The 55,924-nt window shown below is 70.7% G+C and carries 54 protein-coding genes and 4 tRNA genes (1 of these 58 cut by a window edge); 33 read left to right on the top strand and 25 right to left on the bottom strand.

What is annotated here, in order from left to right; all coding sequences use genetic code 11:
- Positions 1–651, bottom strand: partial view of a TetR/AcrR family transcriptional regulator gene (locus tag ABT158_RS35350; RefSeq protein ID WP_352361115.1) — the 5' portion only. Its footprint begins 3 nt before the window's first position; 651 of the gene's 654 nt are visible here — the first part of the coding sequence; it begins with the start codon at positions 649–651; its stop codon lies beyond the left edge, outside the window.
- A gap of 73 nt (positions 652–724) precedes the next feature.
- On the opposite strand from ABT158_RS35350, the gene ABT158_RS35345 reads away from it, so the two are divergent.
- Positions 725–2,146, top strand: a complete 1,422-nt coding sequence (locus tag ABT158_RS35345) for an MFS transporter (RefSeq protein WP_352361037.1) — start codon at positions 725–727, stop codon at positions 2,144–2,146.
- Here the strand turns inward: ABT158_RS35345 and ABT158_RS35340 are convergent.
- Positions 2,107–3,987 carry an ABC transporter ATP-binding protein gene (locus tag ABT158_RS35340; protein WP_352361035.1) on the bottom strand — a complete coding sequence of 627 codons (1,881 nt, stop codon included), beginning with the start codon at positions 3,985–3,987 and terminating at the stop codon, positions 2,107–2,109. The two genes, ABT158_RS35345 and ABT158_RS35340, sit on opposite strands and share 40 nt — an antisense overlap.
- A 65-nt stretch (positions 3,988–4,052) precedes the next feature.
- Positions 4,053–6,125 (bottom strand): PhoX family protein, encoded by a 2,073-nt coding sequence (locus tag ABT158_RS35335; protein WP_352361033.1) that lies wholly within the window; start codon positions 6,123–6,125, stop codon positions 4,053–4,055.
- 129 nt (positions 6,126–6,254) lie between these two features.
- Here ABT158_RS35335 and ABT158_RS35330 point away from each other — a divergent pair, with 129 nt between their 5' ends.
- The gene (locus ABT158_RS35330; RefSeq protein WP_352361113.1) at positions 6,255–6,677 is read left to right on the top strand and encodes a sterol carrier family protein; all 423 of its coding nucleotides are present in this window, start codon (positions 6,255–6,257) and stop codon (positions 6,675–6,677) included.
- A 6-nt stretch (positions 6,678–6,683) separates the two neighbouring features.
- Here the strand turns inward: ABT158_RS35330 and ABT158_RS35325 are convergent, their stop codons facing one another.
- The gene (locus ABT158_RS35325) at positions 6,684–8,618 is read right to left on the bottom strand and encodes a hypothetical protein (RefSeq protein ID WP_352361031.1); all 1,935 of its coding nucleotides are present in this window, start codon (positions 8,616–8,618) and stop codon (positions 6,684–6,686) included.
- 142 nt (positions 8,619–8,760) lie between these two features.
- Here ABT158_RS35325 and ABT158_RS35320 point away from each other — a divergent pair, with 142 nt between their 5' ends.
- The 4 genes from ABT158_RS35320 to purM all read left to right on the top strand — a co-directional run bounded on the left by ABT158_RS35320 (position 8,761) and on the right by purM (position 12,520).
- Positions 8,761–9,168 carry a MarR family winged helix-turn-helix transcriptional regulator gene (locus tag ABT158_RS35320; RefSeq protein WP_352361029.1) on the top strand — a complete coding sequence of 136 codons (408 nt, stop codon included), beginning with the start codon at positions 8,761–8,763 and terminating at the stop codon, positions 9,166–9,168.
- A gap of 95 nt (positions 9,169–9,263) precedes the next feature.
- A complete protein-coding gene (locus tag ABT158_RS35315) occupies positions 9,264–10,010 on the top strand; it encodes an SDR family NAD(P)-dependent oxidoreductase (protein ID WP_352361027.1) in 747 nt (248 codons plus the stop codon).
- A 51-nt stretch (positions 10,011–10,061) separates the two neighbouring features.
- Entirely contained in the window at positions 10,062–11,498 is a 1,437-nt protein-coding gene (gene purF / locus ABT158_RS35310) for an amidophosphoribosyltransferase (protein WP_352361025.1), read from the top strand.
- Positions 11,495–12,520, top strand: coding sequence for a phosphoribosylformylglycinamidine cyclo-ligase (gene purM / locus ABT158_RS35305; protein ID WP_352361023.1), 1,026 nt, complete (start codon positions 11,495–11,497; stop codon positions 12,518–12,520). The genes purF and purM overlap by 4 nt, the downstream gene beginning before the upstream one ends.
- Before the next feature lie 34 nt (positions 12,521–12,554).
- Here purM and ABT158_RS35300 read toward each other — a convergent pair whose 3' ends face one another.
- Positions 12,555–13,100, bottom strand: a complete 546-nt coding sequence (locus ABT158_RS35300; protein WP_352361021.1) for a CGNR zinc finger domain-containing protein — start codon at positions 13,098–13,100, stop codon at positions 12,555–12,557.
- An 86-nt stretch (positions 13,101–13,186) separates the two neighbouring features.
- On the opposite strand from ABT158_RS35300, the gene ABT158_RS35295 reads away from it, so the two are divergent.
- Positions 13,187–14,029 (top strand): alpha/beta fold hydrolase, encoded by an 843-nt coding sequence (locus ABT158_RS35295; RefSeq protein ID WP_352361019.1) that lies wholly within the window; start codon positions 13,187–13,189, stop codon positions 14,027–14,029.
- Between the two features lie 91 nt (positions 14,030–14,120).
- On the opposite strand, the gene ABT158_RS35290 is transcribed toward ABT158_RS35295, so the two are convergent.
- Both ABT158_RS35290 and ABT158_RS35285 read right to left on the bottom strand, forming a co-directional pair.
- A complete protein-coding gene (locus ABT158_RS35290) occupies positions 14,121–14,348 on the bottom strand; it encodes a DUF3073 domain-containing protein (RefSeq protein WP_352320460.1) in 228 nt (75 codons plus the stop codon).
- Positions 14,349–14,499: 151 nt separating this feature from the next.
- Positions 14,500–15,579, bottom strand: coding sequence for a Leu/Phe/Val dehydrogenase (locus tag ABT158_RS35285; protein ID WP_352320458.1), 1,080 nt, complete (start codon positions 15,577–15,579; stop codon positions 14,500–14,502).
- A 105-nt stretch (positions 15,580–15,684) separates the two neighbouring features.
- Between ABT158_RS35285 and ABT158_RS35280 the strand changes: the two genes are divergently transcribed.
- Positions 15,685–16,548, top strand: coding sequence for a DUF8083 family protein (locus ABT158_RS35280; RefSeq protein WP_352320456.1), 864 nt, complete (start codon positions 15,685–15,687; stop codon positions 16,546–16,548).
- A 322-nt stretch (positions 16,549–16,870) separates the two neighbouring features.
- Positions 16,871–17,074, top strand: a complete 204-nt coding sequence (bldC, locus tag ABT158_RS35275; RefSeq protein ID WP_013133571.1) for a developmental transcriptional regulator BldC — start codon at positions 16,871–16,873, stop codon at positions 17,072–17,074.
- A 121-nt stretch (positions 17,075–17,195) separates the two neighbouring features.
- Here the strand turns inward: bldC and ABT158_RS35270 are convergent, their stop codons facing one another.
- Positions 17,196–17,783: a TetR/AcrR family transcriptional regulator gene (locus tag ABT158_RS35270; protein WP_352361016.1), complete on the bottom strand. Its 588-nt coding sequence runs from the start codon at positions 17,781–17,783 to the stop codon at positions 17,196–17,198.
- Positions 17,784–18,064: 281 nt separating this feature from the next.
- Here ABT158_RS35270 and ABT158_RS35265 point away from each other — a divergent pair, with 281 nt between their 5' ends.
- The 4 genes from ABT158_RS35265 to ABT158_RS35250 all read left to right on the top strand — a co-directional run bounded on the left by ABT158_RS35265 (position 18,065) and on the right by ABT158_RS35250 (position 22,073).
- Entirely contained in the window at positions 18,065–19,057 is a 993-nt protein-coding gene (locus tag ABT158_RS35265; RefSeq protein WP_352361014.1) for a LacI family DNA-binding transcriptional regulator, read from the top strand.
- A gap of 208 nt (positions 19,058–19,265) precedes the next feature.
- On the top strand, positions 19,266–19,514 hold the full coding sequence (locus ABT158_RS35260) for a hypothetical protein (RefSeq protein WP_125645653.1): 249 nt from the start codon (positions 19,266–19,268) through the stop codon (positions 19,512–19,514).
- Positions 19,515–19,635: 121 nt separating this feature from the next.
- On the top strand, positions 19,636–20,484 hold the full coding sequence (locus ABT158_RS35255; protein ID WP_352361012.1) for an N-acetylmuramoyl-L-alanine amidase: 849 nt from the start codon (positions 19,636–19,638) through the stop codon (positions 20,482–20,484).
- Positions 20,481–22,073 (top strand): beta-N-acetylhexosaminidase, encoded by a 1,593-nt coding sequence (locus ABT158_RS35250; protein WP_352361010.1) that lies wholly within the window; start codon positions 20,481–20,483, stop codon positions 22,071–22,073. The genes ABT158_RS35255 and ABT158_RS35250 overlap by 4 nt, the downstream gene beginning before the upstream one ends.
- Before the next feature lie 7 nt (positions 22,074–22,080).
- Here the strand turns inward: ABT158_RS35250 and ABT158_RS35245 are convergent, their stop codons facing one another.
- The 3 genes from ABT158_RS35245 to ABT158_RS35235 are packed head-to-tail and all read right to left on the bottom strand — an operon-like array spanning position 22,081 to position 24,369.
- The gene (locus tag ABT158_RS35245) at positions 22,081–22,641 is read right to left on the bottom strand and encodes a GNAT family N-acetyltransferase (RefSeq protein WP_352361008.1); all 561 of its coding nucleotides are present in this window, start codon (positions 22,639–22,641) and stop codon (positions 22,081–22,083) included.
- Positions 22,642–22,659: 18 nt separating this feature from the next.
- A complete protein-coding gene (locus ABT158_RS35240) occupies positions 22,660–23,712 on the bottom strand; it encodes a quinone-dependent dihydroorotate dehydrogenase (protein WP_352361006.1) in 1,053 nt (350 codons plus the stop codon).
- A 6-nt stretch (positions 23,713–23,718) separates the two neighbouring features.
- Complete coding sequence (locus ABT158_RS35235; RefSeq protein WP_352361004.1) at positions 23,719–24,369, bottom strand: response regulator; 651 nt, start codon at positions 24,367–24,369, stop codon at positions 23,719–23,721.
- 18 nt (positions 24,370–24,387) lie between these two features.
- Between ABT158_RS35235 and ABT158_RS35230 the strand changes: the two genes are divergently transcribed.
- Positions 24,388–24,762 (top strand): tautomerase family protein, encoded by a 375-nt coding sequence (locus ABT158_RS35230; RefSeq protein ID WP_352361002.1) that lies wholly within the window; start codon positions 24,388–24,390, stop codon positions 24,760–24,762.
- Positions 24,763–24,801: 39 nt separating this feature from the next.
- Positions 24,802–26,181, top strand: coding sequence for a dihydrolipoyl dehydrogenase (lpdA, locus tag ABT158_RS35225; protein WP_352361000.1), 1,380 nt, complete (start codon positions 24,802–24,804; stop codon positions 26,179–26,181).
- Positions 26,182–26,237: 56 nt separating this feature from the next.
- Here lpdA and ABT158_RS35220 read toward each other — a convergent pair whose 3' ends face one another.
- The gene (locus ABT158_RS35220; RefSeq protein WP_352360998.1) at positions 26,238–26,702 is read right to left on the bottom strand and encodes an anthrone oxygenase family protein; all 465 of its coding nucleotides are present in this window, start codon (positions 26,700–26,702) and stop codon (positions 26,238–26,240) included.
- 116 nt (positions 26,703–26,818) lie between these two features.
- Here ABT158_RS35220 and ABT158_RS35215 point away from each other — a divergent pair, with 116 nt between their 5' ends.
- On the top strand, positions 26,819–27,307 hold the full coding sequence (locus tag ABT158_RS35215) for a hypothetical protein (RefSeq protein ID WP_352360996.1): 489 nt from the start codon (positions 26,819–26,821) through the stop codon (positions 27,305–27,307).
- Here ABT158_RS35215 and ABT158_RS35210 read toward each other — a convergent pair whose 3' ends face one another.
- Entirely contained in the window at positions 27,308–28,126 is an 819-nt protein-coding gene (locus tag ABT158_RS35210) for a nucleotidyltransferase domain-containing protein (protein WP_352360994.1), read from the bottom strand.
- Positions 28,127–28,277: 151 nt separating this feature from the next.
- On the opposite strand from ABT158_RS35210, the gene ABT158_RS35205 reads away from it, so the two are divergent.
- The 7 genes from ABT158_RS35205 to ABT158_RS35175 all read left to right on the top strand — a co-directional run bounded on the left by ABT158_RS35205 (position 28,278) and on the right by ABT158_RS35175 (position 35,167).
- On the top strand, positions 28,278–29,051 hold the full coding sequence (locus ABT158_RS35205; protein WP_352360992.1) for a hypothetical protein: 774 nt from the start codon (positions 28,278–28,280) through the stop codon (positions 29,049–29,051).
- 78 nt (positions 29,052–29,129) lie between these two features.
- A complete protein-coding gene (locus ABT158_RS35200; protein WP_352360990.1) occupies positions 29,130–29,597 on the top strand; it encodes a hypothetical protein in 468 nt (155 codons plus the stop codon).
- A gap of 78 nt (positions 29,598–29,675) precedes the next feature.
- Positions 29,676–30,392, top strand: coding sequence for an ABC transporter ATP-binding protein (locus ABT158_RS35195; protein ID WP_352360988.1), 717 nt, complete (start codon positions 29,676–29,678; stop codon positions 30,390–30,392).
- Positions 30,389–31,114, top strand: coding sequence for an ABC transporter permease (locus ABT158_RS35190; protein WP_352360986.1), 726 nt, complete (start codon positions 30,389–30,391; stop codon positions 31,112–31,114). Before ABT158_RS35195 ends, ABT158_RS35190 begins: the two co-directional genes overlap by 4 nt.
- The gene (locus tag ABT158_RS35185) at positions 31,108–32,295 is read left to right on the top strand and encodes a sensor histidine kinase (protein ID WP_352360984.1); all 1,188 of its coding nucleotides are present in this window, start codon (positions 31,108–31,110) and stop codon (positions 32,293–32,295) included. The genes ABT158_RS35190 and ABT158_RS35185 overlap by 7 nt, the downstream gene beginning before the upstream one ends.
- Before the next feature lie 4 nt (positions 32,296–32,299).
- Positions 32,300–32,926, top strand: a complete 627-nt coding sequence (locus ABT158_RS35180; RefSeq protein WP_352360982.1) for a response regulator — start codon at positions 32,300–32,302, stop codon at positions 32,924–32,926.
- Between the two features lie 198 nt (positions 32,927–33,124).
- Positions 33,125–35,167, top strand: coding sequence for a cellulose binding domain-containing protein (locus ABT158_RS35175; protein WP_352360980.1), 2,043 nt, complete (start codon positions 33,125–33,127; stop codon positions 35,165–35,167).
- 121 nt (positions 35,168–35,288) lie between these two features.
- Here the strand turns inward: ABT158_RS35175 and ABT158_RS35170 are convergent, their stop codons facing one another.
- Together ABT158_RS35170 and ABT158_RS35165 are read right to left on the bottom strand one after the other, a co-directional pair.
- Entirely contained in the window at positions 35,289–37,349 is a 2,061-nt protein-coding gene (locus ABT158_RS35170; protein WP_352360979.1) for a serine/threonine-protein kinase, read from the bottom strand.
- A 128-nt stretch (positions 37,350–37,477) separates the two neighbouring features.
- Positions 37,478–38,461: an ArsR/SmtB family transcription factor gene (locus ABT158_RS35165; protein WP_352360977.1), complete on the bottom strand. Its 984-nt coding sequence runs from the start codon at positions 38,459–38,461 to the stop codon at positions 37,478–37,480.
- Positions 38,462–38,596: 135 nt separating this feature from the next.
- On the opposite strand from ABT158_RS35165, the gene ABT158_RS35160 reads away from it, so the two are divergent.
- The 3 genes from ABT158_RS35160 (at position 38,597) to ABT158_RS35150 (ending at position 41,797) form a co-directional block, all read left to right on the top strand.
- Entirely contained in the window at positions 38,597–39,451 is an 855-nt protein-coding gene (locus tag ABT158_RS35160) for an isocitrate lyase/PEP mutase family protein (RefSeq protein ID WP_352360975.1), read from the top strand.
- Positions 39,452–39,866: 415 nt separating this feature from the next.
- Complete coding sequence (locus tag ABT158_RS35155) at positions 39,867–41,078, top strand: hypothetical protein (RefSeq protein WP_352360973.1); 1,212 nt, start codon at positions 39,867–39,869, stop codon at positions 41,076–41,078.
- 344 nt (positions 41,079–41,422) lie between these two features.
- Positions 41,423–41,797 carry a hypothetical protein gene (locus ABT158_RS35150; RefSeq protein ID WP_352360971.1) on the top strand — a complete coding sequence of 125 codons (375 nt, stop codon included), beginning with the start codon at positions 41,423–41,425 and terminating at the stop codon, positions 41,795–41,797.
- 1,290 nt (positions 41,798–43,087) lie between these two features.
- Here the strand turns inward: ABT158_RS35150 and ABT158_RS35145 are convergent.
- From ABT158_RS35145 to ABT158_RS35130, 4 genes are all read right to left on the bottom strand, one after another.
- Positions 43,088–43,164: transfer RNA gene (locus ABT158_RS35145), tRNA-Phe, on the bottom strand.
- A 5-nt stretch (positions 43,165–43,169) separates the two neighbouring features.
- A tRNA-Asp gene (locus tag ABT158_RS35140) sits at positions 43,170–43,244 on the bottom strand.
- 100 nt (positions 43,245–43,344) lie between these two features.
- A tRNA-Glu gene (locus ABT158_RS35135) sits at positions 43,345–43,417 on the bottom strand.
- Positions 43,418–44,923: a metallophosphoesterase family protein gene (locus tag ABT158_RS35130; protein WP_352360969.1), complete on the bottom strand. Its 1,506-nt coding sequence runs from the start codon at positions 44,921–44,923 to the stop codon at positions 43,418–43,420.
- Positions 44,924–45,010: 87 nt separating this feature from the next.
- On the opposite strand from ABT158_RS35130, the gene ABT158_RS35125 reads away from it, so the two are divergent.
- The gene (locus ABT158_RS35125; RefSeq protein WP_387681579.1) at positions 45,011–45,361 is read left to right on the top strand and encodes a metallopeptidase family protein; all 351 of its coding nucleotides are present in this window, start codon (positions 45,011–45,013) and stop codon (positions 45,359–45,361) included.
- Between the two features lie 109 nt (positions 45,362–45,470).
- Positions 45,471–46,757 (top strand): MFS transporter, encoded by a 1,287-nt coding sequence (locus ABT158_RS35120; protein WP_352360965.1) that lies wholly within the window; start codon positions 45,471–45,473, stop codon positions 46,755–46,757.
- Here the strand turns inward: ABT158_RS35120 and ABT158_RS35115 are convergent, their stop codons facing one another.
- Entirely contained in the window at positions 46,758–47,054 is a 297-nt protein-coding gene (locus ABT158_RS35115) for a PspC domain-containing protein (RefSeq protein WP_352360963.1), read from the bottom strand. It abuts the gene before it with no gap.
- A gap of 91 nt (positions 47,055–47,145) precedes the next feature.
- On the opposite strand from ABT158_RS35115, the gene ABT158_RS35110 reads away from it, so the two are divergent.
- Positions 47,146–48,300, top strand: a complete 1,155-nt coding sequence (locus ABT158_RS35110; protein ID WP_352360961.1) for an acyl-CoA dehydrogenase family protein — start codon at positions 47,146–47,148, stop codon at positions 48,298–48,300.
- A 49-nt stretch (positions 48,301–48,349) separates the two neighbouring features.
- A tRNA-Lys gene (locus ABT158_RS35105) sits at positions 48,350–48,425 on the top strand.
- Between the two features lie 81 nt (positions 48,426–48,506).
- Here the strand turns inward: ABT158_RS35105 and ABT158_RS35100 are convergent.
- Positions 48,507–49,712, bottom strand: a complete 1,206-nt coding sequence (locus ABT158_RS35100) for a site-specific integrase (protein WP_352360959.1) — start codon at positions 49,710–49,712, stop codon at positions 48,507–48,509.
- A 376-nt stretch (positions 49,713–50,088) separates the two neighbouring features.
- On the opposite strand from ABT158_RS35100, the gene ABT158_RS35095 reads away from it, so the two are divergent.
- The 3 genes from ABT158_RS35095 (at position 50,089) to ABT158_RS35085 (ending at position 52,250) form a co-directional block, all read left to right on the top strand.
- Complete coding sequence (locus ABT158_RS35095; protein WP_352360957.1) at positions 50,089–50,622, top strand: LysR substrate-binding domain-containing protein; 534 nt, start codon at positions 50,089–50,091, stop codon at positions 50,620–50,622.
- Between the two features lie 157 nt (positions 50,623–50,779).
- A complete protein-coding gene (locus ABT158_RS35090) occupies positions 50,780–51,424 on the top strand; it encodes a TetR/AcrR family transcriptional regulator (protein ID WP_352360955.1) in 645 nt (214 codons plus the stop codon).
- Between the two features lie 4 nt (positions 51,425–51,428).
- On the top strand, positions 51,429–52,250 hold the full coding sequence (locus tag ABT158_RS35085) for a class I SAM-dependent methyltransferase (RefSeq protein ID WP_352360953.1): 822 nt from the start codon (positions 51,429–51,431) through the stop codon (positions 52,248–52,250).
- A 199-nt stretch (positions 52,251–52,449) separates the two neighbouring features.
- Here the strand turns inward: ABT158_RS35085 and ABT158_RS35080 are convergent, their stop codons facing one another.
- From ABT158_RS35080 to ABT158_RS35065, 4 genes are all read right to left on the bottom strand, one after another.
- Positions 52,450–53,721, bottom strand: coding sequence for a PP2C family protein-serine/threonine phosphatase (locus ABT158_RS35080; RefSeq protein ID WP_352360951.1), 1,272 nt, complete (start codon positions 53,719–53,721; stop codon positions 52,450–52,452).
- Between the two features lie 86 nt (positions 53,722–53,807).
- The gene (locus ABT158_RS35075; RefSeq protein WP_352360949.1) at positions 53,808–54,839 is read right to left on the bottom strand and encodes an acyl-CoA desaturase; all 1,032 of its coding nucleotides are present in this window, start codon (positions 54,837–54,839) and stop codon (positions 53,808–53,810) included.
- On the bottom strand, positions 54,836–55,159 hold the full coding sequence (locus ABT158_RS35070) for an STAS domain-containing protein (RefSeq protein ID WP_352360947.1): 324 nt from the start codon (positions 55,157–55,159) through the stop codon (positions 54,836–54,838). The genes ABT158_RS35075 and ABT158_RS35070 overlap by 4 nt, the downstream gene beginning before the upstream one ends.
- A 119-nt stretch (positions 55,160–55,278) precedes the next feature.
- A complete protein-coding gene (locus ABT158_RS35065; protein ID WP_352361111.1) occupies positions 55,279–55,806 on the bottom strand; it encodes a DUF5994 family protein in 528 nt (175 codons plus the stop codon).
- Positions 55,807–55,924: the final 118 nt, after the last annotated feature.

The following is a 55,924-nucleotide window of genomic DNA, read 5'->3' as shown; positions in this document are numbered from 1 at the left end:
ACGCTCGGCGGCCAGCGCCTCGATGCCGCGCAGCACGAGATCGACGCCGAAGGAGTCGTAGAAGGCCGGGTCGGCGCCCGCGACCAGCGGTGAGGCCATCTCGACCAGGTACGGGTACGTCTCGGGCGGCAGCGACTGGAGGCCGGCCCGCTTGACCCTGACCATCTCGGCGATCTCCTCGCCGGTCCGGCCGGCCTTGAAGTGCACGGGCGCGTCGGCGATCGACAGGGCGCTCTGCAGCAGGTACTTGGTGATCAGGCAGCTCTCCTCCACGTCGAACCCGGCCGTACGGGCCAGGCCCAGCGCCTTGTCCCAGACGACCAGGAAGTTGGGGACGGAGATCGGGTCGATCTGCTCGATGACGTTCTTGGCGCAGGGATGGATGCGCAGGGTCCTGATGAGCCCATGGGTCAGGCCGCGGAGCTGCTCCAGCCAGGGCCGCTCGTCGGCCGGCTCCGGCACGAAGCCGCCGATCAGGTGGTCGGCCATGCCGACCAGGAGCTGGTCCTTGTTCTTGAAGTGCCAGTAGAGGGCCATCGGCGTGACGCCCAGGTCGGTGGCCAGCCGGCGGATCGTCACGGCGTCGAGCCCCTCGGTGTCGCCGATCTCCAGCGCCCGCTCGGCGATGGTCCGCGCGTCCAGTTTTCCCATCACGGTTGACAACTATACGCCGTACAAGTTCAACTGTACGACGTACAAGTACGGCGTATAGGAGGTTGTGGACATGCGATGGTGGGCGCTGGGTGCCGTGACACTGGGCACCTTCATGACCTATCTCGACAACAACGTGGGGAACGTCGCGTTGCCGACGATCCAGCGGGAGCTCGGGCTGACCATCTCCGGGCTGGAGTGGATCGTGAGCTCGTACATCCTGGTCTTCGCCGGGCTCATGCTGGTCGGCGGCCGGCTCGCGGACCTGTTCGGGGCCCGCGTGGTGTTCCTGGCCGGGCTCTCCGTCTTCACCGCGGCCTCGCTGGGCGCCGGGCTGGCCACCTCGGGCGGCGCATTGATCGCGGCGCGGGCCGTCCAGGGCGTGGGGGCGGCGCTGCTCACGCCCACGTCGCTCACCCTGATCAGCCAGATCTTCCCCGAGCCCGCCGAGCGCGGCAGGGCCGTGGGCATCTGGAGCGCGTCGGGGGCGCTGTCCATGGCGCTCGGCCCGGCGGCCGGCGGTTTCATCAGCGAGCACCTGCACTGGGGCTGGATCTACCTGATCAACGTGCCGATCGGGATCGCCACCCTCGGCCTGGCCCTGTGGGCGGTCCGGCCCGACTTCACCCGCCGCCGGCACCGGCTCGACCTGCCCGGCCTGGCCACCTCGGCGCTCGCGCTGGTCTCCCTCACCTACGCGCTCATCGAGGGCGACCGCGCCGGATGGACGTCGGCCGAGATCCTGGCCGCGTTCGGGCTCGCGGCGGCGGCCGCCGTGGCGTTCGCGCTGGTCGAGACGCAGTCCGAGCGCCCGATGATCGACCTGTCGCTCTTCCGCTCGCGGGTGTTCAGCGGCGGCGCGCTGACCATGGGCATCTGGTCGTTCGGCGTGTTCGGCATCTACTTCTTCAGCGCCCTGTGGCTGCAGAACGTGCTCGGCTTCTCCCCCACGCAGGCCGGCCTGGCGTTCGTGCCGATGGCCCTGGTCATGGCGGTCGTCGCCATCACGTCGCAGCGGATCTCCGCGCGGCTCGGCACCGGCCGCACGGTGGCGCTCGGCATGGCGCTCATGGGCGCGGCGATCTACCTGATCTCCGGCGTCGGGGCCGACGGCGACTACGCCGACGTCGCCCCCTGGTTCCTGCTCTACGGCCTCGGCGGCGGCCTGCTGGTGCCGCTGACCTCGGCGATCCTCGGCGGCCTGCCCAAGGACCGGGCGGGCGTGGCCTCAGGCGTGCTGAACGTCTCGCGCGAGGTGTTCGGCCTGCTCGGCATCACCGTGCTGGGCGCGATCCTCAGCTCCCGCCAGAGCGGGAGCGACCGGCCCCCGCTGGCCGCCTTCCTCGACGCCTACCAGTTCACGCTGGTCATCGCGGCGGTGATCGTGCTGGCCGCCGTCCCGCTCGGCCTGTACGCGCTGCGCCCGTCCCGCCGCCCGCCGGGGACGGACGAGCCTCAGGCCACCGCCCCGGCGACCGTCGGCTCGTCGAACTGAGTGCGGTACAGCTCCTCGTAGCGGCCGCCCATGGCCAGCAGTTCGGCGTGCGTGCCCCGCTCGGCCACGCGGCCGTCCTCGATCACCAGGATCTGGTCGGCCGCCCGCACGGTCGACAGCCGGTGCGCGATCACCACGGCGGTCCGGCCCGCCAGCGCCTCCCCCAGGGCCTCCTGCACGGCCGCCTCGGAGGTGGAGTCGAGCGCGGCGGTGGCCTCGTCCAGGATCACCACGCGCGGCCTGGCCAGCAGGAGCCGGGCGATCGTGAGCCGCTGGCGCTCGCCGCCGGACAGCCGGTAGCCGCGCTCGCCGACCACCGTGTCCAGGCCGTCGGGCAGCGACTCGATCAGCGTCCGCAGCCGGGCCCTGGACAGGGCGTCCCAGATCTCCTCCTCGCTCGCCGCCGGCCTGGCCAGCAGCAGGTTCTCCCTGATCGTGTCGTGGAAGAGGTGGCCGTCCTGGGTGACCATGCCGAGGGTGTCGCGGATGGCGTCGAAGGTCAGGTCCCGTACGTCCACGCCGCCGAGGCGGACCGCGCCGGAGTCGACGTCGTACAGCCTGGGCAGCAGCTGGGCGATCGTGGACTTGCCGGCCCCCGACGAGCCCACCAGCGCCACCATCTGGCCCGGCAGGGCCGTGAACGAGATGCCGTGCAGCACCTCCTCGCCGCCCCGCGAGTCCAGCGTGGCGACCTCCTCCAGCGAGGCCAGCGACACCTTGTCGGCGGCGGGGTAGGCGAAGCGCACGTCGTCGAACTCGACCGCGACCGGGCCCTCGGGGACGTCGCGGGCGTCCGCGCGCTCCTGGATCAGCGGCTTGAGGTCGAGCACCTCGAAGACGCGCTCGAAGCTGACCAGGGCGCTCATCACGTCCACCCGGGCGCTGGCCAGGGCGGTGAGTGGCGCGTAGAGGCGGGTCAGCAGCAGGGCCAGCGACACCACGGCGCCGGGTTCGAGCTGGTCGCGCAGGGCGTAGAAGCCGCCGAGGCCGTAGACGAGGGCCAGCGCGAGCGCCGAGACCAGGGTCAGGGCCGTGACGAACACCGACTGGTTCATGGCCGAGCGCACGCCGATGTCGCGAACCCGCCGCGCCCGCGCGGCGAACTCGGCGGACTCGCGCGCCGGACGGCCGAACAGCTTCACCAGCGTCGCGCCCGGCGCGGAGAACCGCTCGGTCATCTGGGTGCCCATGGCGGCGTTGTGGTCGGCGGCCTCGCGCCGCAGCCGCGCGATCCTGACGCCCATCCGGCGCGCGGGCAGCACGAACACCGGCAGGAGCAGCAGCGCGAGCAGCGTGATCTGCCACGAGATGCCGATCATCACGGTGAGCGTCAGCACGAGCTGCACCAGGTTGCCCGCCACGCTGGACAAGGTGTCGGTGAAGGCCCGCTGCGCGCCGATCACGTCGTTGTTCAACCGGCTCACCAGCGCCCCGGTGCGCGTCCGCATGAAGAACGCGACCGGCATCCGCTGCACATGGTCGAAGACCGCCGTGCGCAGGTCGAGGATCAGCCCTTCGCCGATGGTGGCCGACTGCCAGCGGTTCAGCAGGCCGAGCCCCGCCTCGGCGAGCGCCAGGCCCGCTATCAGCAAGGCGACCACGACCACCACGCCGAGCGGCTCACCGTTGAAGATCGCGTCGACCACCCGCCCCGCGAGCAGCGGCGACACCACGGCCAAACCCGCCAGCACCACGCTGAGCACCAGGAACAGCACGATCCTGCGACGATGGGGACGGGCGAACCCGCCGATACGCCGAAGCGTCGCCCTGTTCAGCGGGCGACGCTCCGGCCGGTTGTTCAACGAGTAAAGCTGATGCCAGGCGGTCACTTCCATGCTCATGCACGGGAGACTATTTCCTCAAGTTAACTTGAGGTCAACTGGTTTTCGCCGGGACCAGCCGGGGGTCAGCTGCCGATCTTCCTGCCCCTGCCGTGCCAGACCACCGCCACCGACGGGCGCGGCTGGTCGCCGTCGGGCCAGCGGCTGGCCGGGTTGTCCGGGGTCGCGCCGTCGATCTCGCCCGGGTGCTGCACGGCCACGAACACGCTCTTCTGGTCCTGGGTGACCAGCGGGCCGCAGGTCTCCGCGCCGAGCGGGACCGTGAGGAACTGGCGCAGGTGGCCGCGGTCGGAGCCGCGCACCGGCATGACGAACAGGCCGTCGTTGCTGCCGAGCTGGTTGCCGTCGGTGGCGATCCACAGGTTGCCGTCGGCGTCGAACGTCACGTTGTCCGGGCACGAGATCGGCGAGACCTTGGTCTTGTCGAAGCCGGCGAAGTAGGTCGCGGGGTCGTTCGGGTCGCCGCAGACGAGCGGGAGCGACCAGGCGAAGGTGGTCTCGCCCGCGTCGTTGCGCCGCTCGGCCACCTCCAGGACGTGACCGTGCTTGTTGGACGGGCGCGGGTTGGCCTCGTCCACCTGGGCGGCGGTGCGGTTGGAGTTGTTGGTCAGGGCCACGTAGACGCCGCCGGTGACCGGGTTGCGCTCCATGTCCTCCGGACGGTCCATCTTGGTCGCGCCGACCTTGTCGGCCGCCGTACGGGTGTGGACCAGCACCTCGGCGGCGGTCATGCCGTCCACGTACGACCTGTCGCCCGACACCAGCGGGATCCACTGGCCCGAGCCGTCGAACAGCCCGTCGGAGGGCAGCTTGCCGGAGCCGTCGATCTCGGCGGCCGGGCTGTCGCCGGTGAACTTGGCGACGTACAGGGTGCCCTCGTCCAGCAGGGTGCGGTTGTGACGGTCGAAGCCAGGGATGTACCGGTTCTTGGAGACGAACTTGTAGATGTACTCGAAGCGCGAGTCGTCACCCATGTAGACGACCAGACGGCCGTCCGCGGCCAGGGTGGTGTTGGCGGCCTCGTGCTTGAACCGGCCGAGCGCGGTGCGCTTGATCGGCGTGGAGTCGGGGTCGAACGGGTCGATCTCCACGATCCACCCGAACCTGTTGGCCTCGTTCGGGTGCTTGGCCAGGTCGAAGCGCTCCTCGACCCGGTCGAAACGGCGGCTGCTCGCCGGGGTGCCCGTCGTGATCGTGTAACGCGAGATGTAGGGCCGCTGCGCCTCGGGGACCTTGTCGCCGTTGACGAAGTACTGGTCGAAGTTCTCCTCGGCGGTCAGGACCGTGCCCCACGGGGTGGAGCCGCCCGAGCAGTTGTTCAGCATGCCGACCGGCGCCAGGCCCTTGGGGTCGGCGGCCGTCCTGAGCAGGGCGTGACCGGCGGCGGGGCCGGAGAAGCGCATCGGCGTCTGCGCGGTGACGCGCCGGTTGTAGCGGCGGCGGCCCTTGGTGGTGAGCCTCCACTCGCCGGTGCCGTGCGCCCGCTCGATCTCCACGACCGAGCCGCCGTGCGCGGCCAGCGCGATCTTGATCTGCTCCTCGGTCGCGGCCGCGCCGCCCGTGTACCCGCGGAACATCAGGTTCTCGTCGGTGTACTCGTGGTTCACCCACAGCAGGCCGCGGTTGTGGCCCATCGGGAAGAATGTCACGTAGTCGCAGTTGTAGCCGAACTGCTTGTTCTGGGCGTCGGCCGTCTGGTTGTCGAAGTCGAAGGCCGGCGCGTCGGGCAGCACCGGGTCGCCCCAGCGCACGACCACGGAGGAGTTGTAGCCGTCGGGGATGCGCAGCGCGTCGTCCTTGTTCGGCGGCACCGGGGTGAAGGCGATCTCACCCGGGCCGCGTCCGCCCACCGCGACCGGCGCGTCGGCGGTCTCGGCCGCCGGCTCGTCGGCGAACGCCGGGACCGCGCCCGCCACGCCCACGCCCGCCGCCAGCGCGCCGAGCGCGCCCGCGCGCAGCACGCCGCGGCGCGTCAGCGCCTCCTTCACCACGTCGCCGAAGTAGGCGTTGCCCGTCGTGTTGGCCACGTCGTGCGCGCACGCGTTCCCGCAACGGAACTGACAGGTCAGAGCGGATCGGCCACCTTTGTGCGGGGTGGAAAGCAGCGGCAGCAGCCGCCCCGCCTCAGGGTTCGCCACAGGTCCTCCAGATATGTGCGCGGTTGTACGGCGGGGACGCTACGGTCGTCAACGAAACCCGGGGTGAACGACGACCTCCGTCCCGATGAACGCTTGCCGCGAGACAATGGACCCGTGCCACCACGCAAGATGGACCCGGAGAAGCTGCGCGCGGCCCTCGACGGCCAGCTCGTCGCCCTCGACGAACCGCCCTACGACGGCCCCGCCTCTGCCCTGCCCGACGCCCTGGTCGCCGCGGTGCTCACCGCCTACGACCGCGGGCTCGCCCCCGAGCGCGACGCGGCCAGGCAGGCGGTGCGCCACCTGCTGGAGAAGCTGGCCGCCGCGGCTCCCGGCCGCACGGTCGAGGTGCGCGTGCCGCCCTACGCGGCCGTCCAGGCCGTCCCCGGCCCCCGCCACACCCGCGGCACGCCGCCGAACGTGGTGGAGACCGACGCCCGCACCTGGCTGGAGCTCGCGCTCGGCCGGCTGACCTGGGACGAGGCCATGGCCAGGGGCTCGGTCGCGGCCAGCGGCTCCCGCGCCGACCTGTCAGCCCACCTGCCGCTCTAGCGGGCGCTAGCGGCCCTTGCCCATCCAGGGGAACTTGCTCTCGAAGCACTGGTCGGCGAGCTGGCCAGGAAGCTGGCCGCACTCCTGGACCACCTTCCAGAACCAGATCGCGACGATCGCGAACAACACCAGCGACAGCGCGCTGATCACGATCCCGGCGATGGCCCGGCCCCTGCCTACGTGCTTGGCGAGCGCCACACAGCCGAAGACGATCGACAGGATCGCCGTGAGCACGCCGGTGAAGCAGACGAACACCAGGAACGGGCTCGCCACGCCCAGCACCAGCGAGGCGGTGGCCAGGCCGCTGCCCGGCGGCGCGGGCGGCTGGGCGCCGTAGGGGCCGTACTGGCCGTAGGCGGGCGCTCCCGGCGGCGGGCCGTAACCGGGCGGGCCGCCGTAGGGGCTGGAGGGGGTGGTGCCGGGAACGGACGCGTTCCGCCCCCCGGTCTCGTACGCCCCCGGCGCCCCCTCATAGGGCCCCTCGCCGCCACCGGATCCCGGCCCTCCGTACGGCCCCTCCCCGCCGCCGGACGCCGTCGGCCCGCCATACGCTGTGGGGCCGCCATAGGGTCCCTCGCCAGCTCCGCCGGATGCCGTCGGCCCGCCATAGGCCCCGCCGGGCGCCGCAGGACCGCCACCGCCGCCGGGCGCCGAGGGGCCGCCGTAGGCTCCCTCGCCCCCGTACGGCGCCCCCGGCCCGCCGTAAGCTCCTTCGCCCCCGTAAGGGGCGCCGGGCCCTCCTGGTGGCACGCCCGCGCCTCCAGGAGGCGTCGGCACGCCTCTCGCGCCTCCGGGGCCTTCGACACCTCCTGGGGCTTCCGCACCGCTTGGACCTTCCGCACCTCCTGGCGCAGGGGTGCGGGCCTGGCCTGGCGTCCCCTCGCCCGACGGGCTCCGGAAGTCCGGCACGCCCCCGATGCCCCCGGCTTCCTCAGCGCCCTCAGCGCCCTCCGCGCCGCCCGGCCGCAGGCCCGGCTCCTCGGGGCCTCTGGCCGCGTGGGTGCCGGTCGGCGGGGGCTCGAAGGTGGGCACGTCGCCGTATTCGTACCGGGACGGCGCGGGGCGGCGCGGCTCCTCGTCCGGTTGCGTGCCCCAGCCCGGATAGGCCGGGGTGCCGCCGGGCATCGGATAGCCCTGCGTCTCCTCGGCGTCCCCGCCGGACCACCGCGTCCTGCCGGTGCCGCCCTCGGCCGGTCCCGGCGTCTCGGGCGAGGTGGGCAGGTCGGGATGGTCGGGACGGCCTCCGGGCCTGGGCTCGTGCGACGGCGGCACGTCCGGTGGCGGCGGTGGCACCACGGGCGGCACGGGCGCGATCGGCTCCTCGCCCTCCCGCTCCTCCTCGAACGGCCACTCATCCGCCCACCGCCCACCCCCGGACTGCCCCCCAGCTCCTTCACCCTCAGGCCGCTCACCCTCAGGCCGCTCGCCCTCGTGCCGCCCGCCGCCCGACCGGCCTCCCTCTCCGGGACCGGCGCCTTCGCCGGAGGCCGCGCCCTGCGGAGTGTCCGCGCGACCAGCGCCGTGCTCGTGTCCAGCGCCGTGCTCGTGTCCAGCGCCGTGCTCGTGTCCAGCGCCGTGCTCGTGTCCAGCGGCATGCTCGTGTCCAGCGCCGTGCTCGTGATCGGGAACGGTCCAGCCCTCAGGGGTGCCCGCGCCGCCGGTCGGCCCCGCGCCGGGCGGGCCGCCGACGGCCCACTCGCGCGGGCTCCACTCGTTGCTCGTCGGCCCGCCCTCGTACGGCCCGATCTCCGGCGGCTCCTCCTCGGGCGCGGGCCGATCCTCCTCGGGCGTCGGCCGATCGTCCTCGGCCGTCCCCTCCCGCCACCATTCGGGCGTGTGCTGCGGCGGCGCGGATTCGGGCCGGCCCTCGCGGGGGTGGCCTTCGGGGTGCTGCGGGTCCTGCCCCTCGCGGGGTTCGTTGGGGTCCCCAGGTGTGGTCACGTCTGCGTCTCCCGACGGGTCTGCATGCCGGATACTTCACCTTTTCGCGGAGGGCATCGGCTAAAGCGCACGACACGGTAAGACGGGCGCCATCCTTGGGTCACCATGCGCCAAAGCGGCAGGCGGCGGGCAAGATGAGTGCATGCTGGACGAGACCCTGACGTACGCCCTGATCATGGTCATGAAGACCCATCGCAACCGGATGGCCGCCGCCCTGGCGCCACTGGGCCTGCACACGGGCCAGGAGCTGCTGCTCAACCAGCTGTGGCGGCAGGACGGCCTCACCCAGGGCGAGCTGATCGCCCGGCTGGGCGTGGAGCCGCCGACCGTCACCAAGACCCTCCAGCGCCTGGAGCGCGCGGGCTTCGTCCACCGCTCCCCCGACCCCGACCGCCCGCGGGTGGGCCGCGTCCACCTGACGGAGGCGGGCAAGGCGCTGCGCGAGCCGGTCGAGGAGATCTGGGCCAGGACCGACGAAGAACTCCAGCACGGCCTGGACGACGCAGAACGCGCCCTGCTGTCCCGCCTCCTCCGCGCCTCCCCCCGGTAACCCTCTTCACCGAGAGCGAAACCCCCTTGCCTCCAGCGGCCAAAAGCCACTTAGCTGGCTAATTAGTCGGCTAATGAATCAAGAGAGGCATCCCCATGCACGCGTTCATCACCGGCGGCTCCTCCGGCATCGGCGCCGCCACCGCGCTCGCCTACGCCAGGGCCGGCGCGCGGGTCACCATCACCTACAACACCGGCCCAGGCCGCGCCGCCGAGGTCGTCAAGCGCATCGAGGAGGCGGGCGGCCAGGCGGCGGCCGTCCATCTTGACCTGGAGGACCACGCCACCATCGCGCCCGCCGCCGCCCAGGCGGGCCCGGTGGACGCCCTCGTGCTCAACGCCGTCCGCTGGGGCACGATCATGCCCAACAGCATCAGCTTCGAGGACGTGCCCGCCGCCGAATGGACGGCCGCCCTGCACGCGAACGTCGTCGGCAACGCCCTGCTCGTCCAGGCTTTCCTGCCCGGGATGCGGAGGAACGGCTTCGGCCGGATCGTCTTCGTCTCCTCGGGCGCCGCCGAGGAGGGCCAGCCGGGCCCCGGCCCGTACGGCACCGCCAAGATGGCCCTGCACGGCATGGCCCGCGCCCTGGCCTGGGAGGCCGGCAGGGACGGCGTGCTGGTCAACGTGGCCGTGGCCGGGCTCACGATCACCGAGGCCGAGCGCCCGGTCACCCAGGAGGTCCTCGACCGCGTCGCGGCCCGCACGCCGAGCCGCCGCCTCTCGACCGCCGGCGACATGGCGGCGCTGATCCATTTCCTCGGCTCCGCGGCGAACCGCAACGTCACCGGAGAGTTCGTCCGCGACGGATCCAACGCCGGCAGATCGTCCCACGCCGGCTGATGGAGCACCCGGGTGTGCGAGCACGGAAGCCCGCAACCTAAACTGAGGCATGTGCTGAAGGGCGACGGCCGGCTCGGCCATGACCTGGACCCCCACGACCGCGCACCCAAAGACGCCTGTGGTGTCTTCGGCGTCTGGGCACCAGGCGAGGAAGTTTCCAAACTCACCTACTACGGGCTGTACGCGTTGCAGCACCGCGGCCAGGAGTCCGCGGGCATCGCGGTCAGCGAGGGCAGCCGCATCCTCGTCTACAAGGACATGGGCCTGGTGGCCCAGGTCTTCGACGAGTCGGTGCTGGGCACCCTCCGCGGCCACCTGGCCATCGGCCACTGCCGTTACTCCACCACCGGTTCGAGCGTGTGGGAGAACGCGCAGCCGACCCTCAGCTCCACCGAGGTCGGCGGGCTCGCGCTCGCGCACAACGGCAACCTGATCAACACCCCGGAGCTGGCCGAGCGCCTGGCTCCCGGCTCCACCCGGGCGACCACCGACACCGAGGTCCTGGCCTCGCTGCTCGCCCAGGATCGCACGCGTTCCATCGAAGACTCGGCGGCCGAGCTGCTGCCGCAGGTCAAGGGCGCGTACTCGCTGGTGTTCATGGACGAGAAGACGCTCTACGCGGCCCGCGACCCGCAGGGCATCCGCCCGCTGGTCCTGGGCCGCCTGGAGCGCGGCTGGGTGGTGGCCTCCGAGACGGCGGCCCTCGACATCGTGGGCGCCACGTTCGTCCGCGAGATCGAGCCCGGCGAGCTGCTCACCATCGACGAGGACGGCGTCCGGTCCCGCCGCTTCGCCCTGCCCGACCCCAAGGGCTGCCTGTTCGAGTACGTCTACCTCGCCCGTCCCGACACCACGATCGCGGGCCGCGGCGTGCAGGTCACCCGGGTCGAGGTCGGCCGCGTGCTGGCCCGCGAGCACCCGGTCGAGGCCGACCTGGTCATCCCCACGCCCGAGTCCGGCACCCCGGCCGCCGTCGGCTACGCCGAGGAGAGCGGCATCCCCTACGGCCAGGGCCTGGTGAAGAACTCCTACGTGGGCCGCACGTTCATCCAGCCCTCGCAGACCATCCGCCAGCTCGGCATCCGGCTCAAGCTCAACCCGCTGCGCGAGGTCGTCGCGGGCAAGCGCCTGGTGGTCGTCGACGACTCGATCGTGCGCGGCAACACCCAGCGCGCCATCGTGAAGATGCTGCGCGAGGCGGGGGCGCGCGAGGTGCACGTCCGCATCTCCTCGCCGCCCGTGGCCTGGCCGTGCTTCTACGGCATCGACTTCGCGACCCGCGCCGAGCTGATCGCCGGCTCGCTGTCGGTCGAGGAGATCCGGGCCTCGCTGGGCGCCGACTCGCTGGGGTACATCTCCCTGGAGGGCCTGACCAAGGCCACCACCATCCCCGCCGAGCGGCTCTGCCGGGCCTGCTTCGACGGCTCGTACCCGATCCCCATCGACCAGGACAACGTGGGCAAGTTCGTGTTGGAGAGCAAAGCGTGAGTACCTACGAGGCCGCCGGCGTCGACATCGAGGCGGGCGAGCGCGCCGTCACCCTGATGAAGGACAAGGTGGCGCGGGCCCGCCGGCCGGAGGTGGTCGACGACGCCAGCGGCTTCGCCGGGCTCTTCGACGCCTCGGCGCTGCTGCGTTACCGGCGTCCGCTGCTGGCCTCCTCCACCGACGGCGTGGGCACGAAGGTCATGATCGCCCAGCGCTACGGCAAGCACGACACGATCGGCATCGACCTGGTCGGCATGGTCCTCGACGACCTGGTGGTCTGCGGGGCCGAGCCGCTGTTCATGACCGACTACATCGCCGTCGGCAAGGTCGTGCCCGAGCGCGTCGCCGAGATCGTCGGCGGCGTGGCCGAGGGCTGCCGGCTGGCCGGCGCGGCGCTGGTCGGCGGCGAGACCGCCGAGCACCCGGGCGCCATGGGCCCCGACGAGTACGACCTGGCCGGAGCCGGCACCGGCGTGGTCGAGGCCGACGCCATGCTGGGTCCCGACCGGATCCGCGAGGGCGACGTGGTCCTCGGGCTGGCCTCCTCCGGCATCCACTCCAACGGCTACTCGCTGGTTCGGCACGTGCTGCGCGAGGCGTCGCTCTCGCTCGACGCGGTGCTGCCCGAGCTGGGCCGTCCGCTGGGCGAGGAGCTGCTGGAGCCGACCCGCGTCTACTCCCTCGACTGCCTCCACCTGGCCCGCACGACCGAGGTGCACGCCTTCGCGCACATCACGGGCGGCGGCCTGGAGGCCAACCTGTCGCGGTCGCTGCCCGGCCACCTCGACGCGCTGCTCGACCGGTCGTCCTGGACCCCGCCGGCGATCTTCGGCGTGCTCGCCGGGCACGGGCAGATCGCCCAGAAGGACATGGACCGTACGTTCAACCTCGGCGTGGGCATGGCGGCCGTGGTGGCGCCCGGCTCGGCCGACGAGGCGATCCGGCTGCTCGCCGAGCGCGGTCTCCACGCGTGGGTGCTGGGCGAGATCGTCCAGGGTTCGGGCCAGGCCCGCTACCGCTGACCCGAGAGGGGGCCGGCTCGGTCCGGCCCCCCGTTCAAACGGTCTTGTGCCGCTGGTAGTGGCGGGCGACGCGCACCCGGTTGCCGCACAGCTCCGGTGAGCACCAGCGCCGCCGCGGGTGGGCGGGCAGGAAGATCATGCGGCACCGGGGCCCCTCGCAGGCCCGGATCCGGCTCGCCGCCGGATCGGTGAGCAGGTCGGCCGCGGCCTCGGCGAGCTGGGCGAGCAGGCGGGCGAGCCGGTCGCCGTCCCTGCGCGCGCCCTTGGTGAGCCCGCCGTCCGTCACGTCCAGGCGCCCGTACGCGGGCGCGGCGCGCATCGCGTCGTTGATCGCCCCGACCGCCTCGCCGGGCGGCCTCTCCCCCCGGCGCACGGCGTCGACCGCCGCCGCCACGTGCGCCCGCAGCTCCCGGACCACGCCCAGGTCGTCCGCCGTGAACGGCCCCCGGACGGAGGCCAGCCGCCCCGCCTGACGATCGAGCCAGTTCCCGAACACCTCGGGCGTGTCGAGGACGTCGAAGTCCTGGGCCCGCGTGTTCACCAGGTCCAGCGCGAGCGGCTCACCGATCAGGAACTCCATGAGTCCTAATGTTACATCTCCCCATTGACGCGTTAGAAGTCCGCTCGCTATAACTAACGCATCATTGCGCGAGAAAGGCATTAGGCATGGAGATCCCGCAGATCCGCCACGGTTTCGTGGACGTGGAAGGCGTGCAGGTGTTCTACCGGGAGGCGGGCCCGCGCGACGGCATCCCCGTGCTGCTGCTGCACGGCTTCCCCTCGGCCTCCCACCAGTACAGACGCCTGATGGACGCGCTGGGCACCCGCTACCGCCTGATCGCGCCGGACTACCCCGGCTTCGGCCACACCGAGGCCCCCGGCGACTTCGTCTACTCCTTCGACCGCCTGGCCGACGTGGTCGAGGGTTTCGTGCGCAAGATCGGGCTCGACCGCTTCGTCTGGTACGCCTTCGACTTCGGCGGCCCCGTCGGCTTCCGCCTGGCCACCCGGCACCCCGAATGGATCGCCGGCCTGATCGTGCAGAACGCCAACGCCTACGACGAGGGCCTGTCGGACCTGGCGCGCGCCACCGTCCACGCGCCCGCGGAGAGCCTGGGCGACCTGTTCACCCTGCCCGTCACGCGCGGCCAGTACGAGGGCGGCGCGTCGGACGTCTCAGCGGTCGCGCCCGACGGATGGACCCTCGACCAGCACTTCCTGGACCTGCCCGGACGCCGGGAAGCCCAGCTCGCGCTCGCGCTCGACTACCGCTCGAACCTCGCGCTCTACGCCGACTGGCAGGCATGGCTGCGCCGCCACCGGCCGCCCACGCTGATCGTGTGGGGCCGCAACGACGCCTTCTTCCCGGAACCGGGCGCGCACGCCTACCTGCGGGACCTGCCGGACGCCGAGCTGCACGTGCTCGACACCGGGCACTTCGCGCTGGAGGACAAGCTCCCTGAGATCGCGCCGCTGGTCGCGGGCTTTCTCGACCGCACGCAAGCGTGACGAAAGCCCCACGGTTGCCCGTGGGGCCCGACGCTCATGAACGAGGATCCGGCACATGCCGGACCCTCGGCCACGTCACTCTGAAGAACGGCTATCGGCGACCGGAAGGACGGCCGTCTTCGTCGTCCCCGGAACCGTAGTCATCGGCGTAATCGGCATAGCGATCCGCCAGCTCATCGTTGAGGTCGTCGGCGTCGTCATTGCTGGAGTCTCCGACCCCGAGTTCGTCGCGCAGACGGTCAAGATCCGTGCCACCGCTGTTGTACTTCAGCTGGCGAGCAACCTTGACCTGCTTGGCCTTTGCTCGGCCGCGCCCCATTGGCTCGACCCCCTCGTGTGGGGTCGTCCCCGACCCCTCGTCGCTAACGCACCACACACTGACGCCGCCTGACTTTGGACGTCAGCCTATCGTTCGCCTATTACCGTACCTGTTTTGTGCCCAGCTCGGTACGTCGTATGGGCGTGGGGCGTCAGTGGCCCAGCCAAATGGCCCTAATACGCCCGACTTCCGACATTCTGCGCTCAGCTAGCCTATCCGCTGCCACAGCCGGAGGAACGCCCTCGTCCGCCGCGATCCCGAAGATCTTCAGAGTCGTGTCGTAGATCTGGGCCGCCTTCGCCCTGGCGCGGTCCATGCTGAAGCCCTCGATCTCGTCGGCGACCTGGATGACGCCGCCGGAGTTGACCACGTAGTCGGGCGCGTACAGGATCCCGCGGTCGGCCAGCTGCTTCTCGACGCCGGGATGCGCGAGCTGGTTGTTGGCCGCGCCGCAGACGATCTTCGCCCGCAGACCGGCCACCGTGGCGTCGTCGAGCGCGCCGCCCAGCGCGCAGGGCGCGAAGACGTCGATGTCGGACGTGGTGAGCGCCTGGGCGTCGGCGACCACCTCGACCTCCGGATGCCGCTGGCGCACCCGCTCGACGGCCCGCGGGTCGACGTCGCAGATCACGACCTCGGCGCCGTCCTCGCGCAGGAGGTCGACCAGGCGGTGGCCCACCTTCCCGACCCCCTCGACGCCGACCCGCCTGCCGTGCAGCGACGGCGTGCCGAAGACCCGTTCGGCCGAGGCGCGCATGCCCTGGAAGACGCCGAACGAGGTCAGGACGGAGGAGTCGCCGGCGCCGCCGTGGGCCAGCGTGCGGCCGGTGACGTGGCGGGACTCGCGGGCGACGACGTCCATGTCCTCGCTGAAGGTGCCGACGTCGCAGGCGGTGATGTAGCGCCCGCCGAGCGACTCGACGAACCTGCCGTAGGCGCGCAGCAGCGCCTCGCTCTTGACCTTGGCCGGGTCGCCGATGATGACGGCCTTGCCGCCGCCGAGGTCGAGGCCGGCCAGGGCGTTCTTGTAGGACATGCCCTTGGCCAGGTTGAGCACGTCGGCCAGGGCCGCCTGCTCGTTCTCGTACGGATAGAACCTGGTGCCGCCGAGCGCGGGCCCGAGGGCCGTGCTGTGGACGGCGATGATCGCACGCAGGCCGCTCTGCTCGTCGGCGCAGAAGACGACCTGCTCGTGGACGTCCTTGTGGGACGTGCCGAAGACGTCGGTCACGGTAGTGACTCCCTGTCCGGTCCACCGCTCCTTCGCGGCGGAGGTCACTCTCAGACTAGTAAGCCCGACGGTGCGCGCAGGTGCTCTTCGTGACACGATGCCTCCGTGCTGCCCTATGCCGCCTACCTCCGCGTCTATGAGCCACTGACCGCGTTCGCCGAGTCCGAGCGCAAGCTGTGGGCCGACTACGCCGACTCACGCGACCGTCCGCGCCGGGCGAACGCGCTCAACGCGGAGCACAGCGAGTCGGTCATGCGCCTGCTCGGCATGCCCCCTCAGCCCGTTCCCGCCCAGGAGAGCCCCAATGCCTATCTGCGGCGCGTTGAGGACCGTTTGTACGTATGTCCCTGGCAGACCCGTCTGCGGTCGTGGCTGGCCTTCTCAAGGCTTCGTGGCGCCACTCCCGTGAAGCTGATGGACCGGCTCGTGCCGAAAGCCATCGCCGAGCAGACGGCCGACGACTTCGACCGGTTCAAGCGCCGGGCCGGTTCGTCCGCCTTGCGTACGCACATTCGCACCACGGCGTGGCATGTGCCGCCATCGTGGTTCGTACCGTTTGATGGGAACGAGCGCTGGCTGGTGCTCGGCTCCTCCACCCCGGGACAGGACGTGACGACCACTACGGGCCGTAACCTCATCTACGTCACCTCCATGGCTCAGGCCAGGAGGCGGGCGGCCCGCGCCCTCAACGTGATGCGCCGGCACCTCGGCGACGCGTCCTCCAACTTCGACGTGGAGGACATCGCGCGCTGGCTGGAGGAGTTCCACCCGCACTCGCTGGTCGAGCTCGACTACGGCGGCCTGGTCCACCTGATGAACGACGACGCCCTCCAGGCCGACCAGTCGGTTGCTGAGCTTTCGGCCGCTTTGACCGGTCTGGACACGGGTCAAGAAGAACTTGCCTATGCCATGTACCAGCGCGTCATCCTTCGGTGGAAGTCAATGCAACAGCTGGAATCCGCCAACTGATTCCCAAAACAACCGTCTGACCTGCATGAGTAGGTCACGTCTCGCGGCTGCTCTCTTCTGCGAACTGAGTAGTTTGCCGTTTTCACTGCGATACCACGAACCGTGTCGCTAGAATCACCGAGCGTGACATCGCCATGGGGGCGGGCAGTTGGGTCAAAGAAGGGCTCGCCAATCGCTCTGCGTGGCGGTATGGTCACATCGGGTGATGCCGCATATGGCTCAGAAAAGCCGCACGCTCTGCGCCATAGGGGGACATCCGTGACACGCGCAAAGGCAGTCACAGGATCGCTAAGCCGGTCCACACGGAGGAGAGGCCGCACAAATGTCAGCTCGTACACCCGAGGCCGAGCCGCTGCTCACGCCCGCTGAGGTCGCGACCATGTTCAGGGTCGACCCCAAGACCGTTACGCGGTGGGCCAAGGCGGGCAAGTTGACGTCGATTCGTACCCTCGGCGGTCATCGGCGTTACCGGGAGACCGAGGTTCGCGCACTGCTCGCGGGCATCCCGCAGCAGCGTTCCGAGTAGTCGCAAGGGTCGTCACGAACCTCAGGGGGGTTGAGGGTGGACCAGGTACGCTTGCCCGGTCCACCGACGTGACGTCGCACGGGGAAGTTGGCGTCGCCCGCCCGGCGCCACTCTTCCCCCGCTACCCCAGTTGCTCGCCGGTGAGCACGTCGAGCAGCTCGCCGACCTCGCCGTCGTGGGCGGCGGCCACGCCCAGCAGGGCCACCATGTGGTCGACGAGCATCTTCTCCAGGATCGGCCGCTCGACGTCGCGGTGCTCCAGCCAGTCGAGGCCGGCCGTCTCCACGGAGGCGATCCACGAGCGCAGCGTGGTGCGCAGCACCGGGCTCGGCTCCTCGACGCGCATCTGCTTCTGGATGAGGCGGAACAGCCTCCGGCGCACGCCGTCGACGATCTCCCCCACCTCGCCCGCCCGGTTGGCGGGCCCTCCGCGCAGCAGCGCGGCGAAGCCGGCGGCGTGCTCCTCGACGAAGTCGAAGTAACGCCCGAGGCCCGCGGCCAGCTCGTCGAGCGGCCTGCCGCCCTCGGCCGGGCGCAATCGCGACTCCAGCTGCTCGGCCGCGCTCCTCAGCGCGGCCACGTAGAGCTCCTGCTTGCCGCCGAAGTAGTGGTAGACCAGCGCCCGCGAGGCGCCTGCCGCGGAGGCGACGTCGTCGATCGAGACGTCCTCGGCGTCACGGGTGCTGAACAGCTCCAGCGCAGCCGCCATGAGCTCCTCGCGACGGCGGTCCACGCTCAGCCTTCGGCGTGCGGGGCGTGCCGTCTCGGCTGACTTCCCGGGTGTCACACCTGCACAGTATCCGACGGCATGCCCAATAGCGGACGTGTGGCGAATGGGTCAATATCAGGCTTCCCTAACCCGAAGCCGTACCCTGCGGCTTACTCGATCGTTTGGTGAGACAGGTGCCCATATCCGCATCGCGGGGGAGACACATGTCAGGACCGCCCGTCAACACTTCAACCATCGCCGAGCTCCGCGAGGTAGAGCCATTGCCTCGGCCACGACCCACCATCCGCAACGTCGCCGAGCGAGCCGGCGTCTCGAAGTCGCTGGTCTCACTCGTGCTGCGCGGATCCCCGCACGTGAGCGAGCACCGGCGGCAGGCAGTGCTCCAGGCGGCGCGCGAGCTCGGCTACCGGCCGAACGCCGTCGCGCGCAGCCTGGTGGAAGGACGTACCCATCTGGTCGGGGCGCTCGTCGCCGACCTGCACAACCCGTTCTACGCCGAGTTCCTCGACGGCCTGCAGGAGAGCCTGCACGGCGACGGGCTGCGCATGCTGATCGGGAACAGCCAGTGGGACCCGGCGTTCGAGGACGAGGCCGTCGAGGCCTTCCTGGAGCTGCGGGTCGACGGGCTGGTGCTCTTAGGCATCGCGCCGACCAGCGAGACGCTGATCGAGGCGACCGCCTACACCCCGACCGTCGTCGTAGGGGAACGTGACATCGAGCTCGACGGCGTCGACATCGTGGTCGACGACGACCAGCTCGGCGCCCGGCTGGCCATCGACCACCTGGTGAACCTGGGGCACAAGCGGATCGCGCACATCGAGGGCCCCCGGTCCTCGCGCTGCGAGGGCTACCTCGTGGCGATGCGCAGGCATTCGCTGGCCCCGTACATCATGGTCGAGGCGGCGGACGCGACCGAGGAGGGCGGCCGCGAGGCGGCGATCGCCCTGCTGACCCGCGACCCGCGGCCGACGGCCGTGTTCGCGGCCAACGACGTGGTGGCGCTGGGCGTGCTGGCCGCCGCGGCCGAGCTGGGGCTGCGGGTGCCGGAGGACCTGTCCGTGGTCGGCTACGACAACACCCACCTGTCGGCCTCACGGCACATCTCGCTCACCTCGGTCGACCAGCCACGGCGTGCCATGGGCAGGTCGGCGGCCGCGCTGCTGAGCGACAGGATAGGCGAGCCGGCCAAGGGCGCCCGGCTGCGCGAGATCCAACCCGAGCTGATCGTGCGCCGCAGCACGGGACCCGCCTGAGGGGATATCTGCCGGTTGCGCTGCCGTTGCGGGCCTTTACCGGCGCCGCAATGGCACGGCGGGCCAATGCGCAGGTCTCTCGTCGGCAAGCCCGCCCAAAGCCTGGGTCAAGCCGTACGGCAGCGTCGCCGGACGGCGGTTTACTCGTCAGGGTCATGCTAATTGTGGCCGAATCTGGTTCGGTCACGATCTGATCCGGGGGACAGTCATGCGTGATCCAGAACTGGTGTCCTGCGCCCAGCGCGCGGCGGCCGAGCTCGAACGCGCCTGGGGGCACTGGCGGGCGGGCAGGGGGCGGGGCACCGACGTCGGCGCCGAGTCCGTCGCCAGCTACGTGGCGCATTCCCTCGACCATCCGTGGGGCCGCCCCCGCGTCGTCCTCGGCCTCGACGCCGAGGACGCGCGGGAGCTGGCCGCCCTGCTCGAACGGCAGGAGGTTGGCGAGCACGTGTGGTGAGAAACCGCCAGGCGGACCGTCGCAGCGGTCCCGATCCGGCACTTCGGCGGGGTCGCGTGCCGACTCGCAGGATTGCTGTTGATACGGGCCTGAACGCGTGGCTTCACGTAAGTTGGAGCTCATGCGTGCTCTACCAGCCACCGTCCTCGCCGTCTGCGGCCTGATCGCCTCCGCGTGCGGCGGCACCGAGCCTGGTGGCGCCGCGGCAGGTCAGGCCCCCTCCACCGGCCAGGAGACCGGCAAGGCGTCCGTCCAGGACGGGTCGACGGAGACGGCCACGGCGAAGCAGGCGCCGCCCGGCGCCAAACCGCTCGCCGGCAAGGTCATCGTCATCGACCCCGGGCACAACGGCGGCAACTACCGCCATCCGGCCGAGATCAACCGCAAGGTCAACGTGCTGACGCAGATGAAGGCCTGCGACACGACCGGCACGGCCACGAAGAGCGGTTACAGCGAGGCCGCCTTCACCTGGGACGTCTCCAACCGCATGGCCAAGATCCTTGAGCAGCGCGGCGCGACCGTCAAGCTGACCAGGTCGAGCAACGACGGCGTCGGCCCGTGCATCGACAAGCGGGCCGCGATCGGCAACAAGGCCCATGCCGACGCCGCGATCTCGGTGCACGGCGACGGCTCGGACAACCCCTCGCACCGGGGGTTCCACGTGATCCTGCCGAAGAAGATCAACGGGCCGGTCGACAAGGTCGTGGGCGCCTCGACCAAGCTGGGGATCGACGTACGCGACGCCTACCTCAAGGGCACCGGCATCCCCTACTCCAACTACATCGGCACCAAGGCGCTGAACTTCCGCGACGACATCGGCGGGCTCAACCTCTCGACCGTGCCGAAAGTCCTCGTCGAGTGCGGCAACATGCGCAACGCCGTCGACGCGGCCAAGTTCCAGGACCCGAAGTTCAGGCAGCGGATCGCCTTGGCACTCGCGAACGGGATGCAGCACTATCTCGAACCATGATTCCTCGCCCAGAGCTGCTCAGTGATCTCTCCGGCTCCTTCGAGCTGACCTCGGGCGCGACCGTCGCCGGTCCGTACGCGGACGCGGTACGTCGCGCGCTGCCCCTCCTCGACCTGCGCCCGGGAGACTCGGGCGAGATCGAGGTACGCCAGGATCCCGCGCTCGGCGAGGAGGCCTACCGGCTGACCACCGGGTCGCGGGGGATCGAGATCGTCGCCGGCGGGGCGGCGGGCGCGTTCTACGCCGCGCAGTCGTTGCACCAGTTGCTGCCGGACGCCTCCTACCGGTTCGCCGACGGCGCGTCGTGGCCCGTGCCCGGGGTGCGGATCGAGGACGCGCCGCGGTTCGCCTGGCGGGGGCTGCATCTCGACGTGGCCCGGCATTTCTCCCCCAAGCGGGAGGTGCTCCGGCTGATCGACCTGATGGCCGTGCACAAGCTGAACCGGCTGCACCTCCACCTGGTCGACGACCAGGGCTGGCGGGTGGAGAGCCGGGCGTACCCGCTGCTGCACGAGGTCTCCTCGCACCGGCCGCGCACGGCCACCAACTACTACCGGGAGCCGGAGGCGTACGACGACATCCCGCACGGCGGCTACTACACGCTGGAGGACCTGGCCGAGATCGGCGCGTACGCGCGGTCCAGGTTCGTCACGGTGGTGCCCGAGATCGACGTGCCGGGGCACGCCTCGGCGATCCTGGCCGCCTACCCGGCGCTCGGCGCCACCGGCGAGCCCTACGACGTGCTCGACCGGTGGGGCATCTCGCCGGCGATCCTGTCGCCGCTGCCGCCGACCGTCGAGTTCCTGATCACGATCTTCGACGAGATCATCGGCGCGCTGGGCGAGGTGCCCTTCTTCCACATCGGCGGGGACGAGGTCGTGCTCGACCACTGGGCGCAGTCGGCGCAGATCACGGCCTACCGCGAGTCGCTGGGGCTGTCCACGGTGCCCGACCTGCAGGCGTGGTTCCTGCGCGCGCTGGCCGACGCCCTCGCCGAGCGCGGCGCGCGGGCCGTGGTGTGGGACGAGGCGTTCGTCAGCGGCGGGCTGCGCCAGGACACCGTCGTCATGCCGTGGCGCGGCATGGGCGTCGGGCGGCGGGCCGCCGCGGCGGGCCACGACGTGGTCGCCACCCCGGTGTTCCCGCTCTACTTCGACTACGCCGAGGCGGCCTCCGCCGACGAGCCGATGGCCATCGGCGACACCACCACGGTGGCCGACGTGGCCGCGTTCGACCCGGCCCCCGCCGACTGGACGGACGAGGAGCGGGCACGCGTCATGGGCGTGCAGGCCCAGCTCTGGACCGAGCGGGTGCCCGACCCCCGGACGGTCGACTACCGGCTCTGGCCGCGGTCTTGCGCGCTGGCGGAGGTGGCCTGGGCCGGCTCGGGCGGCGACGGGTTCGCCGAGCGGCTGGAGAGGCATCTGCGGCGGCTCGACGCGATCGGCGTGGAGTACCGGCCGACGGCGGGCCCGCACCCGTGGCAGCGGCGGCGCCCGCACCGGCCGAGCGGCGTGAAGGTGAACGAGGTGATGGAGCGCATCGACGCCATGACGCACGACGCGGAGTCGACCAGGCCGAGCGTCTGACCGGCGGTCACATGGGCGCGGGGCGGTCGTTGAGTATGCGCTGGAACAGCACGTGGTCCTGCCACTCGCCGTCGATGCTGACGGCGCGTGGGGCCATGCCGTACTCCTCGAAGCCCGCCTTGCGCAGGACCGCCTGCGAGGCCTTGTTGTGCGGGAGCGTGCCGGCCTCCACCCGGTGCAGGCTCAGGTCTTCGTCGGCGGCCCGGCACGCCTCCAGCACCGCCTTGGTGGCCAGCCCCCGCCCGTTGTACGCGGCGTCCACCCAGTAGCCCAGCGACGCGCTCTGGGCGGCGCCGCGGATGATGCTGTTCAGGTTCATCCTGCCCACGACGCGGTCGCCGTCCGTGAGCACCCACGGCATCACGAAGCCGGCCGCACGGTCCTCGGCCAGTCGTTCGAGGCGTGCGGCCTGGCCCGCGGTGGTGAAGAAGTCGGCCGGCCTGCGGGGCTCCCAGGGACGCAGGAAGTCGCGGTTGCGGCGGTAGGCGTCGGCCAGCGCCCGCGCGTCGGACCTGGCGACGGGGCGCATGACGACGTCGTCGGTGAGCTTCACCTCGGCATTGATCACGATTCCACGATAGGGGCCCTAGGCGGTGCGGCCGATCGCCTCGGTGACGGAGGACAGGCCGTGGCGGCGGACCCGGCGGGCGAGCTGCCGGTGGATGCGGGCGGCCCACAGCGGGCCGCCGTAGATCCAGCCGGTGTACCCCTGGACCAGGGTGGCCCCGGCCAGCAGGCGCTCCCAGACGTCGTCGACGTCCTCGACGCCGCCCACGGAGACCAGCGTGATGCGGTCGCCGACCTTGGCGCGCAGCCGGCGCAGCACCTCCAGCGAGCGCCCCTTGAGCGGACGCCCGGACAGGCCGCCGGTCTCGCCGCCGTGCCTGATGGTGGTGTTGGTCGCGATGATGCCGTCGAGGCCCAGCTCCACGGCCAGGTCGGCGACCGCGTCGACGTCTTCGTCGGCCAGGTCGGGGGCGATCTTCACCAGCAGCGGCGTACGGCGCGGCGTCGCGTCGGCGACCTCCTTGACCGCGGCCAGCAGCGGGCGCAGCAGCTCGACCGCCTGGAGGTTGCGCAGGCCGGGCGTGTTGGGCGAGCTGACGTTGACCACCAGGTAGTCGGCCAGCGGGGCCAGCTCCCTGGCGGCGGTCACGTAGTCGGCCACCGCCTCGGACTCCGGCACCACCTTGGTCTTGCCGATGTTCACCCCGACCACGACCGGCACCCCGCGGGTACGGCGCAGCCGCCGGGCGGCGGCGCGGGCGCCGGAGTTGTTGAAGCCCATCCGGTTGATCACCGCCCGCTCCCCCACCAGCCGGAACAGGCGTGGTTGCGGGTTGCCGGGCTGGGCGTGCGCGGTGATGGTGCCGACCTCGACGTGGCTGAAGCCGAGCGCGGCGATCGCCTCGGCGCAGGCCGCGTCCTTGTCGAACCCGGCGGCCAGGCCGAACGGGCCGGGGAAGTGCACGCCGAACGCGGTCACCCGCAGGACCGGGTCGTGCGGGGCGAAGGCTCGGTGGAGCAGCCGCTTGAGCAGGGGCAGCCGGGCGAGCACGGCCAGGCCCTTGACGGTGAGACGGTGCACGGCCTCGGCGTCGAGACGCCGCAAGACCTGCGTGAACACGAGGCGATACATCACGGGTCAGGCTACCAATCCCGCCTCGTGGGCGATGATCGCGGCCTGGACGCGGTTGCGCACGTCGAGCCGGGTCAGGATCGTGCTCACGTACGCCTTCACGGTGCCCTCCACGATGTGCAGCCGCCGGGCGATCTCCGCGTTCGACAGGCCCGCGCCGAGCAGGGCGAGGACCTCCCGCTCGCGGTCGGTGAGCACGCCGACGCGGTCGCGGGCCTCGGCCTCGCGGGCCATCCGGCCGCCGCCGAGCTGGGCGATCACGCGCTGGGCCACCTTGGGCGACAGGTACGCCGCGCCGTCGGCGACCGCGTGGATGCCGGCGATCAGCTCGCGCGGGTCGCCGGACTTGAGCAGGAACCCGGCGGCCCCCACCTCCAGCGCCCTGGCGATGTAGTCGTCCTCGCCGAACGTGGTCAACATCACCACGGCGGTGGCGGGCGCGACGCGGCGCAGCTCGGCCGCGGCGGCCAGGCCGTCGAGGCGCGGCATGCGGATGTCGAGCAGCGCGACGTCGGGACGGTGGCCGATGGCCAGGTCGACGGCCTGTCTGCCGTCGCCTGCCTCGGCGACCACCTCCAGGGACGGGTCGGAGTCGAGTATCGCCCTGACCCCGGCCCGGATCATGGCCTCGTCGTCGGCGAGGAGTACGCGGATCACGCCCTCTATATTGCCGACATGGCACAAGTGAAGGTTTACGGGCGTCGTGACGTGTGGGGCGGACGGCAGCGGGAGATCTCCGATCTGCTGCAGTCGTGCCTGGTGAGCGCGTGGGGCGTGCCCGAGGAGAAGCGGTTCCACCGGTTCCTGCTGCTGGACGCCGACGACTTCGTCTGCCCGGGGCGCAGCGCGAACTACCTGATCATCGAGGTGGTGTGCTTCACGGGACGCAGCGACGACGCCAAGCGCGCGCTGATCCGGTCGATCTACGAAAAGTCGGGATACGACCCCGAGGATGTGGAGATCACGATCATTGAGATGCCCAAGGTGAACTGGGGAATCCGGGGCGTTCCGGCCGACGAGCTGACGCTGTCGTACAAGGTGGAGGTCTAGCGTCAAGGGTGACCTGGGGCGGGCGGTATGGTCCGAGTCATGAGCACTCACTATGACGTCGTCGTTCTCGGCGCGGGTCCGGGAGGATACACGGCCGCCGTCCGCGCCGCCCAGCTCGGGCTGCGTACCGCGGTCATCGAGGAGAAGTACTGGGGTGGCGTCTGCCTGAACGTGGGCTGCATCCCGTCCAAGGCGCTGCTGCGCAACGCCGAGCTGGCCCACATCTTCCACAACGAGGCCAAGACGTTCGGCATCAGCGGCGAGGTGAGCTTCGACTACGGCGCGGCCTTCCAGCGCAGCCGCAAGGTGGCCGACGGCCGGGTCAAGGGCGTTCACTACCTGATGAAGAAGAACGCCATCACCGAGTACGACGGGCGCGGCACCTTCCTCGACGCCAACACCCTGCAGGTCAACGACGAGACGATCACGTTCGACCACTGCATCATCGCGGCCGGGGCCACCACCAGGCTGATCCCGGGCACGCAGTTGTCGGAGCGGGTGGTGACGTACGAGGAGCAGATCCTCACCGAGAACCTGCCGCGCAGCATCATCATCGCGGGCGCGGGCGCGATCGGCGTGGAGTTCGCGTACGTGCTGCACAACTACGGCGTCAAGGTCACGATCGTGGAGTTCCTCGACCGGGTCGTGCCGCTGGAGGACGAAGAGGTCTCGGCCGAGCTGGCCAAGCGCTACAAGCGGCTCGGCATCGAGGTGCTGACCTCGACCCGCGTCGACGGCATCGAGGACACCGGCGGCTCGGTCAAGGTCACCGTCACCCGCGACGGCCAGACCCAGGTGCTCGAAGCCGACAAGGTCATGCAGGCCATCGGCTTCCAGCCGCGCGTCGACGGCTACGGCCTGGAGAAGACCGGCGTGCAGCTCACCGAGCGCGGCGCGATCGCCGTCGACGGCCGCTGCCGCACGAACGTGCCCCACATCTTCGCCATCGGCGACGTCACCGCCAAGCTCATGCTGGCCCACGCCGCCGAGTCGATGGGCATCATCGCCGCCGAGACCATCGGCGACGCCGAGACCATGGAGCTCGACTACGTGATGATCCCGCGGGCCACGTACTGCCAGCCGCAGGTGGCCAGCTTCGGCTACACCGAGGCGCAGGCCCGCGACCTGGGCTACGACGTCAAGGTGGCCAAGTTCCCCTTCACGGCCAACGGCAAGGCCCACGGCCTGGGCGACACCGCCGGGTTCGTCAAGATCATCAGTGACAACACCCACGGCGAGCTGCTCGGCGCCCACCTGATCGGCCCCGAGGTCACCGAGCTGCTGCCGGAGCTCACGCTGGCCCAGCAGTGGGACCTGACCGTGCACGAGGTCGCGCGCAACGTGCACGCGCACCCGACGCTCGGCGAAGCGGTCAAGGAGGCGATCCACGGCCTCGCGGGCCACATGATCAACATGTGATCCCGTCGCGCGGATGCGCATCCCGGTGCTCGTCCATCGGGATGCATCCGGCCGGGTCAGGCCCAGACGTACAGGGCGACGCCGAGCAGCGCCACGGCCAGCGCCGAGGCCCAGCCGCGCAGCGTGTTCCACCGGGTCCAGCGCGGCGCGTACGCCTGCCAGGCCAGGTCGCCCGCCTCCAGGGCGTTGTTCATCGGCACGTTGATCGCGGCCGTGACGGCGATCGAGCCCAGGAAGTAGACGACGGCCGCCGCGAACGCCAGGACGGCCGGCCCGCCGTCCCCGCCGATCAGCAGGAACACGCCGGCCAGCAGCGAGGCCACGGGCGCGAGCGTGAACGTCGACAGGAAGCCCGGGTTCAGGATCTTCCTGTTCATGCTGCGCATGGCGGCCGCCGCGTCCTCCTCCCCCACGGCGTCCAGGCCGGGCATGACGGAGGTGGAGAAGGCGAAGAACACGCCCGCCATCAGCCCGTTCAGGACGAGGGCGAGCACCGAGGAGATGACCGCGAGTACGCTCACGTCCCTATGATCCCTTAAGTCACGCTTGTCCGGAAACGGCGGACGATTCGTGATTCTCATTGAACGTTCATGTATTCCTGAGATGTCTCTGAGACCGGGAGCACACCGTGGTGCCCGTGCCTCCAACGAACGCGCAAACACAGATCGGACGGCTCGGCGCCGTCACGGTACGTCTGGGGCTCTTCGGGCTGGTCGCGCTGGGCATCCTGGGCGCCGGCCTGGAGCTGGCCTTCGAACGCCACTGGCAGTCCTGGCAGCAGTTCGTCCCCTGGGTGGCGCTGCTGGCGCTCGGGGCCGCGCTCGTGCTGCTGGCCCTGGACGCCTCGCCCCTCACGCTCAAGGTCGTCCGCGGGATCGCGCTGGTGGTGCTGCTCGCCTCCGCCTACGGCGTGTACGCGCACATCTCGGCCAACCATGAGACGGGCGCCTTCGACCCGCGCTACGCCGACACCTGGCAGACCCTCTCGCCCCTCACCCAATGGTGGTACGCGCTGACCAAGTCCGTCGGCCCGGCCCCGCCGCTCGCGCCCGGCATGCTCGCCCAGAGCGCGCTCCTGCTGCTGCTGACCACGCTGGCCCCCGCCAGGGCCAGGGAGCACGCCTGATCACACCCCGCAGGCGGCCCGCACGTCGGCGACGAGCCGTTCGGCGGCGGCCACCGTACGGGTGATCTCCTCCGGCGTGCCGCCGACGGAGGCGAGCAGCGCCTGGGCCCGCTCGCCGAAGCCGGCGGGCGCCGAGGGCAGCCGGTCGGCGGCGGCGACCATGCCCTTCTCGTTGATCAGCCAGGCGCCGTCGGCCGCGTGCAGGGCGTGGCAGGCGACGCCGATCGCGCGGAACAGCGCCCCGGCGGCGTACACCGGGTCGCGCCCGGCGGCGCCGTATCCGGCGATCGTCAGCGAGAAGCCGGCCTCCCACAACCCCTGGACCAGCGCCTCGCGCAACGCGGGCGGGTACGCGGCCGTCTCGGCGCGCAGGGCCGCCAGCTCGCCGGACGGATCGGCCAGCACCTTGCACAGCGCCACCTCGCCCGCGTAGGCGTGGGAGTAGAAGCCCAGCGGGTGGCCCGGCTGGACGCCGATCTCGTACCGTCCGGCGCGGCAGTCCCGCCAGACGCGGCGCACCCGGTCGAGGTCGCGGTAGATCCAGTCAACCCGCCACCCCTCGACGGTGAGCCAGCCGCCGCCGTCGACCCACGGGCCCCAGCCGCCGGGCTCGGTCACCTCGGTCGGCTCGCCGGTCATCTCCCGGGCGAGGGCGCGCAGGTCGCCGACGGCGAGCGGCCCCCGGTAGTACAGGCCCAGATCGATGTCGGAGTCCGGCCGGTGCGTGCCGCGCGCCCGGCTGCCGCCGAGCGCGACCGCCACCACGCCGGGCACCTCCGCCAGTCTCGCCGCGATCTCCCGCAGCCGTTCGTCACGCATGCCGGTCCGCCATCCGTCCAACCTACCGAAGGCCCAAATCGCATATTTCCGAACCACTCCGGCATTTTCCGCGTCACACTCAAGCACAGCCCGGTGTGTGATCCACGAGACTGGAGAGACCGAAGTGGCGTCAGGTCGCAAACTCGTAGCCATGGCCGTGATGACGGCCGCCGCGCTCACCACGGGAGGGGCCGTGGCCCGGGGCGAGGCCCGCCCGGCCGCCGCCGCCGCGGTCCAGGAGCCGGCCCCCGTGACCACCACCGCCCTGACCACCACCGCTCCGACCGCCACCCCCGCCGCCGTCGCCGAGCCCGCCTGCATGCGGGTCAAGGGCGCCGAGGTGTGCGTGGGCCCGGACGGCAGCGACCGGCCCGGCATCTGGGTCGAGGACACCCGCAACGACAAGCTGCACGCCGCCGTCGAGTACCACCTGAACGAGTACCTGGGCACCAAGTACGTCATCCACAACCTGGGCGGCAAGGGCGAGATCCGGGGCACCCGCGAGATCGGCAGGACGGTGACGTTCCGGGCCGCCGTGTACGAGGGCAACCACCGCGTCCGGGTGGGCCGCTGGAAGACCGTCCGCAACCTCACGAAATATCCGGTCAAGCGCGACACCGGCGTCACCCCGGCCGCCGCGCGGGGCCGTTCGGAGCTGTGCTCGTACACCAAGGGCGGGGCCAGCGTGTGCTTCCACGAGCGCGACACGTACGTCTTCGCCTGCGACACCAGGGCCGACGAGTACCAGGCGCGGGCCGAGTACTTCGTGGCCGGCGACCCGACCGCCCGCTACGAGATCCACCAGCTCGCCGGACTCAACACCTGCGGCAAGGCCGAGCACGGCGACCAGTCGATCAGCATGTACCGCGCGTCGGTCTACAACGGCTCCCACCGGGTCGCGACGCGGCAGTACAAATACAACTAGTTTGCAAGCGGCCCCGCAAGCCGGTTGAAATCGGGCCAATGCACTGTGTGGTCATCCCAGAGAGGAAGGAACCCCTCGATGACCGCCTCCCGTACCGCCGCCGTCCTGACCGGTGTCGCCGCCGCAGCCCTGGTCGCGCTCGCCTCCTCCCCCGCCCAGGCCGCCTCGGCCGCTCCGTGGGGTCCCTACTACGCCCCTGGGCACGCCGCCAAGGCGACCGGCTCGCTGAGCGCGACCGGCGAGGACCACGCCGACCTGCCGACCGCCGACGCGGTGCGAATCTCCGGCAAGCTGACCGACTCGACCCGCAAGGACTCCGCCTGCGGCTGGGCGGTGTTCCGCATCACCTACCGCGACGGGAGCAACCTGCCCAACAAGGAGCGCAGCATCCGCAACTGCTCCTACAGCTCCGCCAAGCGGTTCTCCTTCGAGTACCACGACGTCTACCAGGTGGAGCTGAAGGTCTGCGCCGAGGGCAAGGGCTCCAAGCCGTCCCTGAACTGCCTGTACGCCGGCACCTGGAAGACCCTCTACCTGTCGAAGTGACGACCCCCGGCGGCGGCGTCCCGCCCATCCACCGATCGGTGGATGGGCGGGACGCCGCTCCCGCGTGATGCTCGGATCATGACAGTCATCGAGATCGACGACCTGCGCAAGAGCTACCGGCACACCCGGGCCCTCGACGGCCTCTCCCTGACCGTGGAACGCGGCGAGATCTTCGGGCTCGCCGGGCCCAACGGCGCCGGGAAGACGACGGTCGTGGAGTGCGTGTCCGGGCTGCGGCGTCCCGACGGCGGCAGCGTGCGCGTGCTGGGCCTCGACCCGCAGGCCGACCGGCGCGCGCTGCTCCAGCGCGTCGGCGCCCAGTTGCAGGAGGCCGCCCTGCCCGACGGCATCAAGGTCGGCGAGGCCCTGCGGCTCTACGCCTCCCTGTACGACCACCCGGCCGACTGGCGGGCCATCATGGACGAATGGGGCCTCACCGACAGGAAGGACGCCCGCTTCGGCGGCCTGTCCGGCGGCTGGAAGCAGCGCCTGTTCATCGCGCTGGCCCTGGTCGGCGACCCCGAGGTGGTCCTGCTCGACGAGCTGACCACGGGCCTCGACCCCGACGCCCGCCGCACCACCTGGGGGCTGATCCGGGCCATGCGCGACCGGGGGATCACCGTCGTCCTGGTCACCCACTTCATGGACGAGGCCGAGGCGCTGTGCGACCGGATCGCCGTCGTCGACCGCGGCCGGGTCGTGGCCGAGGGCAGCCCGCGCGAGCTGATCGGCCGGGCGCGGGCCGCCTCCCTGGAGGACGCCTACTTCACGCTGACCGGGAGGGCCGAGGCATGAAGGGCTTCACGAGAGTCGTCGCCGTCGAGCTCAGGCTGGGGTTGCGCGACCCGATGTCGGCGTACTTCGCGCTGGGCTTCCCGCTGGTCATGCTCTGGGTCAAGCTGCGCGGCGGCGACCGGCCGCTGCCCGGCGGCGAGCGGCTGGTCGACGCCACCGTGCCGATGCTGACCGTCTTCGTCGTGGGGCTGGCCGCGCTGGTCGTCCTGCCGGCCACGCTGGCCCAGTACCGGGAGCGCCGGGTGCTCAAGCGGCTGCGGGCCACGCCCGCCACGCCGTTCATGCTGTGCGGCGCCCAGTGGGCCGCGCACATGCTGCTGGCGGTGCTCGGCAGCGTGCTGCTGGTCGTCCTGGGCGTGGCCGGCTACGGGCTGAGCGCGCCCGCCAGCCTGCCCGGCGTGCTGCTGGCCTGGCTGCTCGGCGCGCTCAGCCTCGGCGCGGTCGGGCTGCTCCTCGGCGCGCTGGCCCCCAGCGGGCGGGCGGCGACGGTGATCGGGCTCGCCCTGTTCTTCCCCATGGTGTTCCTGTCCGGCGCGGTGATCCCGCGCGAGACCATGTCGGGGTCGATGCGGGCGATCGGGGACCTGACGCCCATGGCGCCCGCCGTCCAGGCGATCCGCGACGGCTGGTCGGCCGGCGCGCTCCCGCCGCTCACCCTCGGGATCATGGTGGCGGTCAGCGTCGTCGCGGGCGGCCTCGCGGTGAGGGCCCTGCGGTGGTGAGCCGGTGGGAGCGGGTCACCGCGGCCCTGCCGTACCTGCTGGTGCTGCTTCCCGCGCTGTTCTCGCTGCTGCGGACGTGGAGGGTCGAGGTGCTGGCCCTGGCGCTGTTCGCGGCGGCCTGGCACTGGTTCGTGGTGGCATTCCGTCCCGGCTGGAGCGCGCGGGCGTGGGTGGTGGCCGGGTACTTCGTGGTGCTGCTGGCGGTGGTGGCGGCGCTGGTGCGGATCGACCCGGTCTTCACCGTGACCGGGGTGGGGATGTTCGTCCAGTGCTTCGCGCTGTTGCCCGGGTTGTGGGCGTACGCCGGGGTCGCGGTGACGGTCGGGACGCTGGTCGCCGCCCGTCCGCCGGCCGGTCGCACCCCGGTCGAGCTGCTGGCCTCCTTCGTGGTCGGGGTGCTGGTCGCGTCCATGACCGGGCTGGTCTTCCAGACCGTCTCCGAGCAGAACGCGCAGCTCAAGGAGAAGAGCGCCAGGCTGGCCGCGCTCGCCGAGGAGAACGCCGACCTCCAGGCCCGGCTCCTGGTCCAGGCCCGCGAGGCGGGCGTGCTGGGCGAGCGGCAACGGCTGGCCAGGGAGATCCACGACACCGTGGCCCAGGGGCTGACCGGCATCCTCACCCAGCTGGAGGCCGCCGACGAGGCCGCCGGAGCGACGCCCGCGGTGCGCGCGCGGCTGGCCACCGTACGGGAGCTGGCCAGGGAGAGCCTGACCGAGGCCCGCCGCTCGGTCCAGGCGCTGCGCCCGGCGCCGCTGGCGACGGCGGCGCAGCTCGGGACCGCCCTGGCGGAGGTGGCGGCGGCCTGGTCGCGAACCTGCGAGGTGCCGGCCTCGGTGTCGGTCACCGGCGACGCCCGGCCGCTGCACACCGAGGTGGAGAGCACGTTGCTGCGGGTGGCCCAGGAGGCGCTGGCCAACGTGGGCAAGCACGCGCGGGCCTCCCGGGTGGGGATCACGCTGTCGTACATGGAGGACGTGGTGGCGCTCGACGTCCGCGACGACGGGTCCGGCTTCACCCCGGGCTCGGGCTTCACCCCGGGCTCGGGCGGCAGGTTCGGGCTGGTGGCGATGCGGCAGCGGGTCACCCGGCTGGCCGGCAGCCTCGCCGTCGAGAGCGCCCCTGGCCAGGGCACGGCGATCTCCGCTACCGTTCCGGCCATCCCCGCCGACCCGGGAACGTGAGCCCATGCCGGTACGCCTGATCATCGTCGACGACCACCCCGTGGTCCGCGACGGGCTGCGCGGCATCTTCGAGACCGACGGCTTCGAGGTGGTCGGCGAGGCGGCCGACGGCGCCGAGGCGCTCGCGGTGGCCCTGCGCACCGCCCCCGACGTCGTGCTCCTCGACCTGCGCATGCCGGGGCCGAGCGGCGCCGAGCTCATCCGCCGGCTGCGCGAGCAGTGCCCCGGCACGCACGTGCTCGTGCTGACCACCTTCGGCGACGACGCCGACGTGGTGCCCGCGATCGAGCAGGGCGCCACCGGCTACCTGCTCAAGGACACGCCGCGCGCCGAGCTGCGCCGGGCCGTGCTGGCCGCGGCCCGCGGCGAGAGCGTGCTGTCACCGGCCGTGGCCGGGGTGCTGACACGGCACGCGCACCCCCCGGAGCAGCGCGCGCTGAGCCCGCGGGAGCTCGAAGTGCTCGGCCTCATCGCCCGCGGCGCGACCAACCGCGAGGTGGCCAGGAAGTTGTTCGTCACCGAGGCCACCGTGAAGACCCACCTGCTGCACGTCTTCGCCAAGCTGGAGGTCAAGGACCGGGCGGCGGCCGTCGCGGCGGCCTACGACAGAGGCCTGCTCAAGCCCGCCTGACCGGCTGGAACCCGCTCAAGCCCGCCTGACCGGCCGGGGCCCGCGCAAGGCCGCGTGACCGGCACGCCCGCTCAAGCCTGGCCGACGTGAAAGTTTCAGCGCCGATTGACGGGCCGGACCCCACGTCGCATGATCATGCTTGCCTCCTGGTCAGGAGGGGGCGTCGAGCCATACCGCTACCCACGGCGAGGTACCCCGATGCCTGGCAAGATCCTGCCCAGGGCCGCGACCGCGGCCCTCCTGACCCTCACCACGCTGATCGCTCCCCCGGCGCGCGCCGACGACGTCACCCCCGTCACGGTGACCGTCAACGCCCGCGCCGCCCTGGCCACCGCCCCCGAGACCGGCATCGGTTCCAACCATGCGATCTGGGACGCGAACCTGGGCACCGACCAGACCGCCGACCTCCTCAAGGACGCCGGCGTCAAGCTGCTGCGCTACCCCGGCGGCTCCTACTCCGACATCTACCACTGGGCCGACCACACCGCCCCCGGCGGGTACGTCGCCCCGAACACCGACTTCGACACCTTCATGCGCGGCGTACGGCGCACCGGCGCGCAGGCCATGGTGACCGCCAACTACGGCACCGGCACCGCCGAGGAGGCCGCCGCCTGGGTCCGGCACGCCAACGTCACCAAGGGCTACGGCGTCAAGTACTGGGAGATCGGCAACGAGAACTACGGCAACGGCCACTACGGCAGCGCCTGGGAGGCCGACGACCACGCCGACAAGAGCCCGGCCGAGTACGCCCGTCACGTCGTCGCCTACGCCGACGCCATGAAGGCGGCCGACCCGACGATCAAGATCGGCGCGGTGCTGACCACCCCCGCCAACTGGCCCGACGCCATCACCGCCGAGGGCGACGACGGGAGCTGGAACAAGGTCGTCCTGTCCCTCGCCGGGCCGAAGATCGACTTCGTGATCCTGCACTGGTACCCCGGCGCCCTGGACAGGGCCGGTCAGGTCCCCGACATGATCCGGCTCACCCGGCAGCAGCTCGCCGCGTACGCCGGGCCCGGCTCGGACCGCATCGGCATCGCGATGACCGAGTTCAACACCGGCTCCAGCAGCAACGGCACCAACACCCAGCCCGGCGCCCTGGCCGCCGCCGACGCCTACGCGAGCCTGCTGGCGAACGGCGTGTTCACCGTCGACTGGTGGAACGTGCACAACGGCATCGGCAACGTCACCGAGGTCGAGGGGCACACCGACTACGGCGACTTCGGGCTGCTGTCCAGCGGGGTCTGCAACTCCTCCGGGGTCTGCGAGCCGCCGCTGAACACGCCGTTCGCGCCGTACCACGCGTTGCGGATGGTCAGCCTGTTCGCCAGGCCCGGTGACCAGTTCGTCACGGCGGCGACCGACCAGCCGAAGGTCAGCGCGCACGCCGTCCGGCGGCCGAACGGCGACCTGGCGGTCATGCTGATCAACAGCTCGCCGGACACGTCGTACCCGGTCGCCGTGGACTACGCGGGCTTCACGCCGGCCGCGGGCGCGCCCACCGTGCTGACCCACGTCAACGGCGCGACCGCCATCACCACCGCGACCACCGGCACCGCCACCGGCCAGACCCTGCCGCCGCTCTCGCTGACCACCGTCGTCGTGCGTCCCGCCGCGCTTCAGGCCGGCCTGCCCGGCGCGCCCGGCCGTCCGGCGGCCTCGAACGTCACCGACCGGACCGCCGTCGTCTCCTGGCCCGCCGCCGCCCCCGGCGCCCGCCCGATCGTCAAGTACGAGCTCCACCGCCAGAACGGCGCCGTCAGCGAGCAGCTCGGCGAGACCGCCGGCACCTCCTACACGGTGGGCAACCTCAAGCCCGGCACCACCTACACGGTCAACGTGATCGCCCGCGACAGCGGCGGCGGCGTCTCCTGGGCCTCACCGCCCCTGACCTTCACCACCGGCACCCCGGCGACCAGCTCCTGCGCCGTCCGATTCACCGACCAGACCGACTGGGCCAGCGGCTACGTCGGCGCCGTCGAGATCACCAACAACGGCGCCCCGGTCAACGGCTGGACCCTGAGCTTCCCCTGGCCGAGGCCCTGGCAGAGCCTCGGCAGCGGCTGGAGCGCCACCTGGACCCAGACCGGCTCGAACGTCAAGGCCGTCAGCGAGCCCGGCAACGCCTCCCTGGCCACGGGCGCCTCGACCACGATCGGGTTCGTCGGCAACTACGCCGGCCCGAACCTCCTGCCCACCGTCTTCACCCTCAACGGAACCGTCTGCACCACCAGACAGTGACCCGGCCTGCCGCGCCCCGGCCCCTGATCACGGACGCGTGAGCGGGGCCGGGTGCGCGGCGACGGGCTTCCCTGTCCAGCCTCTTCCGATCCAGCCTTTTCCAGTCGTGCGGTCTGGTTTGTCACCACAACATCCAGGGGCTCTCCGCGCCGCCGCCGAACGCCGCCGTCCCCGTCCGGCGCCACCGCTGCCGCACGTCGTGCTTGGCCCGGATGGCCGGTGCGGTGGTGGTGAACGGCCCGCAGGTGGCGACCTCGCCATCGTTCCGCGGGGACAGCCCGGAGCAGGTGAAGGGCTGGGAGGCGTTGCGGTCCGCGTCGGTGTCGTAGAGCTGGACGTGCACGTCCGAGCGGACCGAGCTCGCCCCTCGGATGCGTCCCATCAGATAGAAGACGTCGCCCACCATGGCCATGCAGGGCGACATCTCCACGCCCGAACCGTCGCCCGCGGTGATCCACGAGCGGCATTTCCAGTCCGGCTGGGAGTTGCGCGGCGGGGCGCCGTCGCCGTCGGTCCCGGGGTCCACGGTGTGCGGGGCCTCCGTCTTCCGGCCGGCCGACGTCCGGCGGGGGTCGGCGGTACGGTTCGCCGTGGGGTCCGTCGCCGCGCCCGCCGTCCGTTTCGGGACGGCCGTGGCCGGCGTGCTGACCGGCTCCTTCGGCGTCTTCTTCGCCGACGACTTGAGCGGTTCGTCCTCGGCGCCGGACGTCTCCTCGTCCGCCTCCGACGGGACGGGACTCTCCTTCGCCACCCCGGACTCGACGGGCGTCGCCGTGCCCGCCACGTCGGCCGGCCTGGACGCCGAGAGCCCGGACGCGTCGTTCACGGCCCCCGCACCCGGCGTCCGCCATGGGGCCATGACGGCCACGGCCGCCGCGGCCAGCGCCACCGCCGTCGTGGTGCTCGCGATGACGACCAGCCGCCGGCGGGACCGTCCGGGCGGCCGCACAGCCGCCGTGCCCGCCTGAGCGGCGGCGGCCGGCCCGGCGGAAGCAACCATGCCGGACTGGGCAGCACCCCGCCCGGCGGAAGGAACCGTGCCGTCCCCACCGCCGACGCCCGACGCCGCCCCGGCCCCTGCGACATCCCCGGAGGCCGCGCGCGAGGCGGACCCCCGAACGGGCTCACCTGGCGGCCCAGCGGCGGCGGCCGGCGACGCCCCGAGCGGCGGCCCCGGGAGCGACTCGGGCACCGACCCCGGAAGCGCCCCAGACGGCAGCCCAGGGACCGACCCCGGCACCGACCCCTGGAGCGGCCCAGGCGGCGCTCCCGAGAGCGGCCCAGGCGGCGGTCCCGGGAGCGGCTCTGACGTCGCGGACGGGGCGTCGGCCCTGCCGACCCGCGGCAAGGCGGCCAGCCCCGCCACCACCGGCGCCGCCTCCCGCAGCGCCACCGCCACCTGCCCGGCCGCCGGACGCGCCGCCGGATCCTTCGCCGTGCAGGCCGCGATCACCGACCACAGGACGTCGGGCATCCCGGGCAACCGCCGCGGCACGGCCATCGCATGCTGCCGGAGCAGGGCCATCGGATGCTCGCCCACGAACGGCGGACGCCCGGCCAGCAGCTCGTAGAGGATCAGCCCGGCCGCGTAGACGTCCACCGCCGGCGTGGGGGTGCCGCCGTCGGCCACCTCGGGCGACAGGTACGTGGGCGTGCCGATGATCGAGGTGGTCTGCGTCAGCCCCGGCCCGAGGACGATCCGGGCGACCCCGAAGTCCGTCAGCCGCACCTGCCCCGTGGGCCCGTCGATCAGGACGTTCCCCGGCTTGACGTCCCGGTGGACGACGCCCGCCGCGTGCGCCGCCGCCAGCGCCTCGGCGACCTGGGCCATCAGCTCGGCGGCCCTGGCCGGCGGCAGCGTGCCGTGCTGCTGGAGCAGGCCGCGCAGATCCCCGCCCTCGACGAGGTCCATCACCAGCGCGAGCCGCTCCCCCTCGATGACGAAGTCGCGCATCGTGACGATGTGGGGATGGCGGAGGGTGCGCAGCACGTTGCGTTCCTGCACGAACCGCAGCACCAGGTCCTGGTCGCCGGCGAGGTTGCTGCGCAACAGCTTGACCGCCACGATCTCGCCGGTCTCCCGGTGCCGCGCCCGCCAGACGGTCCCCATCGCCCCGGCGCCGATCTCGTCGAGCAGCACGTACCGGCTGCCCAGGAACGCCTCGGCCCCACCCTCGTCCATCGCCCGCCTTCCCCCCGAACAGTGGGGATCACAATAGTCAGGATGATCGAGACAAAAAAGGTCAGCGCCATCGCGGCCGCACAGCACGCCCCCGGCTGACCAGGCCCGCACCCGCAACGACCCCCGGTTCACACCTGGGCCGTGAGCAGGGCGTCCGCGAGGCTCGTGCGGGCGTAGAACACCGTGCGGCCCGCCCGGTGGGTGCTGGTCAGCCCGGCGGCCCGTAACGCGGTGAGATGCTGCGACACCCCCGCCGCGGACATCCCCGACCGCTCGGCGAGCTCGGTGGTCGAGGCCGGCGAGTCGAGTTCGGCCAGGATCAACGCCCGGGAACGGCCGATCACGGCGGCGAGCGCGTCCATGGGCGCATGCCTGCGCGACTCCCACAACGCGCCGATGCCACGCGCCGGGTAGGCGAGCTGAGGCGGCTCGGACGCGACGGACCGCGTCAGCACCCGCGGCCAGGCGAAGACCGACGGCACGAGCAGCAGCCCCGCACCGGTCTCGATCCTGGTGATCGCACAGTGCCGCTGTGCCAGCTGGAGGCCGCCGCTGTCCCAGCGCACGGTGTGGTGGAGCTGGTCGAGCGTGCGCGCCGTGCCGTGCTCGGCCACCTGGCGGCCCCGGTGGAAGACGTCCGCGTCCAGCACCGACCGGATGCGCGCCCAGTAGGGCGCGATCGCGAGCTCCCAGTAGGTCTCGATCTCCGCGACGACCTTGGGCAGGTACGCCCGGGGGTGGCGGTGCAGGCTCCGCAACCGGGCCGGCAACCGGCCGTCCCGCTCGGCGGACAGCAGGTCGAGGTCGCGCCGTACCTGCTCGGGGTCGGTGGCCTCGATGGCCGCCAGCTCGTCGGGCAGCTCGTGGGACGCGGTCGTCGGATTGAGGAAGTCCGGAAAATGGCCGACGGACGCCACCATGTCGGCCAGCCAGCCACGATCGAGCCCCGCCGCCGCGAGCCGGGGACGCACCTGCCCGGCCCACCCGCGATGAGGATGGGGCACCGTGGCCCCGGCCAGCGCCCGGCAACTCGTGACGACCTCCCACATGGCCGAGACGGCGAACCTGGTCTCGGCCAGATCGTTCACCGAAAAGGCCAGCCGCGCCTTCATGCCGCCTCCCGCGGGTCCACGATTCGGTCAGAGCTTAATCAATGGACGCCTGCCTCGCGGCCCGGCAACATCCCGGACCAGGCGCCCACCGAGCCATGGTGCCGGATTCCGAACACCCCGAAGGCGGTCACCCACATGTCTGTGGACAACTTCCCCTCCACCGATGCGGCGGCGACGAAGAAGGCTGATCTGTTCAGAAAGCTCCACGCCGACTCCGTACTGATCCTCCCCAACGCCTGGGACGCCGCCAGCGCCGCCGTGATCGCCGCAGCCGGCGCCACAGCCATCGCCACGACCAGCGGCGGCGTCTCCTGGTCCCTCGGCCGCGGCGACGGCCAGCACCTCACCCGCGACGAGATGCTGCACGCCGCCCGGCGCATCGTGAACACCGTGGACCTCCCCGTGACGGTCGACATCGAGGGCGGCTACGGCCCCGCCCCCGAGGACGTCGCGCACACCGTCCGAGCCGTGGCCGGAGCGGGCGCGGTGGGCGTCAACCTGGAGGACTCCCAGGCCGCCGGCGGCCCGCTGTTCGACCTCGCCGACCAGACCGCCAGACTGCACGCCGCCCGGGAGGCGGCGGCCGCAGCGGGTCTCCCCGAACTCTTCGTCAACGTCCGCACCGACGTCTTCCTCTTCGCCATCGGCCCCTCCGCCGGCCGCCTGGACGAAGTGCTCAAGCGCACGACGGCATACGCCGAGGCCGGCGCCGACGGCGTCTTCGTCCCCGGCCTCCTCGACCTCGACGCGCTGGCCACCCTCTGCGCCGAGTCCCCGCTCCCGGTCAACGCGATGGCCGTTGCCGGCGGCCCCACCGTCGCCGAACTCACCCAGGCCGGCGTACGCCGGATCAGCCTGGGCACCGCCCTCGCCCAGACCGCCTACACCGCCGCCCGCAGAGCCGCCGAAGAACTCCTCACCACCGGCACCTTCGACACCCTGGCCGACACCCTGGACTTCACCGAACTCAACTCCCTCTTCCAGCCCTGATCCCTGGCGAAGCCCCTCCACGAACACCCACCACCACGCATCTCCCCGACGGCCGCCGAAGCCACCTCACCACAGCACGCCAGGAAGCCGGACAAGCGCCTGACGACCATCGCGACAGCACGTCCGATGGTTGCGACACTGGCGTCAACGCTCGGAACGATCGTGTTGACCTCGGGCGCGGGTCATGGGCAGTGAAGTCCGCTGAGGCCCGGCGCCGCCACGGCGGCAGCCTCCGTGGCGCACCGACGCCATCACCCCGAGGCGCCCGACCGGCTGATCGCGATCAAGACGAAGGCGCCACTCGAACTGCCGACCTTCCGCCTTCTCAGGTGCAGCGATCCCCCTGCTCCCCAGCGGCTACTTGCAGTCAGCCGTCCGCCCATGGCGCCCTTCGTGCGATATAGCGTGATCGTTCGTGAGATTTGCGACGGTACTCGTCCTCCTGCTCGCGGTCTGCGGCGCGGACGTGCAGACGACGTCGCCGGCCACGTGGCGGCTCACGTACGCGATGCGGGGATGGACCGGCACGATAGGCGCCACAGGCCAGGGACAGGCCTGGGCCCTCCTCCAGCACGACCGGCAGCAGATCAGCTCGACGATGCTCCGCTGGGACGGCGCCTCCTGGCGGACCACCGTGCTACCGCAGGGCGTCAGCGCCGACAACGCGCGGTTCGCCGCCTCCCCCTCAGGGGACGACCTGTGGCTGTTCTCCGGGGACCGCCCCTTCCAGCTGACCGACGGCCAGTGGGTGTCCCGCCCGTGGACCAGCAAGTACGAGCGTGGATCCGTCGCCGTCGGAGCCAAGGACGACGTCTGGGCATCCGAACACGGCGGCCTGGACGACTACGCCGGATCCGGACTCAGCCATTGGGACGGCCACTCGTGGAAACCGGTCCCCAAGCCGAGCCCGTACGGCGACCTTGACCAGATCTCGCTCGTCGCCGCCCCCGACGGGGACGAGACATGGGCACTGATCCATCCCCCGGGAGCGACGACGGCGATCCGGCGGAACGGCTCCGGATGGGTCACCGCTCCCCTGCCTCCCGCGCCTGGCTGCCCCCCTTCCCCCGCCGGCGACTTCTACGGCATGGCGGCCCGCGCCCACGACGACGTGTGGCTGGTGACGCAGGGCACCTTCGCGCGGTCCGGGTCCTGCGAGGTGCCCGACCGCGGCCTGATCGCCCGCTGGGACGGCACCGCGTGGAGGTGGCTCAATCTGCCGTTGGCCGAGACCTGGCTGCCGGCCGTCCGTGCGGACCGGGTCGGCGGCGTGTGGGTCGCCGCCAACCCCGCCCACGCGCAGTCGTACGTGCTCAACTTCCGCGGCGCCCGCATGACCAGATCAACGCTGCCCCCGGGAGGGGGCTGGGCGGGAATCGTGGACATCCTCCCAGAACCGAACAGCACCCGACTATGGACTCTGGCCCGACGCGTAGACGGCACCCTCCTCATCTACGAACTAATGGGACCACCCATCCCAGAGCGCCAGGACCATGCTGCCGCCGGCGACAATCCATCGCAGCGCACAACCCGAGCGAGCAGGACGGGACAGCCGGCTCAGTATCCGATCTCCCCACGGGAGCCCGTTGCCGTCCTCCGCCAACCGCTACCGGGCCTCCATATCTGACGTTGCTGTCGCTGTCAGCGAACATCAATAAGCCGCGAACGCTGATCCGTTCGGGGCTTCCTTTCTGTTCGAGCTGGTGGTCAGGGACAGGGTCGCACTGCCGACCTTCCGCTTTCAGGAGGACCGACTGCCCTGTTTCCGACACCCCAAGCTGGGGTCAGGGGTCGCGTGACGCCGGCGACGTGCGCTCGTGGTGGCCGATGTTGTCGTCACCGTTGTCGTCGACAAGCTCGCCACCTCGCGTGGACATTCGGTGGAAGCCCTTCGGTTCGGCAGACACATGTGGACTTGGCGTGGATCACCGTGTCCGGGGCCTGTCGTCGTCGACCACTACGCTGCCCCGCATGAACCAAACGGCCACGATCGAGATCTGGCGTCGTCTGCTGGACCCTGCCAAGTCCTGGGTACTGTTCGCCCATGGAACCTGCGTGATCTTGATGGATCCAGCGGAGGATCTCGCGCAGCAGGCGACCTCCCTCCTGAGGGAGTACGGTCCCGTTCGCGCTGGCACACCGGCCGGAGACTTCAACACCATCGACCTGGACGACGTACCCGGCTGGGCCGTAACCGGCCACCACCCAGACATCCTCACCTACGTCGATCCCAGCGAATTGAAGAACCACGACGACCTCACGGTCGGCCTCTTCGGCCGCAGCAAGCGCGGCCAAGACGGGCAACATCTAACCGTCATCCATGTCGAAGACAAACGCGCCTTCTGAGGCCGTCCCCTTGCTTACCGGACGCTTCGAGGTCACCCACGGCTGTCCACGATCGTCCCGGGCAGCCGTTAGCAAGATCGTGCTGTAAGCCTGCCAGCGTTAGCCTGGGCGAACGCATTTCCGAGTGATGGCGTTGTCGCACCCACGAGGAGTCCAGTTGACACCCAAGACGACGCGACCCCATGTCGCCCGAGTCTTGGAGCGGACCCGTGCTGCCCTGTGCGCCTTCGACGACGCGTTGTGCGATCTCTTTCACGGCATGCACGGCGCACGCTCGCTCGGTGACGCCGTTACCGGGCGTGCTTCCATTTGATCCGATCTCGGAGCACACGAGCGTAGTCGAATCCCTGGGCTTCCAACCGCCCCACGACCCACTGAGCAGCACGATCCTCAGGATCAAGCTCCCCCAAGTGGAATCGGAGGCTCTCGATCGCTCTCCGCTCACGAATCCGGAACCTCTTGGGAGAGAGATCCTGCGGAAGGTTGTGACACAGGCTCGCAATCATGCGCATCTGCTTCAGATGCCTCAGGGCCGTATCCGGTTCTCCAGCAGCCAACGCGCGCTCGACAAGGTGGCTGGCGGCTCGGATCTCAATGAACCCGTTGGCCATCAAGAGCCTTATGGCCTCCTGTGCCGACCCACGTTCCAATCCGACGGGACGGTCACGCGCTGTCCGCATGTCGTCGAGAAACGTGAAGCAGGAGCAGTGGCCCGCACGTTTCTCGACGCAGTGCGGGTGCTTGCAGCTGTGGTCATGCCGATGATCACGGGACCACACACCGAAGTCCCGCCTGATGCCTCTCGCACGCCGCGCTGTCCGATACTCCTCCCACCGTGCCAGCGTCTTGGGCAGCTGCTGGAAACGTCGTACGGGGACAGGCATGTGGAGCCCGCTCTTGATGAGCGCACCGTCGTTCATCCTCAGCACCATGGCCGCAGAGATGCAGCCCTCAGCGGGCACCTCCCACGACCTACGTGGCCAAGGAATCACATAGTGGGTTCCTCCCGGAGCAAGGTGAGCAGCCAGAAGCTCGAAGGCCTGCGGCTTGGTCGAGTCTGAGTCCTCACGCAACAACTCGATCATGGTGGCGGTGTCGACGGCGCGAACGGCCCGAAGCGCCTTGGGTAACACCGTTCCGTGATCCGGATCTCTTGCCACAGGCCAAGGAAGTAACCACACGAGGATCAGCCTGCCATGGACTGGATCAGCAGAGGCGGCGACGTTACTGTCACAGACACAAAAATGCCCCGGAGCGATAATCGCTTCGGGGCTTTTTGCTGTTCAAAGCTGGTGGTCAGGGGCAGGGTCGAACTGCCGACCTTCCGCTTTTCAGGCGGACGCTCGTACCAACTGAGCTACCTGACCCAGAGCGGTCCTGACGGGACTTGAACCCGCGACCTCCACCTTGACAGGGTGGCGAGCACTCCAAACTGCTCTACAGGACCTTGCGTTACTTGCGTTTCTTTCTGTTTGCGCTTGCTTAGCTTACCAGCTCTCCGGTGGCCTTTCGACCAGCCGGTTCGCGGTGCGCCAAACACTCGCAAGTGCCCCCAACGGGATTCGAACCCGTGCCGCCGCCTTGAAAGGGCGGTGTCCTAGGCCGCTAGACGATGGGGGCTCAGGATTCCCTGTCGCCTTCCGTCGGAGACCTCTGAAGCATAGGGGACGATTGCCCTTGATGCCAAAGTGGCTGACCGGCGGTCGGTGACGCGGTGCCAGTGATCGTTCCCGTTGGAGACGGGGCGTTCGTTGGCTCCGGAGAAATCATACGTTGTGGGTCGGCCTCCACGTGACGCTGGATGTACACCGACTGCTCCCCCAGCCCGCCCAGCGTGATGTCGTCCCAGGCACGCAGGCGGCGTGTCTCCCGGTCGAAGTACAGGACCGAGGCCTGTACGGGCGTGGGCTGGGCGTGTTCGAGCGCCCGCAGGCCGGCACCGCCGGTCGAGCCCTGGACGAGCATGCGGGAGCCGGACGGCAGCATGGACGTCGACCGGTCATGCGTGTGCCCTGCGAGGATCATGGGCGCGGCGCCGCTGAAGCCGCGGCCGACGACGGGGTCATGGACGGCCACCAGGTCCGCCTTGTCCACATTGGGCAGGTGCGAGCGGGCGAATTGCTTGAGCGCGTCCGGGTCGGAGTCGACGGACACCGATTTGTCGGGGGTGAACCGGGGATCGCCCAGGCCGTAGATGCGCAGGCCGGCGACCTTCTCCACCCGGTCGTCCAGGACCACGGCGTTCTTCTGCCTCTCGACCGCCCGCTGAGTGATCATCGAGTCGTGGTTGCCCCGTACGTACACGTACGGCACGCCGAGGCGGCTGATCTCGTCGACGAACTTGTTCTCCGGTTTGGTCCCGTGGTCCGAGATGTCGCCGGTGTCGATGATCATGTCGACGGCGAACTGGTCCTTGAGCGAGCGGATGACGTTCCAGGCGATGGGGTTGATGTGGATGTCCGAGACGTGCAGGACCCGGATGGAATTGGGGTCGGCGTCGTAGAGCGGCAGGGTCGAGACGGTGTCGTACAGCTTCGAGACGTTCGTGACGAGCTTGGTGAGCTGCGACCGGTACGACTCGAACTTCGTCACGATCGACTCCGCGCTGCCCACCAGCGACGGCGCCGCGGCGACCAGACCGGAGTAGCGCGGCTCCACGAGCGAGCTGGGACGGAACGTGAGGGCGGCCAGCGCCCCGGTGGCCGCGAGGCCCACAGAGGCCGCCAGAAGCCCCACCAGAGCCGTTCTGGGGCGCCTGTAGACCATCAGGACGGCGATCAGGGCCCCCGCCCCGGCACAGAGCATGCTGCGGATCGCCAGGGCGCGCACACCGTCCAGGAGGTCGCTCTCGATGAGGCCCGGCAGGCGGTCGGCCAGCTTGGGGTCCTCGATGAGCGCCTTGGCGCGCTCCTGGTCGATGTTCTCCAGGGTGATGCGGAGCCTGAGCGGGGCGTCGTGGGTGCGGAAGGTCAGCGTGCCGAGGGGGCTGGCGTCGACGACCGTCTCGCCGTTCAAGGCGGGTCTGAGCGACATGCCCGTCTCGACGGGGCCGACCTGGGCGTGCACGGTGCCGCTCAGGAAGATGCCCAGCCAGGCGCCGGCGGCGGCCACCAGGAGCACCGCCACGGCCCTCGTTGCGCGTGACCGAATGACTGCTTTCGACCTGTCAACGAACTTCATACAGTTTCTTGCATACCTGACTGGCAGGGCAGAATGGCATGCGTGATCGAGGTTTCGCGGGAGAAGTTCGAGGAACTCGTGGCCGAGGCTTTGGACACGATCCCCGCCGAGCTCACCCGCGTCATGAGCAACGTCGTCGTCACGGTCGTCGATGATCCGCCAGAGCCCCACCTGCTCGGCCTGTACACCGGTGTCCCCCTCACGGAGCGCGGCGACTGGTACTCAGGTGTCCTGCCCGACCGGATCGAGATCTACCGCAATCCCATATGTCAGATATGCAAGACAGAAGAGGAAGTCGTTAACGAGGTGCGCATCACCGTTGTCCATGAGGTGGGACACCATTTCGGGATCAGTGATGACAGGCTTCACGAACTGGGCTGGTGACCCTTTGCAGCTCGTTGACTTCTTTGGGTTGCGCCTTGCCTCATGATCGGGCACCTTAGGTCACATAGCGAACACGGTCAGTCAGGCGCAGCGGAGTCCAATGGGGGCCATGCAGGCAGGTAGGCCGCCGGGACGGCATCGCCGTGCCGAGACAGACCAGGCCACCTACGGCGAGGTCATCGCCATCCGGGAGTTCCGGGCACTCTGGTACGGCCAGGGCCTCTCCCTCCTCGGCGACCAGCTCGCCCAGGTGGCGCTCGCCGTCCTCGTCTACTCCCGCACCGGGTCGCCGCTGGCCACCGCGGCCGTCTACGCGCTGACGTACCTTCCGTCGATCGTCGGCGGGCCGCTGCTGGCGGGGCTGGCCGACCGGTTCGCGCGCCGGGGCGTCATGATGACCTGCGACGTCGTCCGGGCGGTGCTGGTCGGCGTGATGGCACTGCCGGTGACGCCGTTCTGGGCGTTGTGCGTGCTGGTGTTCTTCGTGGTGCTGCTCAGCGCCCCGTTCTCGGCGGCGCGCGCGGCGCTGCTGCCCGAGGTGCTCGAAGGCGACCGGTACGTCGTCGGCTCGGCGTTGCAGAACATGACGAACCAGGCCGTACAGATGCTGGGTTTCGCTGCCGGCGGAGCGATGATCGCCACCCTGGGCCCCTACCGGGCGCTCGCGCTCGACGCGGCCACGTTCCTCGCCTCGGCCCTGATCCTGGTCTCCGGGGTCCGTCCGCGGCCGGCCGCCCGCCAGGACGGCGCCAAGCCGTCGATGTGGGCGATGACCAGGGCGGGAGCCCAGCTCGTCTTCGGCTCGCGCAGGCTGCGAACGCTTGTCCTGTTCGCGTGGTTGTGCGGCTTCTACATCCTTCCTGAGGGCATCGCCGTGCCCTATGCCGCCGAACTCGCCACAGGGTCGTTGCCGGTGCCCGTGATCACCGGTCTGCTGATGGCCGCGATGCCGACGGGCACGGTGGTGGGCGCGTTCCTGTTCAGCAGGTTCGTGACCCCGGCGCGGCGGCTGCGGCTGATGGGGTGGATGGCCATGCTGAGCTGCGCGCCCCTGGCCGTGACGGCGCTCCGGCCGCCGCTCGCGGTGGTGCTGGCCGCGTGGGTTCTGTCGGGGATCGGTGGGGCGTACCAGCTCGCGGCGAACGCGGCCTTCGTCCAGAACGTGCCGCCGGAGCGGCGCGGCCAGGCGTTCGGGCTGGTGCACTCGGGGTTGATGGCCGTGCAGGGGATCGGGATCCTGGTCGGCGGGTTCGCGGCGGAGAGACTCGGTCCTGAGCTGGTGGTCGCGCTCTCCGGCATCACCGGAGTGATCGCGGCGGCCGTGCTCGCCCTGATGTGGACCGAGTCCCGGGACGACCGTGATGCCCAGGAGCTGCCCGCCCAGGCGCCGGCCTGATCACTGCTGCGGCTTGTGCTCGCCGGTCCAGTCGGTGGCGTTGCGCTGCTGCTGCTGCTTGCTGATCAGGTCCTGGACGATCGAGGTGTCCCGCTCCTCGTCCGGCAGCAGGAGCCAGCCGATCGCGTACAGGCCGACGCCGGCCCCGCCGAACAGGGTGGCGATGGCGAGGCCGACCCTGATCAGGTTCGCGTCGATGCCGACGTACTCACCGATGCCCGAGCAGACGCCCGCGATCATCCGGCCCTTGTTGGTGCGACGGAGCTTCTTGACGTTGTGCTCGCTGTATTCGTTCATGTCTCAAGACTGCCCCTGGGGCCGGTGTTAGCACATCAGGATTGTCCCTGGTAGAACCCTGGTAACCCCTTACGCGAGGAGAGGACCCGCCATGGACGATCTGCTGCGCCTCGACGACCGCCTCAACGGCGACCAGCGGCTGATCCGCGACACGGTCAGGTCGTTCGTCTCCGACCGCGTCCTTCCGCACGTGGGCGACTGGTTCGAGGAGGCCGTCTTCCCCGCGCGCGAGCTCGCGCCGGAGCTCGGCTCGCTCGGCCTGCTGGGCATGCACCTGGAGGGGTACGGGTGCGCCGGCACCGACGCGACCTCCTACGGCGTGGCCTGCCGCGAGCTGGAGGCGGGCGACTCGGGCCTGCGCTCGTTCGTGTCGGTGCAGGGCTCGCTGGCGATGTTCCCCATCTGGCGGTACGGCTCCGACGAGCAGAAGGAGGAATGGCTCCCGCGCATGGCGGCCGGCACGGCGATCGGCTGCTTCGGCCTGACCGAGCCGGACCACGGGTCCGACCCCGCCAACATGCGCACGTACGCCAAGCGCGACGGCTCCGACTGGGTGCTCAACGGCTCCAAGATGTGGATCACCAACGGCTCGATCGCCGACGTCGCCGTGGTGTGGGCGCAGACGGACGAGGGCGTCCGCGGCTTCGTCGTCCCCACCTCCACGCCGGGCTTCTCCGCCCCTGAGATCCACAAGAAGCTGTCCCTGAGGGCCTCGGTCACCTCGTCCCTGTACTTCGACGACGTCCGCCTGCCCGCCTCCGCCGTGCTGCCCGGCGTCACCGGACTCAAGGGGCCGCTGTCGTGCCTGTCCGAGGCCCGCTTCGGCATCCTTTGGGGGGTCGTCGGGGCCGCCCGCGCCTGCCTGGAGTCGGCGGTCGACTACGCGAAGACCCGCGTCCAGTTCGACAAGCCGATCGGCGCGTTCCAGCTCACCCAGGAGAAACTGGCCTGGATGTACGTCGGCGCCGCCCAGGCCCAGCTCACGGCCCTGCACCTGGGCGCACTGAAGGACGAGGGACGCCTGGAGCCCCGGCAGATCAGCTTCGGCAAGCTGGCCAACGTACGGGCCGCCCTGGACATCGCCCGGCAGGCCCGTTCCGTCCTGGGGGGAAACGGGATCACCCTGGAGTACCCTGTGATCAGGCACATGAACAATCTGGAGTCTGTGCTGACGTACGAGGGGACCCAGGAGATTCACACACTGGTGCTGGGGGAGGCTCTGACGGGGCTGCCCGCTTACCGGTGATGGAGGCGTCGCGGGCGGGGCGGTAATCTCTGTACCCTTGCTCGTGCGAGGGGCGTTAGCTCAATTGGCAGAGCTGCGGACTTTTAATCCGTAGGTTCCGGGTTCGAGCCCCGGGCGCCCTACCACCCCCACCTGCGGTTCCTTCCCTTATGGGAAAGTTTCTTGCTGATCGTGAGACACATGTGGGTCACACCTGGGTCACTTGGTCAGGCCGCCTTCCGGAGTTTGCGGCCGGTCCTGCGCGCCTTGCCCAGCACCAGCCGCGCGATCGCCTGGGCTGAGCGGTGATACACCTCTGGCAGCACCGAGGTGTAGATGTCGGAGGTCACCACGATGCTGCCGTGTCCGAGCGTGCCCTGCACGACCCGCAGGTCGGTGCCGCAGGCCAAGGCGAGGGTGGCGGTGCCGTGGCGCAGGTCGTGCAGCCGGATCGGTGGCAGGCCGCTCGCGCGGACAAGGTTTCGGAACCGGACGGTGAGATAGTCCGGTCGTAGGGGAGATCCGTCCACCCGCGTGAAGATCGGGCCTGTTTCCCGCCAAGCGTCGCCCAGTCGCCGCCGCTCGATCTGCTCGTGACGGCATAGCAGGCGAACCGTCTGCGGGTCCAGGGCGATGATCCGCTGGCTGGCGGCGCTTTTCGGCGGGCAGGCGATCAGGCCGGCGTCGGTGTGCACCAGTTGCCGGTTGACCGCGAGTTCTCGCCGGTCCAGATCCAGGTCGATCCAGCGTAGCCCGGCTGCCTCTCCGCGGCGTAGCCCGCGCAGCGCGATCAGCTGCCACAACGTGTACAGCCGATCGCGTCGGGCGAAGGCCAGGAATTCGGCTAGTTGGTCGGCAGTCCACACCGCTACCGTCGGGTGTTCGTCCTCGCGCCGCCAGGCGGCCACCCGCCGGTCGGTCCACACCTGCGGATACGGCCGGGAGGGCGCGGGTAGCCGGATCAAGCGTGCCGGGTTGGAGGCGATCAGGCCCTCACGCACTGCGGCGTTCAATGCCGCACGCAGCGTTGCCCGGATCCGGTGCAGGGTGGAGGGCGCGATCGACTTGCCGTAGCGGGTGCGCCGTCCGGCGAGGGCGGCGAACATGCGGCTGAGGTCTAGGGTTGTGAGCTGGGCCAGCTCGATCCGGCCCAAGTACGGGATCAGATGCAGGCGTACGTGATCGGCGTAGCCTTCGCGGGTGCTGGGCCGCAGTCCCTGCTGAGCCTGTAGCCAGCAGCGCAGCCATCGCGCCACCGTATATCCTGCCCCCAGCCCGCCGTCCCGATCGGCGGCGATCACCTCACCACCCGCGCGGTAAGCCTGTTCGGCAGTGGTGAACCCGCCACGCCGGAGCCGCTCGCGACGCCCGGCCGGGCCACCTACCTGGACTGCGAAGTACCAGCTACCGTGCCCGTCCTCCTCCAGCCGCACGCAGCTTCCGCCCAGCTGCCTACTCGTACGCGCATCGACGCATCCACATCGCTTGTACACCACGATGCGATCCTGGCGGTGTCTCATTGTCCCGTCCTTTCTTGATCGCCATTAAGGGCAGGACAACACCGACATCACCCGCCGACAACCAGGCGAGAGCAAAGACTCAGGACGAGCTGCCAAACGGATCCACACGGACCGGGCCTCGATCATCCGGCTGGTCGACGCGGTGCCGGCCGAGCAGACCAACGAATAGATCGAAGTCTGTCGCTACTTGGGCGCCGACGGCTACGCCGCCCAAGTTCGCCTTCCCGGGCGTCGTGAACTACAGAAAGCCGCGACCAAAGATCGCTAGTCGCCTGGGGCATCGGGGCCGGTGCTGGCGGCCGAGATGACCTCCAAACTCATCAGGCTCGATCCCCTCGGCGTGCTGGTCCCCGACGACCACCGCTTCGCCGTCCTCGACGGCGTACCCGTCGCCGCCCTCGCCGACGAACTGCTCCTGCTCGGCGAGGAATCGCAGACGCCGGAGCTCAACCAGTTCGTCCTCGCGCTGTGCCGCTCGGCCGGGTTCGAGCCCACTCTCTACGACGGCACCGTCGAGAGCTCCCGGGCTGCCGCCGACCTCGTACTCCAGCACCGCTGCGTGCACTGCGTCCCTTCCTCCTTCCGCTCCTCCAACCGGCCCGGCACCACTTGGCGCCCCCTGACCGACCCCACCACGTACTACCCCTGGTCCCTGCTGTGGCACGACGCCAACCCCTCCCCGCACATCGCCGGCGTCATAGACACCGCCCGCCACTTGGCCGAACAGCTCGACTGGCTCGAACCCGCCGCCCTGGCCACCGAACCGCCGTCCGGCGAAGACGCGCCGGCAGCCACCAGCAGCCGCAGCGACGAGGCTGTCTGATCCGCCTGGCGGGACTGGTGCGGGCGATGGTTGTTGTGGCTGGAGGTCAAAGCCGCAGATCAAACACCACTCGACGAGTCATGAAGCGCTACAGGCCCTTGATCACGGGCCTGCCCTCGACTTGCCAGGCATTGAACATCTGTTTAGTCTACTAAACATGTGTTCAGCATCGTCGGACCTGACCGCCCAGGCCAAGATCCGCAACGCGGCCATCGCGCACTTCGCCCGTGACGGCTTCGCCAAGACCAACCTGCGCGCCGTCGCGGCCACCGCCGGAGTGAGCCCCGGCCTGGTCATCCACCACTTCGGCAGCAAGGAAAAGCTCCGGAGCGTCTGCGACGACCACGTCCTGCGCATCCTGGTCCAGCGGGCCGACAACGCCGGCCCGAGCGGCATGCAGGACCTCTTTCGTGAATACCTGTCCAACCCGGAGGAATACCGCCTCCAGGTGCAGTACATGCTGCGCGCGATCGAGGAGGACACCCCTGCCGCGGGCACGTTCGTCGACACGCTGGTGGCGGAGTCGGAGCAGGTCCTGCGGGCCGGGATCGCCGACGGCTCGATGCGGCCGTCCTCGGACGTGCGGGCGCTGGCGGTGCTGACCGTACTCAACAGCGTGGCCACGCTGACCATGCCGCCACCCCTGGCGCGGGCACTGGGCCACGAGCAGTTCGGGCCCGACGTGCTGCGCCGCCTCGCGCTGCCCACGCTGGAGCTCTACACCCACGGGCTGTTCACCGACGACGCCGCCCTCAACGCGGCCCGGGCCGCCCTCGACGACTCACCACAGGAAGAGGACTGACACGATGGCCATCACCCTCCCCGACCTCACGCCGCTGGAGAACACGCTCTGGCTGACCCTGGCCGGCAAAGCGCTCGACTACCAGGCCAAACACTCGATCCTGCACGACAAGACCGCATTCGACATCGTCAAGAAGCTCGACTACGACGCCGGGCAGTTCAAGCTCTCCGCCAGCCCCGTCGTGGGCATCGCGCACCGCTCCCTGGTCATGGACAACATCGTGCGGCAGTTCATCGTCAAGAATCCCGACGCCGTCGGGCTCGACCTGGGCGCCGGACTTGACACCCGTGTCTACCGCGTCGACCCGCCCGCCACCGTCGACTGGTACGACGTCGACCTGCCCGGCGTGGCCAAGACCAGGCAATTACTGCTCCCCGAGCGTCCCCACCTCCACATCATCGGCTCCGACCTCAACGACCCCCGATGGATCAGCGAAATCCCCGCCGACCGCCCCGCCGTGATCGTCGCCGACGGCCTGATCGGGTTCCTGTCCAAGGAGGAACTGGCCACGCTCCTCGACCGCCTCATCCGCCACTTCCCCACAGGGGAGATCTGCTTCAACGGCTACACGAGGTTCCATGTCTGGGCGGCCAGGAAGTACGCCGGCACCCAGTCCGTCGTCCCCTTCCTGAGGTCTCCCGGCTTCGACACCCCGCAGGACATCGAGCGCCTGGAACCCCGCCTGAAGCTGGTACGCGAGATCCTGCTGGGCCGCGAGCCCGAGGTCGCCGACTACCCGTGGACGACCCGCCTGGCCAGCTTCCTGACGGCCTGGAGCACCTCCATCTCCCGCAAGGGCACCGCCATCCAGCACTATCGCTTCTAGAGGCTTCAGGCGGGCACGGACAGACTGGTGACCAGATGGCTTGCTCGGGCGGCGGCATGTGACCCTGGTAGGCCGCCGACGGCCTGCACCGCCGGCCCGATCCGTACGACCCGCTCCTGAAGGACGTCGGCCTCACCGATGTCGACCTGGCCACCTGGTCGTCGGCGTGCAGCCGGCTCGGCGCCCATGCTGTTGCGTCCTACGGTCCCGGCACCGCGATCTTTCCCAGGACGAGTTGCTGTTGCCGCCCGGTGCGCCACTCGACCATCAGCACGGTGGCGTCGTCTTGGAGCCGGCCGTGCTGGTGCTGCAGGATGCTGTGGATCAGCCGGCGGAGTGTTTCCGGGGCGGAGGTGCCGTCGGCCTCGTGACGGACGATGAAGTCGATGAAGCGCTCCAGCCCGAAGGGTTGCCCGTCCGGGCTCTCAGCCTCGATGACGCCGTCGGTGTAGAAGAGCAGCCGGTCCCCGGGTTCCAACTGGTAGCGCAGCAATCCGGTGGACAGGCCCAGGCAGATGCCCATCGGCGGATCGGGCACGCTGTCCAGGGTCGCGACCTGCTGGCTTTTGCGGATCACCAAGGGCGGATGGTGCCCTCGGTTGACCCAGCTCAGCCAACCAGTCCGCAGGTCCAGATCGGCCAGGACGCCTGTGGCGAAGCGGTCGATGAACTGCTCGTCGATCGCCGCGTCGATCGCCTCGCTCGTCGCGGGCAGGTCCTTGCCTTGGCGGCGGCTGGTGCGACCGGCCCCCATGGCGATGGTGGCGGTCAGGCCGGCCGCGGTGTCGTGTCCCATCGCGTCGAAGATCGACACGCGCAGTGTGCCGCTGTCGATCGCGTAGTCGTAGGCGTCGCCGCCCACCTCGTAGGCAGGTTCCAGCGCGGCGCTGACCACCACGTTGTCATCGGCGAAGGCTCGCGGTGGGAGCAGGTTCCACAACACCTCGGCCGACAGCGTCATCGGCCGAGCGCGTACCAGGCGCGCATAGGAGTCGCTGTGCGGGCGTTTGCTGATCACCAGCAGCGAGACGAGCGAGGCCAGCCGGCCGGCCAGCAACCCCACGCTCTCCGACCCCTGCGCCACGGTCACTCCCAGGACGCCAACCCGCTCGGTGTCGCTCAGCAACGGCACCCACAGGCGCTGCGGCCCATCACCCGCCGGCGACGTCGGCGCGGTCTCGGGCGCGGCGGGATCCAGCACGTGCCGGGCCTCGACGATCTCCATATTGCGGAAGGCACGTCCTGCCATGGTGGCGTCGATCCGGATCGGTTCGAGCGGTTCGCCGAACACGTCACGCTGCCCGGTCAGCGGGACCAGCACCTGCTGCTGCAGGTCGGCCACGTAGACCATGGTCTGGGAGAAGCCCGCCGACCGCCCGTACTCGGCGACCAGGCCTGGCAGATCCTCCAGCGAGGAGAGTTGGCTGGCGCTCAGCAAGCCGCCCAGCAGCTGCTCGCCATCACCGGTCACCGCGATGCCTTCCCTGGAGGCCCTTCCCCTTGCACTAGTTCCTCTTCCCAGCTGTACGAGCTTCTCCCCCAGCGTGCTGACCAGGGCTAACGCCTCTTGGTTCCGCCCTGGCGCGGGGCGCTGGTGCGCAGCGTGTGCTTGCCGGCCACCGTGCGATGGTGGCCGAGGACGTCGGGGGGCTGCCAGTGCACATCGCTGGCCCAGTTCAGGCGTTCGAACAGGCTGATGAGTGCGGCTGAGGGATCGATCTGGCGGCCGCTGCGGCCGTGCCGGGCGCAACTGGGCTCACTGTGGTGGCCGTTGTGCCAGCTTTCTCCGAAGGACAGCAGGGCCAGCGGCCACAGGTCGGTGGCGCGGTCATGACGGCGGGCTTTGTGCGGCCGCTCACCGATCATGTGGCACAGGGAGTTGACGCTCCAGGTCACGTGCTGCAGCAGGGCGATACGGATCAGGCCCGCCCAGATGAACGCGGTCAGCCCGCCGTAGAGGCTGCCGCTGATCGCCCAGCCCGCCGCGAACGGCAGGAGGAGGGAGGCGGCGCACAAGGCGGGGTAGGCGCGGGAGATCCGCAGCATGGCCGGGTCGTTGCGCAGCAGATCGGGAGCATACGTCGTGGCCGAGGTGGGTTCGCTGGAGAACAGCCAGCCCAGGTGAGCGTGGGCCAGGCCGCGCAGTCGTCCGCCGAGACCGGTGCCGTACCGGTAGGGGGAGTGCGGGTCGCCGGGCCGGTCGGTGAAGGCGTGGTGGCGGCGGTGGACGGCCACCCAGTCGATCAGGTTGCCCTGGAAGCTCATCGACCCGGCCACGGCCAGGACGGCGCGGAGCCACGGACGGGCGGTGAAGGAGCGGTGGGTCAGCAGGCGGTGGAAGCCGACCGTCACCCCCAGCCCGGTCACGACGTAGAAGACGACGGCCAGGAGCAGGTCGGTGAGACTGACACCGACTCCCCACGCCAGCCAGATGCCGGCGCCAAGCGCGAGGAACGGCGCGATCACGATTGCGGCGGTCAGTGTCACCGGGGTGATACCGGCCCGCGCCGGTGTCGCAGGCCGAGGGAACGGCGAACTGCCGTCATAGCCGGCCGGGGTGAGCTCGAAGGTGAGTGGTATGCCGGTCATGCGATGATCGGGAATCGGTGGCCCAGGCCGGTGATGTGCAGCAGCCGGGCCATGCGCGGCGGAACGCCGGTCAGGGCGAGCGTGATGCCCAGTGACCGGGCCCGGCCTTGAGCGCCGACCAGCACGCCCAGCCCGCCGGCGCCGCAGAAGGTCACCTGGGACAGGTCCAGGACGAGCAGGTCGGTGCTGTGGGCGAGAGTGTTGATCAGCCGCCTGCGCAGCTGAGCCGTGGTGAAGATGTCGATGTCCCCTGCCAGGTGCACGATGGTCGGCGCCGAGGCGCTCGCCTCGCCGAGTGGGGCGGTGTCGATGACGGTCATGGAAGTCTCCTGTGGAGAAGCTGGAACGCGATGAGATGCCTGCCGGCCGGAGATCGGCCCGCCGCCGGACAACGGGCGATGCCTGGACCGCTCAATCCGGCCGGCAGGCGGCACGCGGGTCACGCCAGGATCGGCCGTGCCGTGAACGAGGCCGCCTTGTGCCCGTTGACCGACCCGCCCTCGTTCTCCCAGCGGGCTGAGCCGGCCGTCGCACGCGGACCGGGGCCCGCCGGCAGGTGCGCCAGAGTGAGAATGGCGTCGGCCGTCAAGCCGGCGGTGTCCTGGGCGGTGAGCTTGAGCACGGCCTCGGCGACGCCGGCGGCGGTTCCTGACGGGATGATCAGCAGGACGACCGGCTCGCCGGACGCGAAGCTGAGAGTGATCATGCGCGGGTCGGTGTGGCGGAACCAGCCGACGCGGACCTGCCGACCGCGGGCCGGGATGCGGCGCGGGATGTTCTGCCACGCATCGCAATGCACGCCGACGCGGAGCGTGACCCGATCAAGCAGCCGGTCGACGGCGGCGATGAGACCGGGCAACTCCGCGGCGGTGTCACTGGAGTAGGGCCACCAGGCCCCGTCCACCACCGATCGACGATTCGGCACCGGGTGGAGACTGAGCCGTAGCGCGGAATCGACCCGAGGCATCGCGGACGAAGTGGGGCTGAGCGGTGCGGGCTGAGAAAGAAGTGTCGGCGTCATGGTCGCTGACCTATCCGGGCCCCTCAGAAGGGGCCTGTGGTGGTTCGCCGGGGGCGACGCAGAC

It is taken from the genome of Nonomuraea sp. NPDC001636 (assembly GCF_040298265.1).
Taxonomy (GTDB): Bacteria; Actinomycetota; Actinomycetes; order Streptosporangiales; family Streptosporangiaceae; genus Nonomuraea.
Note: the sequence above shows the minus strand (reverse complement) of the source record. Positions and strands in the feature narration are given on the sequence as shown.

Coding starts and splice junctions, on each gene's coding strand:
- ABT158_RS35120 (WP_352360965.1), top strand. CDS start 45,471: ATGCAGGCAGGTAGGCCGCCGGGACGGCATCGCCGTGCCGAGACAGAC.
- ABT158_RS35065 (WP_352361111.1), bottom strand. CDS start 55,806: ATGCCTCGGGTCGATTCCGCGCTACGGCTCAGTCTCCACCCGGTGCCG.
- ABT158_RS35315 (WP_352361027.1), top strand. CDS start 9,264: ATGCACGCGTTCATCACCGGCGGCTCCTCCGGCATCGGCGCCGCCACC.
- ABT158_RS35345 (WP_352361037.1), top strand. CDS start 725: ATGCGATGGTGGGCGCTGGGTGCCGTGACACTGGGCACCTTCATGACC.
- ABT158_RS35300 (WP_352361021.1), bottom strand. CDS start 13,100: ATGGAGTTCCTGATCGGTGAGCCGCTCGCGCTGGACCTGGTGAACACG.
- ABT158_RS35230 (WP_352361002.1), top strand. CDS start 24,388: ATGGCACAAGTGAAGGTTTACGGGCGTCGTGACGTGTGGGGCGGACGG.
- ABT158_RS35165 (WP_352360977.1), bottom strand. CDS start 38,461: ATGAAGGCGCGGCTGGCCTTTTCGGTGAACGATCTGGCCGAGACCAGG.
- ABT158_RS35085 (WP_352360953.1), top strand. CDS start 51,429: ATGGCCATCACCCTCCCCGACCTCACGCCGCTGGAGAACACGCTCTGG.
- ABT158_RS35170 (WP_352360979.1), bottom strand. CDS start 37,349: ATGGACGAGGGTGGGGCCGAGGCGTTCCTGGGCAGCCGGTACGTGCTG.
- ABT158_RS35200 (WP_352360990.1), top strand. CDS start 29,130: ATGACCGCCTCCCGTACCGCCGCCGTCCTGACCGGTGTCGCCGCCGCA.
- bldC (WP_013133571.1), top strand. CDS start 16,871: ATGTCAGCTCGTACACCCGAGGCCGAGCCGCTGCTCACGCCCGCTGAG.
- ABT158_RS35260 (WP_125645653.1), top strand. CDS start 19,266: ATGCGTGATCCAGAACTGGTGTCCTGCGCCCAGCGCGCGGCGGCCGAG.
- ABT158_RS35250 (WP_352361010.1), top strand. CDS start 20,481: ATGATTCCTCGCCCAGAGCTGCTCAGTGATCTCTCCGGCTCCTTCGAG.
- ABT158_RS35180 (WP_352360982.1), top strand. CDS start 32,300: ATGCCGGTACGCCTGATCATCGTCGACGACCACCCCGTGGTCCGCGAC.
- ABT158_RS35240 (WP_352361006.1), bottom strand. CDS start 23,712: ATGTATCGCCTCGTGTTCACGCAGGTCTTGCGGCGTCTCGACGCCGAG.
- lpdA (WP_352361000.1), top strand. CDS start 24,802: ATGAGCACTCACTATGACGTCGTCGTTCTCGGCGCGGGTCCGGGAGGA.
- ABT158_RS35090 (WP_352360955.1), top strand. CDS start 50,780: ATGTGTTCAGCATCGTCGGACCTGACCGCCCAGGCCAAGATCCGCAAC.
- ABT158_RS35290 (WP_352320460.1), bottom strand. CDS start 14,348: ATGGGGCGCGGCCGAGCAAAGGCCAAGCAGGTCAAGGTTGCTCGCCAG.
- ABT158_RS35070 (WP_352360947.1), bottom strand. CDS start 55,159: ATGACCGTCATCGACACCGCCCCACTCGGCGAGGCGAGCGCCTCGGCG.
- ABT158_RS35150 (WP_352360971.1), top strand. CDS start 41,423: ATGAACCAAACGGCCACGATCGAGATCTGGCGTCGTCTGCTGGACCCT.
- ABT158_RS35190 (WP_352360986.1), top strand. CDS start 30,389: ATGAAGGGCTTCACGAGAGTCGTCGCCGTCGAGCTCAGGCTGGGGTTG.
- ABT158_RS35195 (WP_352360988.1), top strand. CDS start 29,676: ATGACAGTCATCGAGATCGACGACCTGCGCAAGAGCTACCGGCACACC.
- ABT158_RS35340 (WP_352361035.1), bottom strand. CDS start 3,987: ATGAGCATGGAAGTGACCGCCTGGCATCAGCTTTACTCGTTGAACAAC.
- ABT158_RS35175 (WP_352360980.1), top strand. CDS start 33,125: ATGCCTGGCAAGATCCTGCCCAGGGCCGCGACCGCGGCCCTCCTGACC.
- ABT158_RS35330 (WP_352361113.1), top strand. CDS start 6,255: ATGGACCCGGAGAAGCTGCGCGCGGCCCTCGACGGCCAGCTCGTCGCC.
- ABT158_RS35125 (WP_387681579.1), top strand. CDS start 45,011: ATGGCATGCGTGATCGAGGTTTCGCGGGAGAAGTTCGAGGAACTCGTG.
- ABT158_RS35295 (WP_352361019.1), top strand. CDS start 13,187: ATGGAGATCCCGCAGATCCGCCACGGTTTCGTGGACGTGGAAGGCGTG.
- ABT158_RS35205 (WP_352360992.1), top strand. CDS start 28,278: ATGGCCGTGATGACGGCCGCCGCGCTCACCACGGGAGGGGCCGTGGCC.
- ABT158_RS35115 (WP_352360963.1), bottom strand. CDS start 47,054: ATGAACGAATACAGCGAGCACAACGTCAAGAAGCTCCGTCGCACCAAC.
- ABT158_RS35110 (WP_352360961.1), top strand. CDS start 47,146: ATGGACGATCTGCTGCGCCTCGACGACCGCCTCAACGGCGACCAGCGG.
- ABT158_RS35210 (WP_352360994.1), bottom strand. CDS start 28,126: ATGCGTGACGAACGGCTGCGGGAGATCGCGGCGAGACTGGCGGAGGTG.
- ABT158_RS35255 (WP_352361012.1), top strand. CDS start 19,636: ATGCGTGCTCTACCAGCCACCGTCCTCGCCGTCTGCGGCCTGATCGCC.
- ABT158_RS35270 (WP_352361016.1), bottom strand. CDS start 17,783: ATGGCGGCTGCGCTGGAGCTGTTCAGCACCCGTGACGCCGAGGACGTC.
- ABT158_RS35160 (WP_352360975.1), top strand. CDS start 38,597: ATGTCTGTGGACAACTTCCCCTCCACCGATGCGGCGGCGACGAAGAAG.
- ABT158_RS35075 (WP_352360949.1), bottom strand. CDS start 54,839: ATGACCGGCATACCACTCACCTTCGAGCTCACCCCGGCCGGCTATGAC.
- ABT158_RS35320 (WP_352361029.1), top strand. CDS start 8,761: ATGCTGGACGAGACCCTGACGTACGCCCTGATCATGGTCATGAAGACC.